Annotated in this window: 42 protein-coding genes (1 of these 42 running past the window's edge); 38 read left to right on the forward strand and 4 right to left on the reverse strand. The window is 55.3% G+C overall.

What is annotated here, in order from left to right:
• From SH678x_RS00005 to SH678x_RS00075, 15 genes are all read left to right on the forward strand, one after another.
• Entirely contained in the window at positions 1 to 1,068 is a 1,068-nt protein-coding gene (locus tag SH678x_RS00005; protein WP_496920829.1) for a DnaA/Hda family protein, read from the forward strand.
• Positions 1,069 to 1,454: 386 nt separating this feature from the next.
• Positions 1,455 to 2,570 (forward strand): DNA polymerase III subunit beta, encoded by a 1,116-nt coding sequence (dnaN, locus tag SH678x_RS00010; RefSeq protein ID WP_496920830.1) that lies wholly within the window; start codon positions 1,455 to 1,457, stop codon positions 2,568 to 2,570.
• A 69-nt stretch (positions 2,571 to 2,639) separates the two neighbouring features.
• Positions 2,640 to 3,032 (forward strand): DciA family protein, encoded by a 393-nt coding sequence (locus SH678x_RS00015; protein WP_496920831.1) that lies wholly within the window; start codon positions 2,640 to 2,642, stop codon positions 3,030 to 3,032.
• 19 nt (positions 3,033 to 3,051) lie between these two features.
• On the forward strand, positions 3,052 to 5,547 hold the full coding sequence (locus SH678x_RS00020; RefSeq protein WP_496920832.1) for a DNA gyrase subunit B: 2,496 nt from the start codon (positions 3,052 to 3,054) through the stop codon (positions 5,545 to 5,547).
• Positions 5,548 to 5,590: 43 nt separating this feature from the next.
• On the forward strand, positions 5,591 to 6,463 hold the full coding sequence (dinD, locus tag SH678x_RS00025; protein ID WP_496920833.1) for a DNA damage-inducible protein D: 873 nt from the start codon (positions 5,591 to 5,593) through the stop codon (positions 6,461 to 6,463).
• Between the two features lie 48 nt (positions 6,464 to 6,511).
• Positions 6,512 to 7,294: a hypothetical protein gene (locus tag SH678x_RS00030; protein WP_496920834.1), complete on the forward strand. Its 783-nt coding sequence runs from the start codon at positions 6,512 to 6,514 to the stop codon at positions 7,292 to 7,294.
• A 190-nt stretch (positions 7,295 to 7,484) separates the two neighbouring features.
• A complete protein-coding gene (carB, locus tag SH678x_RS00035; RefSeq protein WP_496920835.1) occupies positions 7,485 to 10,814 on the forward strand; it encodes a carbamoyl-phosphate synthase large subunit in 3,330 nt (1,109 codons plus the stop codon).
• 87 nt (positions 10,815 to 10,901) lie between these two features.
• A complete protein-coding gene (locus SH678x_RS00040; protein ID WP_496920836.1) occupies positions 10,902 to 12,326 on the forward strand; it encodes a DUF805 domain-containing protein in 1,425 nt (474 codons plus the stop codon).
• A 93-nt stretch (positions 12,327 to 12,419) separates the two neighbouring features.
• Positions 12,420 to 12,848, forward strand: coding sequence for a DUF4332 domain-containing protein (locus tag SH678x_RS00045; RefSeq protein WP_496920837.1), 429 nt, complete (start codon positions 12,420 to 12,422; stop codon positions 12,846 to 12,848).
• Between the two features lie 1,068 nt (positions 12,849 to 13,916).
• Positions 13,917 to 16,331, forward strand: a complete 2,415-nt coding sequence (locus tag SH678x_RS00050; protein WP_496920838.1) for a hypothetical protein — start codon at positions 13,917 to 13,919, stop codon at positions 16,329 to 16,331.
• A gap of 127 nt (positions 16,332 to 16,458) precedes the next feature.
• Positions 16,459 to 16,821, forward strand: coding sequence for a PadR family transcriptional regulator (locus tag SH678x_RS00055; protein WP_496920839.1), 363 nt, complete (start codon positions 16,459 to 16,461; stop codon positions 16,819 to 16,821).
• Positions 16,796 to 17,587, forward strand: coding sequence for a hypothetical protein (locus SH678x_RS00060; RefSeq protein ID WP_496920840.1), 792 nt, complete (start codon positions 16,796 to 16,798; stop codon positions 17,585 to 17,587). The genes SH678x_RS00055 and SH678x_RS00060 overlap by 26 nt, the downstream gene beginning before the upstream one ends.
• A gap of 93 nt (positions 17,588 to 17,680) precedes the next feature.
• On the forward strand, positions 17,681 to 18,790 hold the full coding sequence (locus SH678x_RS00065) for a KpsF/GutQ family sugar-phosphate isomerase (RefSeq protein ID WP_496920841.1): 1,110 nt from the start codon (positions 17,681 to 17,683) through the stop codon (positions 18,788 to 18,790).
• A 78-nt stretch (positions 18,791 to 18,868) separates the two neighbouring features.
• Positions 18,869 to 19,390 (forward strand): KdsC family phosphatase, encoded by a 522-nt coding sequence (locus tag SH678x_RS00070; protein ID WP_496920842.1) that lies wholly within the window; start codon positions 18,869 to 18,871, stop codon positions 19,388 to 19,390.
• A 438-nt stretch (positions 19,391 to 19,828) separates the two neighbouring features.
• A complete protein-coding gene (locus tag SH678x_RS00075; RefSeq protein ID WP_496920843.1) occupies positions 19,829 to 22,849 on the forward strand; it encodes a hypothetical protein in 3,021 nt (1,006 codons plus the stop codon).
• 9 nt (positions 22,850 to 22,858) lie between these two features.
• Here the strand turns inward: SH678x_RS00075 and SH678x_RS00080 are convergent, their stop codons facing one another.
• On the reverse strand, positions 22,859 to 23,647 hold the full coding sequence (locus SH678x_RS00080) for an alpha/beta hydrolase-fold protein (RefSeq protein ID WP_496920844.1): 789 nt from the start codon (positions 23,645 to 23,647) through the stop codon (positions 22,859 to 22,861).
• A gap of 52 nt (positions 23,648 to 23,699) precedes the next feature.
• Here SH678x_RS00080 and SH678x_RS00085 point away from each other — a divergent pair, with 52 nt between their 5' ends.
• Together SH678x_RS00085 and SH678x_RS00090 are read left to right on the forward strand one after the other, a co-directional pair.
• Entirely contained in the window at positions 23,700 to 24,827 is a 1,128-nt protein-coding gene (locus tag SH678x_RS00085; RefSeq protein WP_496920845.1) for a glycosyltransferase family 4 protein, read from the forward strand.
• Complete coding sequence (locus tag SH678x_RS00090) at positions 24,809 to 26,080, forward strand: phospholipase D-like domain-containing protein (protein WP_496920846.1); 1,272 nt, start codon at positions 24,809 to 24,811, stop codon at positions 26,078 to 26,080. The genes SH678x_RS00085 and SH678x_RS00090 overlap by 19 nt, the downstream gene beginning before the upstream one ends.
• Positions 26,081 to 26,115: 35 nt before the next feature.
• On the opposite strand, the gene SH678x_RS00095 is transcribed toward SH678x_RS00090, so the two are convergent.
• Positions 26,116 to 26,325 carry a hypothetical protein gene (locus tag SH678x_RS00095; RefSeq protein ID WP_496920847.1) on the reverse strand — a complete coding sequence of 70 codons (210 nt, stop codon included), beginning with the start codon at positions 26,323 to 26,325 and terminating at the stop codon, positions 26,116 to 26,118.
• A 351-nt stretch (positions 26,326 to 26,676) separates the two neighbouring features.
• Between SH678x_RS00095 and glgC the strand changes: the two genes are divergently transcribed.
• Positions 26,677 to 27,912: a glucose-1-phosphate adenylyltransferase gene (glgC, locus tag SH678x_RS00100; RefSeq protein ID WP_496920848.1), complete on the forward strand. Its 1,236-nt coding sequence runs from the start codon at positions 26,677 to 26,679 to the stop codon at positions 27,910 to 27,912.
• A 531-nt stretch (positions 27,913 to 28,443) separates the two neighbouring features.
• On the opposite strand, the gene SH678x_RS00105 is transcribed toward glgC, so the two are convergent.
• A complete protein-coding gene (locus SH678x_RS00105) occupies positions 28,444 to 29,826 on the reverse strand; it encodes a hypothetical protein (RefSeq protein ID WP_496920849.1) in 1,383 nt (460 codons plus the stop codon).
• A 604-nt stretch (positions 29,827 to 30,430) separates the two neighbouring features.
• On the opposite strand from SH678x_RS00105, the gene SH678x_RS00110 reads away from it, so the two are divergent.
• From SH678x_RS00110 to SH678x_RS00170, 13 genes are all read left to right on the forward strand, one after another.
• On the forward strand, positions 30,431 to 32,089 hold the full coding sequence (locus SH678x_RS00110) for a sigma-70 family RNA polymerase sigma factor (RefSeq protein ID WP_496920850.1): 1,659 nt from the start codon (positions 30,431 to 30,433) through the stop codon (positions 32,087 to 32,089).
• A gap of 187 nt (positions 32,090 to 32,276) precedes the next feature.
• The gene (locus tag SH678x_RS00115; protein ID WP_496920851.1) at positions 32,277 to 34,784 is read left to right on the forward strand and encodes a WD40 repeat domain-containing protein; all 2,508 of its coding nucleotides are present in this window, start codon (positions 32,277 to 32,279) and stop codon (positions 34,782 to 34,784) included.
• 191 nt (positions 34,785 to 34,975) lie between these two features.
• A complete protein-coding gene (locus tag SH678x_RS00120) occupies positions 34,976 to 35,677 on the forward strand; it encodes a MotA/TolQ/ExbB proton channel family protein (RefSeq protein ID WP_496920852.1) in 702 nt (233 codons plus the stop codon).
• A gap of 18 nt (positions 35,678 to 35,695) precedes the next feature.
• Positions 35,696 to 36,154, forward strand: coding sequence for a hypothetical protein (locus tag SH678x_RS00125; RefSeq protein WP_496920853.1), 459 nt, complete (start codon positions 35,696 to 35,698; stop codon positions 36,152 to 36,154).
• 56 nt (positions 36,155 to 36,210) lie between these two features.
• On the forward strand, positions 36,211 to 37,425 hold the full coding sequence (locus SH678x_RS00130; protein ID WP_496920854.1) for a MotA/TolQ/ExbB proton channel family protein: 1,215 nt from the start codon (positions 36,211 to 36,213) through the stop codon (positions 37,423 to 37,425).
• A 53-nt stretch (positions 37,426 to 37,478) separates the two neighbouring features.
• On the forward strand, positions 37,479 to 38,270 hold the full coding sequence (locus SH678x_RS00135) for a MotA/TolQ/ExbB proton channel family protein (RefSeq protein WP_496920855.1): 792 nt from the start codon (positions 37,479 to 37,481) through the stop codon (positions 38,268 to 38,270).
• Between the two features lie 21 nt (positions 38,271 to 38,291).
• The gene (locus SH678x_RS00140; protein WP_496920856.1) at positions 38,292 to 38,771 is read left to right on the forward strand and encodes an ExbD/TolR family protein; all 480 of its coding nucleotides are present in this window, start codon (positions 38,292 to 38,294) and stop codon (positions 38,769 to 38,771) included.
• Between the two features lie 14 nt (positions 38,772 to 38,785).
• The gene (locus SH678x_RS00145; RefSeq protein WP_496920857.1) at positions 38,786 to 39,283 is read left to right on the forward strand and encodes an ExbD/TolR family protein; all 498 of its coding nucleotides are present in this window, start codon (positions 38,786 to 38,788) and stop codon (positions 39,281 to 39,283) included.
• A gap of 20 nt (positions 39,284 to 39,303) precedes the next feature.
• Positions 39,304 to 40,131, forward strand: coding sequence for a hypothetical protein (locus SH678x_RS00150; protein ID WP_496920858.1), 828 nt, complete (start codon positions 39,304 to 39,306; stop codon positions 40,129 to 40,131).
• A gap of 115 nt (positions 40,132 to 40,246) precedes the next feature.
• Positions 40,247 to 40,483: a hypothetical protein gene (locus SH678x_RS00155; protein WP_496920859.1), complete on the forward strand. Its 237-nt coding sequence runs from the start codon at positions 40,247 to 40,249 to the stop codon at positions 40,481 to 40,483.
• 103 nt (positions 40,484 to 40,586) lie between these two features.
• Positions 40,587 to 43,079, forward strand: a complete 2,493-nt coding sequence (locus SH678x_RS00160; RefSeq protein WP_496920860.1) for a glycoside hydrolase family 127 protein — start codon at positions 40,587 to 40,589, stop codon at positions 43,077 to 43,079.
• A 77-nt stretch (positions 43,080 to 43,156) separates the two neighbouring features.
• Positions 43,157 to 43,453 carry a hypothetical protein gene (locus SH678x_RS00165; RefSeq protein WP_496920861.1) on the forward strand — a complete coding sequence of 99 codons (297 nt, stop codon included), beginning with the start codon at positions 43,157 to 43,159 and terminating at the stop codon, positions 43,451 to 43,453.
• A 42-nt stretch (positions 43,454 to 43,495) separates the two neighbouring features.
• Positions 43,496 to 43,906: a PGPGW domain-containing protein gene (locus SH678x_RS00170; RefSeq protein WP_496920862.1), complete on the forward strand. Its 411-nt coding sequence runs from the start codon at positions 43,496 to 43,498 to the stop codon at positions 43,904 to 43,906.
• Position 43,907: 1 nt separating this feature from the next.
• Here the strand turns inward: SH678x_RS00170 and SH678x_RS00175 are convergent, their stop codons facing one another.
• Positions 43,908 to 44,240 carry a hypothetical protein gene (locus SH678x_RS00175; protein WP_496920863.1) on the reverse strand — a complete coding sequence of 111 codons (333 nt, stop codon included), beginning with the start codon at positions 44,238 to 44,240 and terminating at the stop codon, positions 43,908 to 43,910.
• Between the two features lie 202 nt (positions 44,241 to 44,442).
• Between SH678x_RS00175 and SH678x_RS00180 the strand changes: the two genes are divergently transcribed.
• The 7 genes from SH678x_RS00180 to SH678x_RS00210 form a co-directional block, all read left to right on the forward strand.
• Complete coding sequence (locus SH678x_RS00180) at positions 44,443 to 45,426, forward strand: SAM-dependent methyltransferase (protein ID WP_496920864.1); 984 nt, start codon at positions 44,443 to 44,445, stop codon at positions 45,424 to 45,426.
• A gap of 109 nt (positions 45,427 to 45,535) precedes the next feature.
• Entirely contained in the window at positions 45,536 to 47,527 is a 1,992-nt protein-coding gene (locus SH678x_RS00185; RefSeq protein ID WP_496920865.1) for a hypothetical protein, read from the forward strand.
• A 104-nt stretch (positions 47,528 to 47,631) separates the two neighbouring features.
• The gene (locus SH678x_RS00190) at positions 47,632 to 51,102 is read left to right on the forward strand and encodes a beta strand repeat-containing protein (RefSeq protein WP_496920866.1); all 3,471 of its coding nucleotides are present in this window, start codon (positions 47,632 to 47,634) and stop codon (positions 51,100 to 51,102) included.
• 79 nt (positions 51,103 to 51,181) lie between these two features.
• Complete coding sequence (locus SH678x_RS00195) at positions 51,182 to 54,190, forward strand: beta strand repeat-containing protein (protein WP_496920867.1); 3,009 nt, start codon at positions 51,182 to 51,184, stop codon at positions 54,188 to 54,190.
• Between the two features lie 52 nt (positions 54,191 to 54,242).
• Positions 54,243 to 55,019, forward strand: coding sequence for a DUF3050 domain-containing protein (locus SH678x_RS00200; RefSeq protein WP_496920868.1), 777 nt, complete (start codon positions 54,243 to 54,245; stop codon positions 55,017 to 55,019).
• Between the two features lie 332 nt (positions 55,020 to 55,351).
• Positions 55,352 to 56,608, forward strand: a complete 1,257-nt coding sequence (locus tag SH678x_RS00205; RefSeq protein WP_496920869.1) for a dockerin type I domain-containing protein — start codon at positions 55,352 to 55,354, stop codon at positions 56,606 to 56,608.
• Between the two features lie 28 nt (positions 56,609 to 56,636).
• Positions 56,637 to 57,671, forward strand: the 5' portion of a protein-coding gene (locus tag SH678x_RS00210) for a DUF1559 family PulG-like putative transporter (RefSeq protein WP_496920870.1). It continues 24 nt past the right edge of the window; only the first 1,035 of its 1,059 coding nucleotides appear in the window; it begins with the start codon at positions 56,637 to 56,639; its stop codon lies off the right edge, out of view.

Genomic DNA, 57,671 nt, shown 5'->3' on the forward strand with positions numbered 1-57,671 from the left:
ATGCCGATTTTGGACGGAACCCACGTGACCGACGGAGTGCTGCGAATCGATCTCCCCCCTAGCCCCAGTGGACGGGCCGATTCTGCTGCGCCGACGGAAGTGCCTTGCTTTGTGGCGGGTCCCGAAAATCGTCTGCCGATCCTGGCCCTGGAACAGCTTCTTACGGGGGAAGCCGACTTCACGCCGCCAACATGGACCAATCCCTTGGTTCTCATCGGCCCCTCGGGATGTGGCAAATCGGCGTTGGCTCATGCAATTGTCAGGCGTTGGCTGCCAGTATTGGGGAGCGAACAAGTCGCTTACTTCACCGCCATCGACTTCGCCCGACGTTTGAGCGATGCCCGCACCGATGGCGAGATCGTCGATCTACGATCACGGCTCGCGAAGCTGCAACTCTTGGTCATCGAAGACTTGCACAAGCTTCCCGCGAAGCTGGCGCTGCATCATGAGCTACGCGATTTGCTGGATAAACTTGCCGAGACCGAAGCAGTTGTGATTTGCACCTCGCAAGAATCGCCCACCGTGCAGGCGGAACTCGACTCTGGCTTGCGCGATCGCTTCGCCGGGGGATTGCTGTTGTGGTTCAATCATCCTGGCGTCGAAGCCCGCTTGGAACTTTTGCGACTCGCGGCCATCGAGCGGGGCACTCCGGTCGACGAGCGGCAACTGCGTACGCTCGCCGAAAAGACAACCGGTCCCGTGCCGCAACTGCTGCGTGCGTTGCGCGAACTGGATGTGTCTTCGATTGTCGGAACGGCCGTGGGTGATCATCGTCCTGGTCTCACCGCCAAAGAAATCATTGCCGTGGTGGCCAGATATTTCGGGGTCACACAAGCAGCTTTGCGTGGCCCAGCCCGGCGGAAATCGCTCGTTTTTGCCCGCAGCGTGGCCGTGTATTTGCTACGAACGCTCACCGACGCGAGCTACGCACAGATTGGCAAAGAACTCGGCAAACGCGACCACACCACGATCATGCACGCGATGGAATCGCTGCAATTGGGAATAGCCACCGACACCGCCACGCAACACGCCGTCGAGGAATTACGCCGCATCGTGCTGGCCGCTTGAACTGCGATGTTCAAATCCAGAAGACACCAACACCTGTGGAAAACTTGTTGATTGATTGTTGCTAGCAACGCATAAACTCAAGGCACTTTCAGCATAAGCTGACAAACGACAAAACACCAATCAACCATCAACAGCAACTAACGACAAACGAACAAACAGCCAACTTGTTTTCCACCACTCAGTGGGAATTGGAAGTCCTGACCATGAAATAGGTTACCGCTACACACGCAGCGTTATCGACATTTCTCGGCCTCTCATTACTACTGCTACTAACTAAATACATTTTATTAAAGAGAAACACACTCAGGAGGATTCCGTTGAGCACCGTATTAGAAAACCAATCCTCGGCGGAGACCTCTCGTACCAGCGGAAAGGGCAGCAAGTCCATGAAGATTTCTTGTGATCGGGAACAGCTTCTGCAAGCGTTCCAAACCGTGGCTTCGGTCGCTCCCTCACGGAGCCCCAAGCCGATCCTGCAAAACGTAAAGTTGGAAGCCACAGGCGACTCGGTCACGCTGCTAGCCACCGATCTCGAAGTGGGGATCCGCCATCAGGTCTCGGGGGTCGACATTCAAGTGCCTGGCACGACTGTGCTGTCGGTTTCGCGGTTTGGTTCGATCTTGCGAGAGAGCAACGATCAAACACTCCATTTGGAATGCGACTCCACGGGCGTGACCATTCGCGGCGAACGGAGCCAATTCCGCTTGCCTGCCGAAAACCCCGCGGAGTTCCCCCAGGTCACGGCCTTCGAGGAGAAAAGCTATTTCGAGATTTCTGCTCGCTTGCTGCGTGAACTGATTCGCCGGACGGTGTTCGCCACCGACAGCGAAAGCAGTCGCTATGCGTTGGGTGGCGTAAAGTTGGAGTTCGGTGACGATGCAGTGACCGCCGTGGGAACGGATGGCCGTCGTCTTTCTAAGATGACCGGCCCCGTCACAAAGACAGGTACCCCGCAAACGGAGCAAACCACGATCGTTCCTACGCGGGCGATGGTGCTCATTGAACGAGCGATTGCCCCCACCGATAGCGAAGTGCAACTCGCGCTCAAGGGCAATGAGATTCTCGTTCACAGCGCACGAGCCACGATTTCGGCACGGCTGCTTGAAGGACGGTTCCCGGACTGGAGAAAGGTTTTCCCCGAAGGTGGTTCAAACGCAGTGAGCTTGGAACTTGCCGTGGGTGCGACCCATGCCGCCGTACGTCAGGCAGCGATTGTCACCAGCGAAGAGAGCCGCGGCGTCGATTTCACGTTCGGCGACGGCATGTTGGTACTGGCTGGCAAAGCCGCCGAAGTGGGCCAATCGCGCATTGAACTTCCCATTGGCTACAACGGCGATGAACTCACGTTGACCCTTGATCCCCGTTTCGTGACCGATTTCCTCAAGGTCTTGGACGCTGAGAAGACGTTCACCTTTGAAGCGAAGGATGCCGAAAGCGCGGCCGTTTGCAAGACGGACGATGGTTACGGCTATGTGATCATGCCCCTGTCACGTGATCGCTAAAACTATGGCTGACCTCTCCGAGGTCGGATTTCCCCCGAGGTCGCAAGCCTCAGCCTGACGAGATAAGCAATGGCCGACACCGATGGCGACAACCCTGAGATTCGCGAAGCTTGGGTCGACTTTGCTGAACATCGTTCAGCCGAGCAACGCAAGTTTCACGGTCGAAGGCCTAAACCAATTGGCAATGTGATTGCTCAGTTGGTAAGCCGACGGGGTTATGCCCAGGTTCGCGCGGCAGGAGAACGTGACGAAGCCTGGCACACGGCCATCGGCGAAGGACTCGCCAAGATGACGCAGGTTTCCGCATTGCGGCGGGGCGTGTTCGAGGTGCTCGTGGCGAATTCGCTGTTGATGCAGGAGCTCACGTTCCGCAAGGAAGAACTGCTGGCGAGTTTGCAGGCGGCACTCCCCAGCGAGGGAATTAAGCAATTGAAATTTAAGGTCGGACGCATCGACCCCTAAACACAATCAGTTGGAACAAATGTCAAACGACGAACCGAAGAAGAAATCTGGCAACGCGGGCAACGCTGAATACGGTGCCTCTGATCTTGAGCACTTGAGCGACTTGGAGCACGTCCGCGAACGGCCGGGCATGTACATCGGCGATACCTCGACCCGCGGTTTGCACCACTTGGTGTACGAAGTTGTCGATAACTCGATCGACGAAGCCATGGCCGACTACGCCACCGAAGTGCGCGTGCTGGTCAATTCCGATGGCTCGGTAACGGTTGAAGACGACGGCCGGGGTATTCCCGTCGAGAAGCATGAACAACTTTCCGAGCAAATGGATCGCGACGTATCGACCCTGGAAGGGGTCATGACCGTGCTGAAATTTGGCGGCAAATTCAGCAAGGGGGCCTATCAAACGTCCGGCGGTTTGCACGGCGTCGGTGTGACGGTCGTCAATTTCTTGAGCGAATGGTGTGAAGTGGAAGTCTGCCGCGATGGCCACATGTATCACCAGGAATACGAACGGGGCGTGCCCAAAGGGGAAGTTCGCCGCACAGGCACCAGCGATCGCCGGGGGACGAAAACAACATTCAAGCCCGATCCCCAAATCTTTCCAAACACGAAATTCACTTATCAGATTTTGGTCAAGCGCCTCCAAGAACTCGCCTTCTTGAATCGCGGCGTGAAGATCTCGATCGCCGACGCGCGGACCGGCGAAGCAGAGACCTTCCAATACGAGGAAGGCATCAAGGAATTTGTGACCTGGCTCAATCGTGCGAGCGAAGTGGTCCACCCCGAGGTGCTTTACCTCGATGGGGAGAGCGAAGGCGTGACCATGGAGATCTCGATGCAGTACTCGGGCGAGTACACCGAGAATGTGCATTCCTACGTGAACAACATTAGTACCACCGAAGGGGGCACGCATCTCTCCGGTTTCCGCACGGCGTTGACTCGTACACTCAACAACTACGGCAAGAAACAAAATCTCTTCAAGGATTTGATTCCCTCGGGTGAAGACGTTCGTGAAGGTCTGACCGCCGTGATCAGCGTGCGCGTGCCGCATCCTCAGTTCGAAGGCCAAACTAAAACCAAGCTTGGCAACAGCGAAGTCGAAGGCATCGTGAACTCGGCGTTCGGCGATTATTTGAGCAAATTTCTCGAAGAAAACCCGAAAACCGCCAAGGCGATGATCAACAAAGTGATCGTCGCCGCGGAGGCCCGCGAAAGCGCCCGCAAGGCCCGGCAACTCATTCGCGAGCGGAAAGGTGCACTCGCTGGTGGCGGCCTTCCGGGCAAGCTCCGCGACTGCTCGAGCAAGGACGTCGACAAGTGCGAACTCTACCTTGTGGAAGGTGATTCGGCCGGCGGTAGCGCCGAAGGCGGCCGCATTCGCGAGTATCAAGCAATCTTGCCGCTCCGGGGTAAAATTATCAATGCCTACAAGAGCCGTGAAGACAAAGTGCTCGCCAACGAAGAAGTTCGCAGTATGATCTCCGCGATCGGCATCGGCATCGGCGAGGATCAGGATCTAAGCAAGCGGCGCTACGGCCGGATCGTAATCATGACCGACGCCGACGTCGATGGTTCGCACATTCGCACGCTGCTCTTAACGTTTTTCTATCGACAGATGTACGAGCTTGTGGCCCAAGGGCACGTCTACGTGGCCCAGCCACCGTTGTTCCGCGTTCGACAGGGTAAGCACACCAACTACGTGCAAACCGACGAGGAGATGAAGGCCCAGCTGCTGGATCTTGGCCTGGGCGATTGTGTGTTTGATGCCGGCAATGGCGATCTGGTCGATGGCGAGCGGATGGAAAAGCTGTGCCGCACATTGGCTGCGATGGAAGAATCGATTGTGGCGTTGGAGCGCCGAGGCATCAGTCTCAAGGCCCATGCCGAACGACAAGACCCGGTTACGCTAGAACTCCCGATTTTTCACGCGTTTTTGGGCACCGAAGAGCATTGGTTTAACAGCCGCGCAGCGCTCGACAAATTTGTTGCCGAGCAAGAACAAGCAACCGGCAAGGAAGTTCGCTTGGACGCGGGGACGGCTCTCACGGACGACGACCATGCGCAAACCAATGGCGAAGTCGGGCCCAAATTGCGAATCGTCGAACTTCACGAAGTGCGAACGATCAACACGCTTTTAAAAGATCTTTCCAAGCTCGGCTTCGAAATCGCGTCGCTCATTCCCACCGACCGCACGGGCATGGAAGGTTCGCGCTACACGCTGCGTCGTGGCGACAGCGAAACGGGTCTCGACGACATGCGCGGCCTGCCGGGGGCAATTCGTGCCGCGGGGGAAAAAGGTTTGCAGATCACTCGCTTCAAGGGCCTGGGTGAAATGAACGCCGAGGAATTGCGCGAAACGACGCTCGATCCCGTGAATCGCACGCTGCTTCAGATCCGCATGGAAGACGCCGGCAGTGCCGACGAGTTGTTCCGAGTTCTGATGGGCGACAACGTCGAACCCCGCCGGGATTTCATCCAAAAGCACGCGCTCGACGTGAAGAATTTGGACGTGTAAAAGGCTCACAATTTTGATCTTTGTCTAGCACGAAGGTGTTCAAATGAAGAAAGAGCTTATTGCGAAGCTTCATAGCGATTTTGAGCAAATTATTCATGCTACCGAAGATGGAGAAGTTGAGTTTTGTTATGCGAGAGAGCTTCAAGGAGTCCTCGGCTACGCACAATGGAGAAGTTTCGAGGCTCTAGTTCAAAAGGCCATAACCTCTTGTGAGAATGCAGGTTATGTATCAGCAGACCATTTTGCATGGGTGCGCAAAATGGTTCCCCTAGGCTCTGGTGCAGAACGGGAAATCGAGGACATTGCGCTCACTCGTTATGCCTGCTATTTGATAGCTCAAAATGGCGATCCTTCCAAAGATCCCATCGCTTTCGCTCAAACTTATTTCGCCGTACAAACGCGTAAGCAAGAAATTATTGAACAGCGCCTCGAAGATCAGGAGCGACTTGCCGCTCGCAAGAAGTTAACAACTTCAGAGAAGCAACTCTCAGGAGTTATCTTTGAACGACTCGGTGATAACCAAAGTTTTGCTCGTATTCGCAGCCAGGGCGATACAGCTCTATTCGGCGGCAAGACAACTCAAGACATGAAGGATCGGCTCAAGGTTCCTAAGAATCGTCCACTAGCCGATTACTTGCCGACAATCACAATCAAAGCAAAAGATTTCGCCAATGAAATCACCAACTTCAACATTAAACGAGACAACCTCTCATCGGAGCGAGCGATTACCGATGAGCACGTGAAGAACAATCGCGACGTGCGAGGCATACTTATCAACCGAGACATTAGACCTGAGCAATTGCCTCCGGCCGAAGACATCAAGAAACTTGAACGTCGCGTTCAATCCGAAGCTAAGAAGTTGCCTAAGGCAATCAAGAAGCTGCCACCGGGGGTCGCTGAAGAAGGCGAATCGTAGTAATAACGCCCTCCATTCTTTCTCCGTCATTAAGCTACCATTCCCCTTATGTCTCGCAAGAAAAAATCACCCGCGGCTCCAATCGTTCCGCCTGCCAAGAAATCTGGCGAAGCGGGCAGCATGCTCGTCAATAATTTGAGCGTGGCCGATGCCAGGCATCTGCTGCAAACCGAAGGGGGGGAACTCGGTGCCAGTCAGATCGTGGTGCAGGTGATTCAAATCGCCGCGGTGGCGGGGGCGTGTGCTTATGCCATCTGGGTGGGCGAGGCGACGGTTTGGCATCTCGTGCTCCCCATGGTTGGGGAGTATTTGATTCTGTTGGCCATCTTGCCGGTGCTTTATTTGTTTCTCCGACATCAAGCGATGCGCAAGGACACGATTGGCAGCCTGCGGCTGTGGGCCATTTTCGCTCTCATCAATGCCGGCGCGGTGGCTTATCAATCCCATCGTTCAGGAATTCCCTGGCTACAGCAATTCCTGCTGAACATTCAACAAGCGTGGGCTTGGATCACCGATCACCACATGCATTGGGCAATCCTGTTCGCCATGGCGGGGGTACTAATGGGCCTGCCAGGTCGCATCCGAAATCTTTATGAATATGGCCCGCCTTTCGTAGCGGTTGGGCTGGGTTGCGGGATGCGAGTCGCGGTGTTCTTTTTGGGGTGCTTTCTCTTGCCGTTCATTGCGTCGGGCACTCAAGTGAGCAACGCCTGGATCCTGTGGGCGTTGCTGCTCATCGCCGAGATTCTCGCCCTGGGAATGCACCTTGATATCCAGCGACGACTCAAGAAGTTAGATGGGGAAGTCGAGTTCGAAGTGAGGACAAATTAACTGCTTTCTCAAGCAGTTGCTCACGAAGTTGAGTGGTTGTCGAAGATTCCCGCCCCTTTCGCCAGGGCCGTTTTCTCGCTAAAATCGAGCGATTTTACCCACGTTTTGAGGGTTCATCAGGAGACCTGCGATTCGTTGAATCGCGGCTATTGGTGATATCAAGCTTCTAACCACGAGCAACCTTCCTGCCATGCCTCGCCGCGACGACATCAAACGCATTCTTATCATTGGTTCGGGACCGATCGTGATCGGCCAAGCCTGTGAGTTCGATTACTCGGGAACTCAGGCTTGCAAAGCGCTGCGCGAAGAGGGCTACGAAGTCATACTCGTGAACAGTAACCCCGCCACGATCATGACCGACCCCGCGACGGCGGATCGCACTTATATCGAACCGCTCACGTGGGAGATAGTGGCCAAGGTGATTGAAGTGGAGCGCCCCGATGCGTTGTTGCCGACCCTAGGAGGTGGGACGGCTCTCAATTTGGCTATGGATCTTGAGAGACATGGCGTGCTGAAGGAGTTCGGCGTCGAGATGATCGGTGCGAAGGCTGATGTGATCGACAAAGCGGAAAGCCGGGAACGCTTTAAACAGGCGATGCACAAGATTGGCCTCGAAGTTTGTCGTGGCAAGACGGTACATACGCTCGATGAAGCTCGCGAGTTGGTGCTCGACATTGGACTCCCTGCCGTGGTCAGGCCCAGCTTCACGATGGGGGGCAGTGGCTCGTCAATCGCCTACAATCGTCAAGAATTTGATGAACTCGTCCGCCGCGGCCTCGATCAATCGCCTACCAAGGAAGTGTTGATCGAAGAATCGATCATCGGTTGGAAAGAGTACGAGACTGAGGTGATGCGCGATGCGGATGACAATGTCGTGATTATCTGCTCAATCGAAAATGTTGACCCCGTGGGTGTACACACCGGCGATTCAATCACGGTGGCTCCCGCGCAGACGCTTTCGGACAAGGAATATCAGCGGATGCGCGATGCGAGCCTCGCGGTGATTCGCGAGATCGGCGTGGAGACGGGCGGTTCGAACATTCAATTTGCGATTCATCCGCAAACTGGCCGGATGATCGTCATCGAAATGAATCCGCGGGTCAGTCGTTCGAGTGCGCTCGCTTCAAAGGCGACCGGTTTTCCGATTGCCAAGATCGCAGCGAAGCTTGCCGTCGGCTATCGGCTACACGAACTCCCCAACGATATTACGCGCAAGACGACTGCTTGCTTCGAGCCGACGATTGATTACGTCGTCACGAAGATTCCCCGGTTCGCATTTGAAAAGTTCCCCGAGGCCGACGACACGCTCACTACGCAGATGAAAAGCGTGGGTGAGACGATGGCCATCGGCAGCACGTTTAAGGAATCGTTTCAAAAAGCGTTACGCGGCCTGGAAGTTGGCAGCTTCGGTTTTGGTTGCGATGGCAGTGATCTTTGGGGAACCGACCGCCAACCCAATGTAGAAGAAATCAAAGAGAAGCTTTCCCGGCCTGGCCCGCAGCGCGTGTGGTATTTGCGTTACGCGATTAAGAGCGGTATGACCACCGAGCGGATTTACGAACTCACGGGCATCGATCCGTGGTTCCTCGATAACCTGGCGGAGATTGTCGAAACGGAAGAACTGATTCGCGCGGTGGGAAGTTGGGACAATCTCTCGCCCGAATTGTTGCGCACGGCGAAGCGGCAGGGTTTCTCCGATCGGCAACTGGCGATCATGCTCGGTAGCACCCAGATCGAAGTGCGCGAACGCCGCAAAGCGCTGGGGATCGTCGCGACGTTCAAATCAGTCGACACCTGCGCGGCGGAGTTTGAAGCCTACACGCCGTACTACTATTCCACGTACGAAACCGAAGACGAGACGCCGCCCAAGCAGCCGGGCAACAAGCGGATTATGATTCTCGGCGGCGGGCCGAATCGCATCGGGCAAGGGATCGAATTCGATTATTGCTGCTGTCACGCGAGCTTCGCGATGCGCGAACTTGGCATCGAGTCGGTGATGGTCAACTCCAACCCCGAGACAGTCAGTACTGACTACGACACCAGCGATCTGTTGTTCTTCGAACCGCTCACCGTGGAGGACGTGCTCAACATTTGCGACCGCGTCGAGCCTGATGGTGTGATCGTGCAATTTGGTGGGCAGACGCCGTTGAATTTGGCCCGCGCTCTCAAGAGCGCCGGCGTGCCGATCATTGGCACGAGCGTCGATGCCATCGAAGCGGCCGAAGATCGTGAGAAATTCCAACAACTTTTAGAGCGACTGGATCTCAAACAGCCAGCCAATGGCATCGCTCGCACGATGGATCAGGCCCGGCGCGTGGCGGTGAAAATTGGATATCCGTTGTTGGTGCGTCCCAGCTTTGTGTTGGGTGGGCGTGCGATGGAGATTTGCTACGACCAACAGCAACTTGAAAAGTTCACGGCTGAAGCGTTTGTCGTCGCACAAGGTCAGCCGGTGTTGCTCGATCGCTTCCTCGAAGGGGCGACCGAAGTCGACGTCGATGCGATCAGCGATGGCCGCGATGTGATCGTGCCAGGCATTATGGAACACATCGAAGAGGCGGGCATTCACTCGGGCGACTCGGCGTGTGCGATTCCTCCTTACAGTTTGCCTGGCCCCGTTGTGAAAGAGATTCGCGATTCGACCGCCGCACTGGCTCGTGAGTTGAAAGTCGTCGGCTTGATGAACGTGCAGTTTGCGGTGCGTTGGGAAGAAGTGGACGAGTTGCGAGCCGCGAGTGGCGAGTTAATCTCAGACTCTTCCAACTCGGAACTCGAAACTCGAAACTCGCGCCCTGTCATCTACGTTATCGAAGTGAACCCTCGTGCGAGCCGTACCGTGCCGTTTGTGGCCAAGGCGACGGGGATGCCCGTTGCGCGAATCGCTGCGAAGGTGATGGTCGGCGTGTCGCTCGCTGAGCAAGGTATCACGGAAGATCCCGTGCCGAGTCACGTCTCGGTGAAGGAAAGCGTCCTGCCGTTCATCAAATTCATTGGTGTCGATATCGTGCTGGGCCCCGAAATGCGATCGACGGGCGAAGTGATGGGGATCAGCCCCCGGTTCAGCATGGCGTTCGCCAAAAGCCAACTTGCCGCGGGGACGGTCTTGCCGCACAGTGGCAATGTCTTCTTGAGCGTGGCGGATCGCAATAAGCCCCAAGTCATTGAAATCGGCCAGCGGCTTCACGACATGGGGTATTCACTTCTAGCGACCGAAGGAACCGCCAAGATTCTGGCCGCCGCAGGGATTCCCTCACGGGAAGTGAAAAAAATTCGCGAAGGTCATCCCAACTTGCTCGACTTTCTGGCCAACGGCGATGTGGCGCTCGTGATGAACACCCCGCGCGGCAAGGGGGCACGCACCGACGAAGGCAAAATTCGCGCGGCGACCGTGCAAGCGGGCGTGCCCTGTCTCACAACGATCGAAGCCGCGACCGCGGCCGTCATGGCGATGGAAGCTTTGCGCGAAGAAGAGATGGAAGTCGAGGCGCTGCAAGATCGCTTCGCGCCGGTGGTGCGGTAAGGTTGAAACGCGGAGTTCGCGAAGGCGCAGAGATACGCGGAGTATTTCCGATTAGGTGTTAAGCATTGCTTAAAATTGCGGTAAACTGTGAAATCTCAAATTCATAGCATCGCGATTTTTCTCATGAACATACTGCGCCGCATCGGTCGTTGGTTTTGCCTTGAAGGTGCCGTTGGTCGCCAGGAGTATCTGCTCACCGGTTTGTGTCTCATGGTCTTCAAGTACGCGGTTGAGTCCTTGGTTATCGCTTCGACGACGGGCAAATTTTATTCGCCGCTCGATTTTTTCAACCCGTTAATATCCGTCCGTAGCGAGTTTATCGTTGGTGGTCCCGATTGGTTAGGGATGGCCTGGGTACTCTGGACAATCCCCTTTGTATGGATAGCGGTCGCGATGAGTACGCGCCGCGCCGTTGACGCCGGCGCTTCGCCATGGGTGGGGATGTTTGTGCTAGTACCGATATTAAATTTTTTCTTTATGCTTTACTTATCTTGGATACCTGAGAACTATGCTCAACGACACTACTGGAAACAACCTCAACTCGATTCAACAGTTGAAGGTGTACCCGCACTATCAGCCGCTCTTTATGGAATAGCGATTGGAGTTATTTATTTGTTGACTCTGACCTTATTAAGTGTCAACATTTTTCACTCCTACGGCGCAGCAGTGTTCTTTGGTACGCCAATCGTTACAGGTGCCGTTAGCGCATACGTCTATAATCGCCAGTATCAACAAAAGATGTCCAACACACTAGGACATACCGCTATTGTTGTGGTAGTTTTCGCCGTCGCGCTTTTATTATTCGGTCTGGAAGGTATTCTTTGCATAGTTATGGCCATTCCGATTGTCCTGCCTTGCGCATTTCTGGGAGCTCTCGTAGGCCGAGCAATTGCTAGTCATCGTAATGTTACCAGAGAGAAAAAAGAGAACGGTCTTTTGGGTGGATTACTCATCCTGCCGATGATCGCTGGAATCGAAGGATTCATCACTCCACGAACTGAATTTGAGGTTCTCTCAGTCGTCGAAATTGCCGCGTCCCCTGAGCATGTTTGGGAATGCGTCATTTCTTTCCCCGAAATCACAGAAGACCCCGAGTGGTTTTTTCGTTTGGGAATCTCATGTCCGCAGGGAGCGCGCATTGAAGGCGAAGGTGTTGATGCGACTCGTTACTGCGATTTCACGACCGGTTCCTTCGTCGAACCAGTGACAGTGTGGGATCCTCCCCGCGTATTGGCTTTTGATGTGACCAAGCAACCTGATCCCATGACGGAGCTCAGTCCCTATCGACATATTCACCCGCCACACCTTGATGGCTCGTTTCGTAGTACGCATGGCGAGTTCCGCCTGATTCCGCTGGCCGATGGCAGGACTCGCCTCGAAGGCCGTACTTGGTACAAACTCGAGATTTATCCACACGCTTACTGGACTCTGTGGACGGATTGGCTAATTCATAAAATCCACGGCCGGGTGCTGCGACATATCAAGCAATTGGCGGAACGCGAGCAAGCATAGCCGCGATGCAATCATCACCGGTTTTCCGGCGAGACCTAGCTCGCCGGCTACTGGCCTTCACCTAGGACGTGCGACTTTCTATCATCCCGCCCCATGGTGACTTGGACTTGGCAGAGCAATGCGTGCGACGTTTTAGGGCTTGGGCCCCGTGCTGCGGGGCGGCTTGCGACCGTTGGCGTGCGCACGGTGGCGGAATTGTTGGCTGCTAAGCCGCAAGCGGCTGCGGATCGGCAATTCTCGGTGGAAACCATTGCTGCTTGGCAGCGTGAAGCACGATTGCTGGTTGGTGTGCCGGAACTTTCGAGCGATGCGGCGCGGGTTCTCGCGGCGATTGAAGTCGCTTCGGCGGAACGACTCGCACGGAGCACGCCCACGGAATTGATCGCGAAGATCGAAGCGTTGTGGCGTGATGCGCTGCCCGACTCGTGGGTCGCAAAGAAAACAAAACCATCCACGGCAGAAATTTGTGCTTGGATTGGATTAGCAAATCAACAACATCAAAACTTGTCACAAGCGGCATGATGCTAGCGACGTTTATGCGTGCTGTCACAATCTATTTGGTGGCAACGAACATAAACAGGCACAAGTCGCGGTGTACGAGAATTCAGCATAAAACCAAACGATTTCTCTATTGCATTGATGAACAACAGGAATGTTTCCAAAAAGTTTTTCATGACTTTCAAAACCGACCTTGACCGTATTTCGAGAGGGCCTTATTCTCCCCCCCACAACGATTGAACAACGCGTTTGACGCTGACGCACGAGGCAAGGAAGCCAAGAAAAAAGCTCACAAGAAATTTTTCAAAGCTCTCCTTAATCACGTCGCCGCCACAGCAGTCATTGCCGTTGCGAGGAACATCAAAACAACAATACACGTGAAGGGTCGACTAGCTTGCCAATACAGGCTTGTGAGGGTCGATCCCGAAGCGGTTGGTAGGCACGGACGCCTTCCACCGCCTCGATACAAACCGGCGAGTGAGACGCGACACACTTCTCACTTGTCCGCCTGACAGCAAGCGTCATTGCGTCCAATCGCTCCCGGAAAAGTAACTACGTCCTTTGCCCCCCTGGGACGTGTGCTTTTCTGGGAGCTTTTTTTATGCGCTGTGGGTTATTAAAAAGGGTTCTGATTCGCCGCCCGCTGAAGCGGGCTCGCCGGACGGAATGTTTACGTGAAGATGTGACGGTGGGTTCGGGTTTACGCTTAGCCTTTGGGGCGAGAATCTCGAAAAAGTGATGACGCTGCGCCGCTAGCTCGCGACAGTCGCTTCCCCCGTTTCATAAGGTTTTTTCTAAGTTTCGCAGCCTGATCGTCCAGCATGATTGCGAAACGACCTAAAACAGCATGATCGCGCGTCCTGAGCAATCATAGTTCTCGCCATAACTCTCTTTGGCACGCGGAGTGCAACTAGCTACTCCCTAGCACAGCTCAAGCTGCGCTCGCGACCCAGGTTTCAAAAATAAGCGGCTGAGGGGACCTTGCCGCACAACCATTCAAAATCCCGCGACCAGAACGACTCTTCCGCGGGGCGCCCTAGTGCACAGTCTTCCATTAAGGGGATGAGTGTACATTTTCGGGAGAGAGAAAAGATGATGAAGAAATTCCTTGTGGGCAGCGGGCTATTCGCTGCTCTGTTGGTGAGTTGGCGTGGCGACGACGCTTCTGCGCAAGCGCCGGTGCCTCCGCAGGCGGCTGCTGCGCAAGACTCACAAAGCGTCATGCCTGATCCTGAGATCTTGGACAACGGCCCGATTCATGAGGCATTTGCCGAGCCTATGTCGTTGAGCCAACAAGAACTAGAAATCGTTTCCAAACAACCACCGCAACCAGTCAATGAACTTCCTCCGTCGGAACAACCCGAAGGAAAGAACGTTCAGTGGATTTCGGGCTATTGGATGTTTGATAGTGGCCGCGACGACTTCGTGTGGGTCAGCGGTATGTGGCGCGATGTTCCGCCAGGCCGTACTTGGATTCCTGGTGAATGGCAAGAAGTGGATAATGGGTATCAATGGGTCTCTGGTTTTTGGGGTGATGCCAAGCAAGAGCAGCTGACAATGCTGCCTATTCCGCCAGAATCTCTTGAAGCAGGACCTTCAAGCCCATCGCCAGGTGAAAACTATTTGTGGGCTCCAGGTAACTGGGCTTATCAAAACGGCGATTATGTTTGGCAAGCCGGCTATTGGTACGAAGGCAACCCTAACTGGGTTTGGGTACCGAACCATTACAGCTACTCTTCGCGTGGCAGTGTGTACGTAAACGGCTACTGGGATTACCCAGCGCAGAATCGCGGTCTACTCTACGCACCCGTTTATTGGGGTAGTGGATATCGCGGTGGGTACGGTGGATTTTATCGTCCTACTAGCGTGCTCAATACGGGCTTGTTGGTTGCTAACTTGTTTGTAAATCGTGGTTACGGCCACTATTACTACGGCAATTGGGGCGGCAACTATCCAGGCTACTTGCAACCGTGGGGTTACAACTACGGACGCTGGGGCTACGGCGGTGGGAATCAGTTTGGATATGATCCCCTGTGGTCGACTTTCCGTTGGTCGAATCGTAACAACTGGGACAACAACTTCTGGAACGACCGCAACAACTGGAATGGCGGCCGGAATAACAACAACTGGGATCGATACAGTTGGGATGGCCGCGGACGTGGTCGTGGCGATTGGGACGGACGCGGCGGTGACCGTGGCGGCCGTCCTGGAGATTGGGACGGACGTCCTGGACGTGACGGCGATCGCAATGGTCGGCCCGGCGACGGACGACCTGGAGATGGGCGGCCCGGGGATGGCCGTGGCCCACGTGACCGCGATGCTGTCGGCGATATTGCCGATGGCCGTGGTGACCGAGATGGGCGTGGCGACCGCGATGGACGCGCTAGCGGGTTAGTCACGACCGTTGACGATTTGAACCGCAACGGACGTGATGCCATTCGCACTCGTGATCTAAGTCAGACCGATATCAATCAATATCGCGAGCGTGCCCAAGGCCGTTCACGCCGGGATATGATTTCCGACACAAATGTTGGAGCAACTGGCGCGATCGATAATGCTGTCCGCGGCCGTGATGGCCGAGGTAGTGTGAACGGTCAAGGCCGCGTCGGAATCGATAGCCAAGTTCGCCAAGGGGATCGCCCACGTGGCAATCTTCAAGGTCAAGTTGGTGTCGACGCCAATGGGAAAGGTCGTCCAGGTGGACGCCCTCGTGGTAATCTTGAAGGACAACTAGGCGTCGATGGACAAACACGTCCCGATGGCCGTAATCGTGGTCAACTCGAAAGTCGTGCCGGCGTTGATACCAACATCCGCACCGATCAAGGCGTGCGGGCACGGGTTGGTGCCGATGGAAATACTCAAATCGGTCCGAGTGAAGTTCGTGGACCGAACCCGGGACTCGATTTGAGCAATCGTGGCCAAGTGCAACGAGAAATCCAAACGGGTAACGACGAAGTCACTCGTGCACGCCGTAACATGGATCAACAACTCCGCAGTCGAGCCAATCAAACTCCTCCAGTCGATAACCGCACGTTCAACCGCGTGCCGGGAGGAACACAACTTGGTGACAGACCGCGGGGTCAAGTTCCTGGTAATGCGGGGCGGAACATCGAAGGCCCGATCCCACAGCGCGTCATGCGTTTGCCATCGGGACAGGAAGTGATGCCCCAAGGTCAGAATTTTCGTTCGCGTCCTGAAGGGAGCCGTCCCCAAGGCAACTATAACCGTGGCGAAGGTCGGCCGAGCATGCAAATTCCCCAAGGGGGGCGACCCAGCATCCAAGCTCCGCAGGGTGGTGGCGGCGGACAGCGTGCGATTCAGCAAGCACCCCGCAACATCCAACGCAGCATTCCGAATATCGGAAGCGGCGGCGGCGGTGGTCGGCCTCAATTCCAAGGGGGTGGTGAACGCCGCGGTGGCGGGAATCCCTTTGGTGGCGGAGGCGGCGGAGGACGTGGCCCCGGTGGCGGCGGCGGTGGAGGAGGCCGCGGACGCGGTGATCGATAAGAACGGACGCTGATTGACAACAATGATTTCCGGGCACCGGCCTCAAAAGTCGGTGCCCGGTTTTTTTATGCGCTCACGAAACGAACTGCTCTTGGCATACCTCAAACCGCGAGGTATCCTCCGCCGCATGAAAACCAAGACCACGAATCCCGACTTTCTCAATGGCGTGCCCGAACTGGTGGTGCTGGAACTTTTAAGCCAGCGCCCCATGTACGGCTACGAACTTGTGCAAACTATCCGCGCGCAGAGCGGCGATGTGCTGCGCTTCGGTGAAGGCTGCGTTTATCCTTTGCTTCACAAATTGGAAGAACGTGGAGCGATTAACTCGCGGCGGATCGACGTGGGGGGGCGGAGTCGGGTTGTCTATCGCGTGACCACGGCAGGTCGCAAGCAACAAGCGCAAACCGTGGATCAATGGTCGCAAATCGTCTCAGCCATCAATCAAATCTTGCAAGGAGGCAAGCATGAACACGCCCGAGTCGCTTCGTAGTTTTACTGAAGAGTTGATTCGCCGCGGATTGCCCGTGGAATATTCACGCCGTGCGGCCGAGGAATTGGCCGACCATCATGGCGATCTCGTCGAGGAATGCTTGGTAGGTGGTATGTCGGAATCGACAGCGCACGCTTCGGCTGATGAGCGTTTAGGAGATACGAAGTCGTTGGTGAAGAAAACAGTTCGCGCGTATCAACGTCGGCATTGGTGTGGGCGTTGGCCAGTACTTACGTATTTGTTTGGCCCACTGATCCTCCTCCTTGGAACTTGGATTATATCAGTGTTAAGTTTGTTTCTCTTGGGCAAGACGTTAGAACTTTTGGGAGTCAACTCTCATCCCGAGATGGAGATATTGACTACGGGCGACACTATCGCGATGAATTTCTTAATCGGTTGGTTCGTTTTTGTAATGCCAGCAATCGTTCTCTGCTTCTTGTCATGGCGCGCGTCTCGAGCGGGGCTCGGCTGGCGGTGGGTCGCACTCGCTGCATTTGTTCTAGCCCTAAATATTGGCAGCATGAAATTCGGCTTGGTTGGTTCGCCTTCCGAATTTAAAGATGCGACAACTGGTCAAACAGTTGCCCCCGATTGCGTTGTTGTAAGTCTCCCTCTGTGGACTTTCTGTTCAGCACCACGAGATATTGTGAATCGATATGCTAGCGATACCCAACTCATGCTTCAGTTGCTGTGGCCTTTAGCTGTCGCAGGAGTACTCATCTGGCGGATGCAGTCGCCAACATTCGATTCTCTCTCCACATGCTAGCATCCGCTCCGCTCGCGTTGTGAGAATCCATCTGCCGACGTACAATCCGCCCTTGGATTTCATCACACTCGTTGCGTCAAGGAAGACCCAACAATGAGCACGGAAGCTGCGCTCCGCAAACGAGCGAATGCCCCCCAATTTTCTCCCCTCTCGGAAGACGAAGTCTTGCGGCTTGGCCGCGAAGTCGTGCGGACCGAAGCCCGCGCGCTCAACGAGCTCGTCAAGCAGATCGACAGCAATTTTTTCCGCGCCGTGCGGATGATGTATCGCCTGTCGGGCGACGTGATCATCACCGGCATGGGCAAGGCGGGCCATATCGGTCAGAAGCTGGCCGCCACGTTTTCTTCGACTGGCACCCGCGCGCACTTTTTGCATCCGGCCGAAGCGATTCATGGCGATCTCGGCCGCGTGCGGCAGGGCGACGTTGTGATTGCGTTTTCGCAAAGCGGCGAGACAAGCGAAGTCGTGGGGCTGATCCCCAGTTTTCGCCGCGTGGGTGTGCCGTTGATTGCGGTAACTTCCTCGCGCACAAGCACGCTGGGGCGTGAAGCCGACATTACGATTCAACTGGGCCAAATCGACGAAGCCTGTTCGCTGGGTCTCGCGCCGAGCACAAGCACGGCCGTGATGCTTGCCTTGGGCGACGCGCTCGCGCTCGTGGTCAGCCGTCTGCGCGGTTTTGCAGCCGATGATTTCGCGAAGTTTCATCCCGGCGGGGCGTTGGGCTTGAAACTCAGCGCCGTGGAAGACTCGATGCGTGGTCTCGATGATTGCCGCGTCGCGAATGAAAACCTCACGATCCGCCAAGTGCTTGTGACCTGCACCAAGCCCGGGCGTCGCAGCGGGGCGATAATGCTCACCGATCACGAAGGTCGGCTGACCGGTTTGTTCACCGACAGCGATCTGGCGCGGTTGATCGAATCGCGTCACGACGTGGCGCTCGACCGGCCCGTTGTTGAGGTGATGATCAAAGCCCCGCTGACCATTGGCGTGGGAGCCAAGTTGAGCGAGGCCGTTGATCTGTTGGCCGACCGTAAGATCAGTGAACTGCCCGTCGTCGACGGTTTGGGCAAACCGCTGGGTTTGATCGACGTGACCGACCTGATGAGCATGATGCCAACCACGGAAGTTGCCGCCAAGCAAACACGCAAAGCCGCGCGACCTTCGATTCGGATTTACGACGCCGATGAGTACGCGGATTGAGTGATGTTTCTTGATAGCGGTGTCAAAGGACGACCGCTGGCTACCGCCTGCGGCTAAGTAAGAAAACGGCAGATCGTCATGTCCCTCACCGAAAAATGCGCTGCGATTCGCTTGATTCTTTCCGACGTCGATGGCGTGCTCACGGACGGACGGTTGATCTACGACAACCAAGGGATCGAAGCCAAGCAGTTTCATATTCGTGATGGGCAGGGGATTCGCCTCTGGCAGCAAAATGGCTTGGCCTTTGGCATCGTGACGGCTCGCAGTTCGCAAGTCGTCAAGTTGCGTGCCGAGGAGCTTGATATCGCGATCTTGCGGCAGGGAGCGAAAGACAAACTCGCCGCGGTGCGTGAAATCGCGACAGAGCATCAGCTTTCGCTCGAACAAGTTTGCTATGTGGGGGATGACCTGCCCGACTTGGCAGCCATCCAGAGTGTAGGCTTGGGAGTCTCTGTAGCCGACGCCGCCGAAGAAGTGCGAAATGCTGCGGGCTACGTAACGAGCCAGCCAGGCGGCATGGGAGCAATCCGCGAGATCATCGAATTGATTCTGAAAAACACCAATCGCTGGGAAACCACAATCCGCAAATACGTGGCCTAAGCAAAGGACCTATAGCCGGAGAACTACGCTCGCCGGGTTAAAACGTAAGGAATCGCCAAAATGAGAACCCTGATACTAACCTTGGCAGCCTGTAGCCTCACTTCCGCCGCTCAGGCAAAGGACACGTTGCGATACGCACTCATTGCTGGGCCAACAGCCATGGAGGTATCTCGAAGTTCGCTACTTAAAACCTCTACGATGGGCGAAGATAAGTACTTCCTAAATGCGGATGAAAGAGAAGGAACAGCCCCTGCAAAGGCTACATCGCAAGACGAAAACTTGATCAATTGGACACCCATGTCAATTGATGCATTAGGTTACGACATCCGAGAGGTATGGAGACTCAGAGCCGAAACATGGACCTTCGGTGGCATAGGGTTTAGTCGCTGATATTTATTACATTCCGCAATCTGAAATCCGCATTCTGAAATTTCCCCCATGCTCGCCCGACTGACACACGCCGGTATCGCCTTTGCCGTCACGGTCGTGGTCTATCAGCTCTACGTGCTGCTGGCGGTGCCATTCATCGAGCCGCCTCACGCACAGATTGTTCATGTAGTGAGCGACGGCACGGAAGCCCCCGCCAACTACACGCCGACGCATAAACATCGGGAACTCCTCGCCGCGTATTTTCCGGCCAATCATTGGACGCTTGCCACGCCTCCCAAGAGTTTTGACAACGGCCAGGCGATGATCGTCCTCGACGATTATCAACCCAACGACAGCGGCGAAGTTCGCGTGAATAAATGTGCGGTGCTGTTCTTTCCGCACGAACGTGAACCCGGCGAAGTACCGCCGCGCGATGCCATCATTCTCGAAGCGCCCCACGGCGCGGTGATTCAACTCGACGAAAGCTTTCAGGCGGGCTTCAACGGCGTTGGCCGACTGCAATGGGCCCGGCTGTTGGGCGACATCGTCGTGCGCAGCGATATGAACGAGCCCGGTCCCGCAGATGATCTGCTGCTCAAGACCCGCGATCTCTACATGAACCAGGATTTGATTCGCACCGATGCCGAAGTCGATATGCGGCTGGGCGAGCATTGGGGCAAGGGCAAGGTCTTGGAAATTCGGTTGGTCGCCATCGAGCGGGGCCAAGCCTCGGCGGGGCCCAGCATTGGTGGCATCGATTCGTTGGAAATCCGCGAGAATGTCTCGGCACATCTGGCCGTGCAAAGCACGGGTTTGTTCGATGGTAAAAGGGTGCCCCAAGGAGAAATGCCGCCCGTCGAGATTAATTGCGATGGTTCCTTCAAATTCGATTTCACCTCGAATCTGGCATCGTTTGTTGATAAGGTGCGCGTGCTGCAAACCTATTCCAACGGCGCGCGGAATCGCTTGCTGTGTGATGCTTTGAATCTTTATCTCGCCGCCGAGGACGAAACGATTTCCCCCGTCGTCGATGATCCGAACGCGGCGACATCCATCGCGGGTCGCACACGCACGGTGAGTGCCTTGCATGCCGGCACGGTGGAAGCTCATGGCACAGAGCTTAATCCCGTTGATTTGTCGTCCGACACGCACGATGCCGCGGCGAAATGTGGCTTGATGAGAATCGAATTGGGGCCGCAGCGAATTTCCTTCAGCGGACAAGATGAGATCGTCCTCACTTACCAAGGCAATGAAATTCACGCCCCGATGGTGCAATACACGGCACCCGCCAAAGATTCGGGCCAGCGAATCGGCACGTTACTCGCCGCGGGAAATGGTTGGCTGAAGGGCGTCCCCGGCACCGCCAACACGCAGCAACCGTTTGAAGTCCGCTGGACCGACGGCATGGAACTTCGTCGCGTCAGTGGCCAACCCGTCTTGAACGTTCGCGGTCGCCCACGGCTTACGATGGCGGGAGGACGCTTGTGGGCGGATGATATGGAACTCACGTTGCGCGAACGAGCCATCGACGGCAGCGAAGACGATCTCCTGCCGTCGGAAGTTGTGCCTTCGCGGATGGTGGCCAACGGTCACGTTGATATTCAATCCGCGGAGCTAAGCGGCAAAGTCAATGAACTCGTGATTGACGTTGCTTATACGCCGAGCGATTTGGTGCTGGGAAATGCCAGCGGCGCGGGTTCACCGGGTGGCAACTCTTCGCTGTTGGGAGGAGGTGCCGCGGGTGGTCGGGCCTATAACATCAATGCTGAAACTCTTGCTGTCGAGATGGTCGTCCGTGCGGGCAATGCCGCGGTGCGTTCGCTCGATGCGCGGGGCGATTTGATGTTCCGCGAGGAAGCCCTCGGCAACGCGGGAACACAGCCCCTTGTTGTTCGCGGCAAAGAACTCACGGTTCGCAAGGCCGACACTCCGGCTGCCGAACTATCACTCAAAGGCCAACCCGCGTCAATTACGGCCCAGGGCATGTCGATTCAAGCCGTCGAAATCCTAGCCAACCGTGGCACGAGCGGCGCGATGATCAATTCGCCCGGCCAGTTGCAAATTCCGATGGCGCGTGATTTGGCGGGCAATGAACTCAGCGAGCCAGAAGTTCTTGAGATCACCTGGCAGGGCGGCATGAACATGGAGAACGACCGCGTTACGTTCCAAGGCGACGTCGTGGGTCGAACTTCAACGGGTCAATTGAACACAAACCGATTGGTAGCGGTCCTTTCGCAGCCGATTCGCTTTGATGGCGCCACGCAGCGCGAGCAAACGCAACTTGCCCAGATTGAATGTTGGGAAGGCATCGCCGCGCAGTTTGTCCAGCGCGATGCCGTGGGGACAACGGCGGTGCATCGCATGGCGCTCGAATCGATCTCCGCCAATCAACTCACGGGCATCGTCGCGGGAGTGGGGCCTGGTTTTGTGGAATCGGTCCATCTGTCGAAGACCGAACGTAAACCCATGCCGTTTGTCGATGTGACGCCTGATGCGGATTTCAAAACGGCCGCGGCGGCACGTCCCGAGCAACAACTGCGATTCTTGCGGATTGAATTCAACAAGGGGGTCGAAGGGAATCTGCTGGAACAAAAAGGCCGCTATGTGGCGGTGCTGGGGAATGTTCACACGGTTTACGGGCCGGTCGATGCCTGGGAACAAAAACTGCCAATCATGCCGCAGGGCTCACTTCGGCCGGAGACCATATATATAGAAAGCCATCGGTTGCAGGTCGCTCAGAGTCCCAACGCACGGCTGGACCGTGATTCCCGCTTGGCGGCGGTGGAATTGATGGCCGAGGGAACCGGCGTGCCGGGGGGTGACGTTGTGATCGAGGGCGTCGGCGGCGAGCAGGGGGTCTTCAACATTCGTGCCCATCGGGCCAAATATGATCAGCAGAAGGCAAAATTCATGTTGGAGGGTGACGGCGTCCGCCCAGCCGTGCTAACCCGTGAACAATATCCGGGCGGACCCCGCGACGAGCAATCTTTCAACGCGCTCGAATACAACCAAACATCCGACGAATGGAAAGCCACCGGCGTCGGTCGCGGCCAGCTGAACGGATTGAATATGGGGCAACCTGCTAAGTAGGCTTTGCGATTAAGTCACCCGCAAGCGTTCGCGTTCCAAGCGCTCCATCAGAAACGCGAACGCCGGTTCAGCCATTCGCGAAAAGTATTTCCAAGTATGCCCCCCCGCGCGGGTTTCGAGATCGCATTCAAACGGCACGCCGAGCGAGAAAAGTTTCATCCGCAGTCGATCCGCCGAATCCCACCAGCGCACGTCGTCGGGATCGCAACAGAACCATTGATTTCGCGGCCAGTTGAGTGGATGAATATGCAGCGTCGCCGTATCTTGCCGGCCGTCTTCGGCATCGCGATACATGCGCGAGAGCGTGGGGTCGCCTTCGTCGATTCGCTTCTGAAAATCGATTGCCGGAAACACAGCAGCCACGGTGGGGAAAATATTGGGATACTTATAAGAGAGCCGCAACGCCCCTTGACCCCCCATGCTAATTCCCAACAACGCGATCCGCGGCGGCGTGCATTGCCATCGCTCCGCGATGAATGGCAGCACATGTTGCAGCAAGTACTTCTCGACCGTGATCTTGGCGTCGAATTCCTCGGCGATGCGGTCCGACCACCAAGTGACCCCTGTGATCGGTGCGATCACTCGCAAGCCATGGTGCTCGAATTGCTGGGTAATTCGCGGGTAATCGGCGAGATTTTCGACGTGGCTGCCGTGCAAATACAGAATCGTGTAGCCGTGTGGAGACGGGTTGGTCGGCTCGAAAATGCGGCAAGAATGCCCCGCCACGGAGATTTTCGACCATTGATCGGCATGTGTCGGCACGTGATTCGCTCCAAAACTCTGGGCCGCTTGCGACATCGCGGCGGGGCTCCCCATACTACAATACCAACTTCATCCCCGATTGAATGCCATGGACGCACCACAAAAAATTGTTCATCTGATCGGCTCGCTCGGCCAGTTCGATGCGTCGCAGTATTTGTGCGATCTCGCCCTTGGGCAAATTGCCGACGGGCAGGAAGTGACGGTCGTCGCCTTTACAGCGAATTCCGATGCACGCGATGTTCTCAAATCGCGCGGCGTGAAGACCGAAATCATTCGCAAGCGTTGGGGCTACGATCCCTTCGCCGCGCGACAACTTGTGCAGTCGTTAGAAGAGTGGAATCCCACGGTCGTGCATATCTGGGGAGCGCGCGCCACGCAGGCGGCGCTCACCGTTCGCCGCGCGCTGCCGGAGGCCGCGCTGCTGGCCACGCTCGTGAGAATGCCGCAGCTTCCCAATCCTTGGTGGCCCAACAAGAGCTTGCATGCCTTGGATGCGATTGCCGTCGAGCGCGACGACGTTCGCGCGGAATTCGTCGACGCGGGGCAGGGGGAAGAAAAAATCCACATCATCCCACCGGGCATTTCATCACCGCCGAGCGAAGCTCACACCCGCCGCGAATTGCTGACGCATCTTGGTTTGCCATCGGAGAGTCGCTTGATAGCCATGGCTGGACCGCTCGAGCGTTGGCAACTTGTCGACGAAGCGATTTGGAGTTTTGAGTTGATCCGGATTTTGCACGATCACACCGCACTGGTGATCGTCGGCGACGGACCCGAACTTGGCCGCCTCGAACGCTTCACCCGACAGGTGACCGATCCCCAAGCCGTGCGTTTCGTCGCTCACCAAGCGGTGCTTTCCGACCTGCTCGCCCATTGCGAGATCTACTGGCAGCCCGGCACGAGCCAAGCCATTCCCTCGGCGCTACTTGCCGCGATGGCGAGTGGGCTCCCCGTGGTGGCCAGCGATGTCCCCGCGCATCAGGCTGTAATTCAGCATGAACAGAACGGTTTTCTCGTTCCTGCCGCGAAGCGGGCTGTTTGGGCTCGTCACACCGATCAACTGCTTCGCAGCGAACAATTGCGCACCAAATTTGCACAAGCTGCTCGTCAAACTGTTGCCGACGGCTTCGCCCTCTCGGCCATGACGCGCGCTTACAGCCAACTTTATTCCCAGCTCATCGCCACGAAATTGACTTCATGCTCAGTACGTTCCTAATTATCTTCTCGACCGCGCTGGCAACCTTGTTGGCCACGCTTATCTTTCGCAATCTGGCTACGCCGGAGCGCAAACTCGACTATCAGTTGGCCGAACTTGCGGTCCACGAACCGATCTTCGAGCGCTGTATGGGGCACTTGCTCGGACCGCCGCTTGTGGGTGGCAATCGCATCAAGACGCTCAACAACGGTGACGAGATTTTCCCGGCCATGCTCGCTGCGATTCGGGCCGCACGCCATACGATCACCTTCGAGACTTATATCTATTGGTCAGGTAAAGTCGGTGATGGATTTGCCGAGGCCCTCGCCGAGCGGGCGCGCGCGGGAGTGCAAGTGCATGTTCTCTTGGATTGGATCGGCAGCAACAGGATGGAACAATCATTGATCGATCTCCTCGAAGCCGCGGGGGTTGAGGTCGAGCGCTACCGCCCGTTGCATTGGTACAGCTTGTCGCGACTTAATAGTCGCACGCACCGCAAGATATTAGTCGTAGATGGCCGTCTCGGTTTTATTGGGGGTGTAGGAATTGCTGACGAGTGGTCGGGCAATGCCGAGAACGCGGATAATTGGCGAGATCTTCATTATCAAGTCGAAGGGCCGGTGGTCGCCCATTTGCAGGCGGCGTTCACCGACAATTGGCTCAAAACCCGCGCAAACGTCCTCAACCACGGCGATTACTATCCGGAACTCGCAGAAGTTGGAGATTGTGCCGCGCAAGTATTTAAAAGTTCTCCCCGCGAAGGGGGCGACAGCGCGCGGCTGATGTTCTTATTGTCGCTTGCCGGTGCGCGCGAACGGATTCTGATCGCCAATTCCTATTTCGTGCCCGACGATCGCACGAGCCGCGAGCTGGTTTCCGCCGCCAAGCGTGGTGTGCAAGTTGAAATCATCGTCCCGGGTCAGATTATCGATACCCACCTCACCCGCCGGGCATCGCGTTCTCAGTGGGGACCACTTTTGGAAGCGGGGATTGCGATCTACGAATACCAACCGACCATGTTTCACTGCAAAGTCATGATCATCGACGACCGCTGGGTCTCGGTCGGATCGGCGAATTTCGATAATCGCTCGTTCCGCCTCAATGACGAAGCGAATCTCAACGTGATGAATGAAAAATTCGCCGCGGAGCAGACCGCCATTTTCGAGCAAGACAAACAAGCCTCTCGCCGAGTGACACTTGAAGAATGGCGAAATCGACCGTGGCACGAGAAATTGATCGACAATCTCGCGGGACTCTTCAAGTCGCAAGTTTAAGCTCAGTGGCCGCGAACCGTCGGTCTTCTTCGAACTTACGCCGATTGCTCGCAGGCAATCCGTCGCACGCGCGACGTGCAGGATGCCGTATCAATCATCGGCGGCAACCAGCGAACCTCTTGCAGTTGCAGGGCGTAACCCACCGTGCGGCGGCGTAATTCGGCGGGGGTCCATTGGCGACGGATCTCCGCGCATTCGAGGCGAATCTGGCGAGGCGTCGGCAGGTAGTCAGGGACAGCTTTCATGGGCTAAGGCTCCAGATTGTCTGGACTCCGAATTGGAAAGAACCAGGGCCAAGAACCACTTCGGGCGGGCTAGGATTGGGCATCTGTTGCAGCTCTTGGCCCTGGTGGGCGGCAAGCTTGAGCAAAATGTAACCTCACTTCGTTGGGATTTTGTTTAGGTTTTGCGAATTCTCTGCGAATATCGCGTGTCTTTTCGCCGCTCCGAGCGAGCTTTGCCGAAATGGCTCGACACACTAAAATTACGCTTCTATTCCACGGGCGGGACACAAAAGCCAGACCGCAACGCCGGTCCGGCCCTTTTCAGCGGCGCAAGTACGTGCCGTTTTCTAGCAGGGAGGGTACTCAACTGTGATGAAAGACGTATTGGCCGTGGTTCTCGCGGGGGGCAAAGGAACCCGGCTCGAACCTTTGACTCGCGAACGCGCCAAACCGGCCGTTCCCTTTGGCGGCAACTATCGAATTATCGACTTCACGCTCTCCAATTGCATCAACAGCGGCATTCGTCGCATTTTGGTGCTCACCCAGTACAAGGCGATGAGCCTCGACCGCCATCTGGCCACCGGTTGGCGGCATTTGCTCAGCCGTGAGCTGGGCGAATTCATCGACATTGTTCCGCCGCAACAACGGATCGACGAGCAGTGGTATCAAGGGACCGCCGACGCGGTCTATCAAAATATCTACACGCTCGAAAAAGAACGGCCCGAGCACGTGGTGATTCTCGCTGGCGATCACATCTACAAGATGGATTACGCCAAAATGGTTGAATTCCACAAGGAGAACAACGCCGATCTCACGATCGCGGCCTTGCGCGTCAACAAAGAAGAAGCCACGCAGTTCGGCGTCATGCAAACCGATGCCAGTAACCGGCTTGTTGGTTTTGAAGAAAAGCCAGCCAATCCCAAAACGATGCCGGGGGACGACAAGAATTGCCTCGCGTCGATGGGCATTTACGTTTTCAACGCGCACTTTTTGTTCGATCAGTTGTGCCAGGACGCGACGCTGCAAAACAGCGCCCACGATTTTGGCCGCAACATTATTCCGTCGATTATCAAGACGCACCGCTTGATGGCGTATCCCTTCATCGATGAAAACTCGAAGGCCGATTGCTACTGGCGGGACGTTGGCACGCTCGACGCTTACTATCAATCGAATCTGGAACTCACCGACGTCGAACCGCTGTTGAATTTGTACGACTATCACTGGCCCGTGCGCACCGACCAGCCGAACTTGCCACCGCCGAAATTCGTGTTCGACGAAGATACCGGCCGACGTGGCATCGCCACCGACAGCATCATCTCAGCCGGGTCAATCATCTCCGGCGGCAAAGTGAAGCGGAGCGTGTTAGGACCCAGGGTCCGCGTCGAAGAGCGCGCCGAGGTAACCAATTCGATCTTGTTCCGGGGTGTGACGGTCGGCAAAGGGGCCATCGTACGCAACGCGATCATCGATAAGTACGTGCAGATTCCGGACGGCGCACAAATCGGCGTCGACTTGGAACGCGACATCCGCCGCGGTTTCACAATCACCGAAGGGGGAATCGTCGTCGTGCCCGTGATCGAAGCCGCCGAAGAGATTTTCGCCCGTTAACTGAAATTGGAGTGCGCGTTAGCCGGCATCGTCCCGATGCCGTGTTTGCACGCCGATTGAAGCCGAAAAATTCTCTCCGCGCCCTCCGCGCCTCTGCGTGAAATTATTCTTCAGAGGCGGCCAAATATTTCAAATGAAAATGGCCGCGCACTCTGCTATGTTCGTAACGAGGCTCCCGCGTAAGCGGGGGAGTGTATCACACGTTCTGCTGCATGCAGGAACTGCGCGGAGCTTGTTCCGGCCTACGGAATATTACCTATTTTAACTTGCTCATCGACGAGCCGTGATCAAGTTGAAAAAGTTGATCAAGATGACAAAGTTCTAGCTTGGCAACAATTTGGAGGCAGCAAGCCAAGCAAACCTCGCCAAGCTGGCAAACCTGAAGGAGGGGACGATAGGCTTAAATTGTCATTCTGATCGGAGTGGCACGGAGAGAAGAATCTTGCTTCCACTGGTACTCGCTTCAAACCTTGTGGGTGAGGCAAAGTAGATTCTTCGGTCGCCTAGGCTTTCTCAGAATGACTTGTGGCTCTAACGACTCACGCCTTCCTTTTTGCTGGCCGTCGTGGCGGTGGTCATTGGCACGAGCTCGATGCTGTCGATGATTTGCCGTTCGGCGTCGGCGAATTTGTCGCTGCGATCCTTTTCCAGGGTCACCGCCAGCGACAAGCGGGGAGCATTGTCGGTCGACACGAGATAGTTGCGCCACTGGATCGGCACGTCGTTCACCTTGCCTTCGGCGATCACACCCAGGCAGTTGTAACCCCGTTTAGTTTGCCATTCGGTCGCGGCGGTCACCGATCCGAGTTTATCGCCGAGCGATTGGCGGACGTCGCGCTCGAATTCGTCGAGCGGCGTGTGACGACCGGCGGAACGGGGGGCCAGAACGCTTAAATTACAATGGGCCGTGAGCTCATGATCGTGCAAGTAACGAAACGAATACATATCGCGTTCCTCGGCCGTGATAAACCAGGCCGCGTCGTATTCAAAACGGAAGTCGTTTTTGGGCGATTCGTAAACGAGGGTGCGCGTGAGTGGTTCGCTCGTCCGCTCGGCGAGTTTTTTGACGGCTGGCGCAACGGTGAGCGGTTTTTGGTTGGGTTCGATTTCGACAAAGGCTTTGGCCACGACGTCGAGGCCGGGGACGATGTCGCTCGACTTGCGTGTTTCCTTGATCGCGAAGTTGAAACGAGTGATCCGCTTTTTGTCGAGGTGAAACAAGTAGGCTGCACGAAGTTCCATCTCGGTGGGGGTGCCGTCGATCGTGCCGTGAACCGTGCCGGCGAGCCGGATTTGCACCTGCCGTTCGGACTCGGCCGTGACGACGCTGCTGACGTCGCAGACGCCGACGTGATCCATGCAAAGCAGCGCGCCGAGCGTTGCGGCATCGTGGGTCCAGGTATCGCCTTCGGCAAGTTCCTTGCCGGGGAGCAGTCGGTCGATGGCGAGCGTGTTGGCGACGATATTCACCAAATCGAGCTGTTCGCGAGTGAGTTTGTCGTTCGCGCCGGTGAGATTGCTCAAGCCGTCGCGAACTTCGGCGAGCATTAGCCGCTCGTCTTCGACAAGCGTGCGATCGGTGGTTTGTTCTTCCACGTCGAACTTGGCCGTGGCTGTTTTGTAATCGCGGATCGAACGAGCGACCGCGTTGGGATCAGCCGACCAAGCGACGAGTTGTTCCTGGTAGTCGAGATTGCCGAGCACTCGCGTGGGGAGTTTCTTCTCAACCTTTTCGTCGGTGGCGTCCTTCTCGGTCGGCATGATCAGTTCGCCGCCGACTTCGAGCTTGACGGTCACGTGCGCCGCGTCGCCGGGGGCGAGCTCCGCCTTGAGCATGTATTTTGGAGTAGCCGCCGAGATGAACGAACAGAACGAAAGGCAACCGACCAGTGCCAGCGAGAACGAAAACTTCATTGCTTTTCTTCCCTGAAAAGTTGTCAGCCAAGTTTGCGAGAGTTGCGGAGTGTAGCGAGCATGCTTTTTCGAGGAAATGTAAGTTACTCTGAGGTGAGAATTTCGGGTTTCTTGAAGAGCACTGCGTGCAGAGGTGGACAGTCACCTGCCAGGTCGAAACGACACAAAGCTTGGCTAAACCGCGTATCTCCCCAAGGAGTCGACGTAGTTTCCGCGAATTCCCGTCGGGCTCGGGAATGTCCAGTTAATTCTCAAGGTATTATTCAGTAAGGAGTTATGTTGTTTCTCGTCGTTTGCCAGCAGCGCAATCTTGTCGGCATTTGTGAACTTTCTCTCGACCCAAAAGCACTTATTTGCGTACAAACTGTTGACCACAAAGGGCTAGCAGTCGATTGAGAAGCGTCAAGATTGCTAGCTGTCGAGCGAACAAGCTCGGAAGGTCATTGAATTCCTAAGAAAGGTGTAACAAGTTAGCTGGCAATTAGTCCTTTAATAAAGGTCGTGGGCGGACGGAATCGCAAGGAACACCACACCATTGTCGCAGGCCTCACGCAAGTATTGCGAAGGGTCGGGCAAGAGGAACGAGCAGCAAGAGAGGTGGACCATGCATAACGAATATAAAAATCCCGTGATTCGCTGGTATCGCGACAGCCAACAACAGGCGTCGCGTGGTGAAATGGTTGCGCGGATCGATGCCGCCGAGCAGCTCATTGCCAGCATTGAATTGGAAAACAGCTATCCGGCTGCCGAAGTCTTGTCGAAGATCGACGGCAAGCCGCTCCCCGAAGCTGGCAATCGCAAGATCAGCGGTCACGATCTGGTGAACGATCTCCGCCTGTTGGTGGAAGATCTGTCCGACATGATCGAACTGGCCGCGGATGCCGTCGGCGAGCAAGTCTTCACCGTCGAAGAGCTGGCGAAGCAGTTCAACGTGTCGACCAAAACCATTTCGCGGTGGCGGGCCCTGGGGCTTGTCAGCCGTCGCTTGGTGTTCGATGGTCGCAAACGTGTAGGCTTCCTCCGTTCGAGCGTCGACCGGTTCATCAAGAACAATGCGGAACGTGTTGAGCGTGGCGCAAAGTTCAGCCAACTCACCGACGAGCAGCGCGATGAATTCGTGGCTCGGGCGCGTGAGATGGCTCATGCCGGTCGCGGTCAGGGCGAGATTGCTCGTGTTCTGGCTGAACGGACGGGTCGGAGCGTCGAAACTGTGCGTGCCGCGCTGCGGACTTACGATGCTGAGCATCCCGAATCGGCGATCTTCCCCGCTGGGGCTGGTCCGCTGACCGACGTGCAGAAGAGCAACATCTTCCGTGCGTACCGTCGGGGTGTGTCGGTCGATAAGCTCTGCCGCGATTACAACCGCACGAAGACGACCGTCTACCGCGTGATCAACGAGATGCGGGCCGAGCGGATCAAAGAATTGCCGTTGGATTTTATCGACAACCCCCGCTTCGCGCGGAAGGGTGCCGACAACGCGATTCTGGGTCCGATGCCCGAGGTCGAGCAAGGCCGCAAGGCACGGCGTCCGTCGGGTTTGCCTCCTTACTTGGCAAGCCTGTATGAGATTCCGTTGCTCACCCGCGAGCAGGAGCAGCACTTGTTCCGCCTGTACAACTACCTGAAGTACAAAGCGAACAAGCTCCGCGATCAGCTCGATTACGAACGGCCGAAGTCGTCGCTGATGGATGAGATCGAACAACTGCACGAGCAAATTGTCGATACCAAAAATCAGATCGCACGGTGCAACTTGCGTTTGGTGGTTTCGATTGCCAAGCGGCATGTGAAGCCGGATCAGAATTTCTTCGAACTCGTGAGCGACGGTAACTTGTCGCTGCTGCGAGCCGTGGAGAAGTTCGATTACGCCCGTGGCAACAAGTTCAGCACATACGCCAGCTGGGCGATCATGAAGAACTTTGCCCGGACGATCCCCGGCGAGTACCGCCAACGCGATCGGTTCCGCACGAGCTACGACGAGTTGTTCGACCTGACCCAAGAGAATCGTAGCAACCCGACCATCGAGGAGAACGTGCAGCAAGACCGCGTGAGCAAGATTCAACGCGTCTTGAGCCGCCTCGATGAGCGTGAACGGGCAATCATTGTCGGACGCTTTGGTTTGGACCACACGAAGGAACCGCAAACTTTGAAAGAAGTCGGCGAAGAACTCGGCGTGACCAAGGAACGCATCCGCCAGATTGAAGCCCGGGCGCTGACAAAGTTGCGTCAGGCCGTGCAAGAAGAAAAGATCGCGCTCGAGATTTAATCAAGCCGATCAATTTGAACCTTAACGAACGCCGTGGAGAGCAATCTCCGCGGCGTTTTTTTGTTGGGAAGGTGCGAACTGTCAGCATAGTCTCAATTTTATCAGAATGGTTCTCGCTAATTGATTTGGCCAGGCCTTCAACGTATCCTGTACGCGGTTTTGAGCACCCCGTCGCCAGGTTGTTGCCATGAAGCGTTTGACGTCGTTCGTTTTGCCGTTGTCGTGCCTCGCACTTGTTGTTGGTTGTGGTTCCCCCGCTGAGAGTGGGGGCGAATCTGCAAAGAGCGTTGTCGGGACGACGGCGGCTAACGGTAACAGTGCGCCGTTGGCAGTCGCGTCGCCAGTAGTTGCGGCGACGGCGGAACAGATTGCGCGTTGGACTCCGACGGCATTTGAGCCGTTCGAGCTTTTGGGGATCTACGAGTGGGAGAAAACGAGCTTCACCTCGCGGATCGCCGCTTTGCCGGATGGGGAGCATTTCATTGTGGCTGGTTCGCGGGTGATCTTGTGGTCGCTCGACGATACGAAGACTCCTGCGCATGTGTTTCTGGAACTCACGAGCGACGATGGCGATCGACACCAACAGGCTTTGGCCGTCGCGCCGGATGGCAAATGGTTTGCTGTCGGCGATTCGGAGGGGACGCTGCGGGCGTGGAATCTCGCCGACAAGTCGGAGATTGTCACGAAGCAGCTTTACACGAACGATATTCAAGATCTCGCGATCTCGCCCGATGGGAAAGAAATTGCCATGATTTCATACGACAATGAAGTCACGATCTGGAGTGTGCCGGAGTTTAATGAAAAGAAAAAGTTCGAAGTCACGACCAAATTTGTGAAACAGCTCGAATACGTCGCGCCTCAAGTGTTGGCAGTCGCGGGGGAGACGATCTCCGCGTGGAACACGAGCACGGGCAAGTTGGATCGCGAGCTTTCCGCAGACCGCTACAGCACCGCGCTGGCACGATCGCCCGATGGGATGAAGTTTGTCTTCGGTGGCGATGAGAAGTTGGTGATCTGGGATATCCAAAACGGCAAGGCCGAGGCGGAGATCACGCAGGAAGTCTCTGGCCGCGAGCAGATCGTGTTTTCGCCAGATGGCAAATATCTGGCGGCCAATAGCGGCGGCACGGTGCAGTTGTGGAATCTCGCCGAGCGGCGGATCACGCAAGTGATCGAGGGCTATGGCTGGGCGATCTCCGATGTCTGTTGGTTACCGGAGACGAATTTGCTCGCGATTGCCTCGGATATCGGCGTGACAAGAATCTGGGGAACAGCTCAGCAGGGTGCAGCCGTGGGTCTCAAACCGTTGCATCCGCCGCTGGCGAAATACGATGTGCCCGCCACGCCGCTGCAAATGCACGAAGTAATCAACTTACGCGTGTTGCCACGACTTCCCGGGAGTGAGATGAGCATCGCCGGGGGTGGGAATTTGAGTTGCATCGTGCCGGTCTCGGCTGAAGAAGCGAAAACATTCTATCGTCATTTCCTCAACAAAGCGGGTTGGCAGGAATCGGCCATGCCGTCGCCGAATCCCATGATGCTCGTGTTCGAGAAGGACGGCTTTCGGATCACGGCTTCGTTTTACGATGCAGGCGACGGCAAGATAAATGTCATGATCAATCACGGAGGCAACTTAGACCTTCGTGAGATTCCAAAGTTTGACGCCGCACCGGTGGAGATAGTTTATGAAAATGAAGATACGGTGAGCTATCGTGCAAAAGCCGACCTACTGACCCTAGAAACGGGTCTGCTGCGTTTGTTGCACAAGGCGGGGTGGATTCCGTACACGCGGCTCAATACGTCACATAGCGAGCAAACCGATGCGCGTGATCTGGATTTTCTGAAGAATGGCACCACGCTGAAAGTGTCAGTGCGCAAGTTCCCTGACGACCGTGATAGCTACACGATTTCGTATTCGCTGTTTCCAAATACCGCGAGCGTGCCCGTCCTGCCGGACGCGGGGTATGTTGAGTTCGATGGTTCGACCGATCCGAAGTTGATTGCGACCACAGGAATGAGTTTGGAGGAAGCCCGCGATTTCTACGATAAAGAAATGGCGCGAGAGGGTTGGATTATTCGCCTCGGCGGCCACACGATGAAGGAAGAGTACGCCTGGCTCAGTTACTTACGGGATCAAAGTAACGTGGTGATCGGACTCACCAAATTGGAAAATGGCAAAACCTTAGTGCGGGTTGGCGAGTCGAACGGCTCGCTGTGGGAAGGTTCGTTGCCACCTGAAGAAGAAGAGGAGGGTGATGAAGAAGAAACAGAAATCGTGGGAATCGAGGCGGCGGATTTCCCCATTCTGAATGCGTCGAAAACCGCCAAATACGATCCGCTCGAGAAGACGATTGAGGTGCAGATCGATGGATCGACGCTTGCCAACGCGGCGGAGATCTATACGAAGGCGATCGAAGCCCTCGGTTGGAAACACGATGGCCGAGGGATTCGAGGTGAGGATTACACGTTTCTGACTTACGAAAAGGACGATGTCGACTTCTCTTTGCGGGCCCATTCTAAAGATGGCAACGCGCTTGTGAATTTCGGCGGCGATGGACTGTTGTGGACGAAGCCGTTGCCTGTGGCGAAGGAAGTGGTTTCGTTTGAACGGTGGCTGCGATTGAACAAGCTACCACCGGATTTGAGCCTGCTTGATCGGTATGAGGCAGAAATGCGTGCGGTTGGAAAACCGTGAACCACTCTGTTGTTCTGGTTGTGCAGCCGGTTGACACCGGCTGCGCGCCTGGTTGACCGAATCAATGCTTTGCTGCTAGCACGCCTAATTCCGTAATTTGCTTCGGTAGCAGGCCGTTCTCTTGACGCGATTCTCGCGCTCGTCTAGTGTTCCGACCCGCTGGATCAGGTTTTCGGACAAAGTCTGCGCGGATGTGGCTTCACGACTGCATTCCCGCGAAAGGTTTGTTGGGCATGTTGTACGATTTGATCGGACGCTTTGCTGGAATTGGCGGGGAATGCGCCTTGGCTGTGCTCTTTGTGGTGAGCATCGTCAGCCTTGCGCTGATTTGCGACCGCGTGTGGTACTTCGTCCAACGGCATCTCGACGTTGATCTCTTTGCCGGTCAATTAGCACCGCTGTTGCGAGCTCACGATTGGTCGGGGGCGCAGGATTTGGCTCAACAATCACCAGCGAGTCCGGCACTCACGGTACTGGCGGGGTTATCACAAGTTGATTTTGGTCCGCAGGCGGTGCAAGCCGTGATGCGTTCCGCAGCGGCACGAGAACGCTTGCGACTCGATGCGCATTTGGGTTTGTTAAGGTCGTTGGGACTCGCGGCCCTGTTGGTGGGATTGTTGGGAACCGTGTTCGATCTGTGGGAGTTTTTGAACTCGCCAGGGATATCGAGCAGCGGCAAAACGCTGATGAATTACAACGCGATCTCGGTCTTAGCTCCACTGGCAGCGGGACTGCTCGCGGCGACGCCGGCATTCTTCGCGGCCAGCATCCTGACAAGCCACGTTCAGAAAACGATGAACCAAATCGAATTCATCACGGAGTTTGTCATGGCTCAGTTGACGGCGAATGCGGGTGTCGGTTCGCAGCCGAAGTACTCCGCTCGTGCGGCTTAACAATCATCGAAGAATGGAATGAGAGTGGCAACAACCGGCACAGAACAGAACGAAAAAACTCCGGCATCGAAGGCCTGCCGTCCGAGTTTGCGCGTGAATCGGTTGAGCTTGCTGTTCGTGGGAAGTGCGGTGCTGCACGTTGTGGCGGCTTATGCCTTGTTGCGGTCTTGGGATTTCAGCGGGCCTACACCTGTCGAGCAGGTGGTTGCCCAAACCGAGACACCTGCCGTGGAAGAAGTCGTACAGGTTGTGCGGCTTGAGCTAGCCGTCGCGCCGGCGAGTGAGAATGCGATTATCAAACTCGCGAAGTCTGAAAGCTCGGTCGAAGACGACCGAGAAAAGACGAACAAGCAGGACGCAGGCAACGCCGACGCGTTGGAATTGAAACCAGCAGACGGTTCGGAGCCAGCCTCCGGCAAACAGAAGAAGAAAAAATCGACTCGACCACAACGTTCAGCCCGTGGAGCGATTAGCTGAGCGCAATGAGTTAAGACAAACTTTCAGCCGCAAGGCTTTATTTGGAGTTTTCGGACATGAACATGATGGACCGCGTCGTTCAAAGGGTCTTTCAATCGGCACTGCTCTGGGGCGGATTGCTTTCGGTCGGCTTCTATGTGCTGTTGGGCGCGATCGACGAGCGGCTTGATCCCTGGTTGGTGCGCGCGCTGACAAGCCGCTGGGAAGCCTATCTTTGCACCTCGTTGTTCTTGATCGGATTCGCCGCGCTAACGATTCGGGCCGTCGATATCATTTTTCAAGCGGTGTTGCTCACCAAACCGCTGCGCCCAGAATCTACTGAGGAAAGCACAATTATCTCTGCCGAGGCTATGCTCGAAGACCTCAGCAAAAGTAATGCCTCGAATAACACCTACCTACACCGTCGTTTGAAAAATGCCCTGCAATTCGTCACCCGTAATGTTGCGGGGACAAAATCGCTTGCCAGTCATTTGGGTGAATTAGCCGATGCGGATCGGGCACAAATGGAACATCACTATGATTTGACGCGGTTTCTGACGTGGGCTTTGCCCGCGGTGGGGAGCTTAGCGACTGTTTTAGGGATTGCCGCGGCGATCACGCAACTCAACGCCACGAATTCCGAGGAACTGATCAAAGGGGTTACAGTTGGTTTGGCGCAGGCCTTCGACACGTTCGCATTGGCGTTGGGAATGTCGATTCTGCTCGTGCTGTACAAGTTTGTTGACACACAATGCGAGCAACTGCTGCTGGCGGTCGTTGACCGAAAAGTGGAGGAAGAACTCGACGCGCAGCTTGCCGAGACGGTCGATCCCTCGACGGCTCAAATGGAACAACTGAGGATGCTCACACAAAGCATGGTGAAGGCGACCGAAAAGCTCGCCCAGCAGCAACAGTCGGCTCAATTCAAGAACGCCGTTCAGGGCGGAGCACCGGGACAACAAGGTGCTGCACTGGATGAGCAAAAGATGGAAAGCATGGTCGCCCGCGCGATGGCGAACGCTTTGCAGAATCAGCCGACTCAAGTTTCGATATCTTCTGGTGGTGAAATGGACATGACGGGCTGGAAGCCTTTGCAACAAGCTTTGCAGCAAGTGGCAAACTACTTATCCCGGCAACAAGCGAAGCAAGAGACCGAAGGGGAAGTTGTTCAACAGTTGATCAACATCATTGACGACGAATTGAAAGACGGCCGGCCAGCCCGTCAGCGTCCCGAACTGCGGATGCATGATGGCAACGACGCGGAGGCGAATCTCTGGAAGCGTTCTGCCTGAGAATCTGACTTGCAAGCCGCAGAGAAGCGGTCAAAAGATATTTGGAAAGGTTCATGATGAAACCCGTGATCAAATCATTGATGCTGGCAGCCTGGTTGGCATTGGGCATGGTAGCCAGTGTGCCTGCTGTGGCGCAGGAAGCGACAGCTGTTGGCAGCGAGGCCACCGGCCAGCAAACACAGTCCTATATCCAATGGTTTATTCATTCGTCCGGCCTAATCGGCTTATTCATATTGGGACTAGCCATCTATTTCGTCGTGACCACGGTGCGATTGTTCTCCGAGATGCGCATGGAAATCGCAGCTCCGCCCGAACAGATGGAACAATGTCAGGAACTGATTCAGCAACGCGATCTGAAAAGCGTGTTCAATTTTGTTCGCTCGCATGATTCTTATCTTTGCCGCATGCTAAAAATCGGACTGATGGAACTTCCCAACGGTCTGGCCGAGGCACGCGACACGATGGAACGCCACGGCGAAGCGGAAACCGTGGAGATGGAAAAACGCATCAGCATGCTTGCCGTGTTGGGAACACTCGGTCCAATGATTGGTTTGATTGGCACTTTGAAGGGTATGATCGCGAGCTTTAGCGTGATCGCGATGTCGGATATGGTTCTCAAGGCAAGCGAAGTCGCGGGTGGTATTTCAGAAGCCTTATTACTGACGTTCGAGGGCGTGGCCCTTTCGGTGCCGGCGATTTACTTCTATGCCGTGTTCCGTAACCGCGTGGCATCGATTTCGGTTTCGACGATGTTGCAGGCCGACAGTTTGCTGCGTCAATTCGCCCACGCGGCGCGATTGCGGACCGCACCCGCGGCACCGGCAAGTGATTCCATCGCGGCTTAATGGGATCTTCGGAGAGCGATTATGTCCGCAGCAATGCAACATGCGACGAGGGCTGAGCCTGATCTGACACCCATGCTCGACATGGTGTTTCAGTTGATCACATTTTTCATGCTCGTGATTAACTTTCGTGCGGCGACGATCGATCCGAACATCAAGCTGCCAATGATGGGCTCCGCACGTCCCGTTGCGGCAAATTCTGAAACGGACGTGTTGGTGCTAAACATGGCCGCATCGGGAGAAGTGAATGTTTACGGTCAATCGCAAGATGCCGAGAAGTTTTTAGAGCAAGAAGCGCGGCTCAGCCTGGAGAAATCCCAGAAGCAGAATCCAAAATTGCAACTTGGCGATGAGCTTTCCACGACCGTCGTGATTCGCGCCGATAAGCAAACCGAGTTTACCAAGTTAAATCACGTTTTGATGGCGTGCCAACGGCTGGGCTTTCGCAAGATCTCGCTCAAAGTCTTGGATAAGCCTCTGACAGACCAAGCAAGCACGCTGTAGTTTAAGAACAACCCATGCGAAGACGACGCAAACGACGAAAGCTTGATGGCATCGAGCTGAATCTGGCAGCGATGCTGGACATGGCGTTTCAATTGCTGATGTTCTTTATCCTCACGTTCAACCCGGCACAGAACGAGGCTCAATTCGCAGCGTATATTCCCGCGGCCGAGCCGGTGACGAAACCTCAACTTGCCGAGAAGAATCAAACCGAGTCCCACATTCAGCAGGCGAGTCACTCGGAAATTATCGTGACGGTGGAAGGCTCTGAAGCGGGCAAAATCGAAAAACTGGCCGTGGGTGGCAAAGTCGTGAGCGATCTCGCGAAATTGAATTCCTCGGTTCACAATGCGATCTGCCGTGAGGGGGACGATTGTGAACAGCTCACCGTGCAAGTCGATGCGAATCTTTGCTACGAAGAGTTGATGCAAGTGGTCGACATCTGCACGCAGCAGAAACTGCCCAATGGCAATTCGCTGGCCAAATTGAAGTTGGTGGAGCTGCAAACAAAATGACGCAAGGATCGAGCCATCGCATGAAGATTTCACGAGGTAGCGCCCTGCGGCTTGTGTCTTACGTCGCGCCAGTCGTGGCATTGGTGGCCTTGGCTTGGCAACATTGGCAAGCCAAGCCATTGGCACACGCATCGAGTCAAATAGCCGTCGTCGAACAGCCCTTGATTCAGCAGCTAACCGAATCACCGGAATTTCAAGCCGTTACCGACCGTACCACTGAGCTTGGGGCCGAAGAGATGCCAGCCTATTGGCAGCTCGTTCGTGATGCCAAAGACTCTTCGTTTGCAGAGCTAAAATGTCAGCCTCATGTTCAAGCGAGCTATTCACAGTTGCTTCAAAGCCCGGAGGCGTTTCGCGGACAGCTTGTGCAGAAGGAACTCAATGTGCGGCGCGTTCTGGCATATGATGTTGAGCAAGGCACACGGCCAGCGCAGCGTCTCTACGAAGTTTGGGGATGGGCCGATGATGCCCCCGGGAATTTATATGTGATGGTGACCACGGAGTTGCCGGATGGAATGAAAATTGGCGCTTCCGTTTTTGAGAGAGCCAAGTTCTGTGGTTACTTTTTCAAGCTGCAAGGGTATATCCCCGCGGGAGCAGAAGCGAAACTTGCTCCGCGTGCGGCGCCACTTTTGATCGGCTGTATGATTCGCGGCACAGTACCAACGAGATCGTTTGCCAGCGAAAAGGATTGGTGGCGAATTGGGATTGGCTCACTGTTGGTGGTTTCGTTGATAGGCTCGTTCTTATCGCGGGCCTTCTACTTTAAATCTGCAAAACCGGCGCATTCTCATAGCCTCGCCACCCCGAATGAACAACTCTTTGAAGAATGGTTGGAACAGTCGTAAGCAGACTGTCTCGTGAGCGCTCATTGTGTGATAAATGCCTGCCATTTTGTCAGCTGGCACGCGAGTTGCTTCCTTTCATGTGGTGATATCTTCACTCATCAGAGGGAGTTCAGTGATGGCTCAGCAATGGCAAAAGCACGATCAGTATAAAACGGATCCCAAATCACCCGATAACGTGCATGAGGACCATCCGGATACGACGGGGGATGGCAAAAGCACGAGCGGGGATGCACAAACCAAGGTACCCGACGGCAATCCGGGCAATCCCACCCAAGATAAGTGGAAAGAAATAGACGACGAAAAAGTGATGACGACCAAAGAAGAGATGCCCTCGCCAGAATCGCCAAAATAGATCGCTTCAGGTGGCATAAGTTGTACAACCAATCTCAATGACGCCTTGAGTTGCCACGCGGATAATCGAATGCAGGTTCGATTCTCTTCCCGTGAGGCGCGTCGTGAAAGCTTTTGTTTGGGCATTCGCATGGATTTTGTGGCTTGGCTTAGGTCTCGGTCCGACCAGAGCCGACACTTCAGTTGGCTATAGGCTGAAACCCGTCTCTTTCGAGCACGTGACGCTCACAGATAATTTCTGGCGGCCACGGTTAGAAACTCAGCGAAGAATTCTTGTGCCGTATGCGTTTGAGCAAACGGGAGAAGCCTTGTCTGATCTCAAGGCCGCGGCGGATGTGCTCGCGGGGCGTGAATTGAAAGACCCTCCGCCGCCGCATCGTTACCGCACGAGCGATTTGTTCAAAGTGATGGAAGGCGCCGCGTATCTGTTGGCGCTTCAGCGCGATCCCGAGCTCGAAGCTCAAATGGACGAGATCATCGCGGTGATTGCCGGGGCGCAAGAGCCCGACGGATATCTCAACGCCACGCGAACGCTTTATCCGCACGCTCCGATCGACATGATGGGCGACGGCAAATACAGCTATGTCGATCACAGCCACGAGCTGTACATTGTTGGCCATTTGTACGAAGCCGCGGTCGCTTATTTTCGTGCGACGGGGAAACGAACGTTGCTCGATGTTGCGGAGCGGAATGCCCAACACGTGCAGCGTGTGTTCTTCGAAGGGGATCCGAATTACAACGGTGGCAAACCCAAGAATCAAGCACCCGGTCACCAAGAAATTGAACTCGCGCTTGTTAAGCTTGCTGAAGCGACGGGGAAGCCGGAATATGCAAAAACAGCACAGCTATTTGTCGATATTCGCGGTGTGACTTATGTGCCGCATGGCGAGGGCGTGAATTCTCCGACTTATGCCCAGCAGCATGCGCCTGTTGTGAATCAACATTCACCTGCAGGGCACGCGGTGCGGGCGACTTATCTTTATGCCGGCATGGCCGACGTTGGAGCGAGCTTGGGAGTCGACCATTACAACGAGGCGCTCACGGCAATCTGGAGCGATATTATTGATACGCGCATGCACATCACTGGTGGGCTGGGGGCCGTGCATGGCATCGAAGGTTTTGGCCCGGCTTTTTTCTTGCCCAACGACGATGCGTTCAATGAAACGTGCGCGGCCGTGGGAAATGTGTTTTTCAATTGGCGCATGTTTCTGTTGACTGGCGAAGCCAAGTATTTGGACGTGGCCGAGTTATCGCTCTACAACAATGTGCTCGCTGGCATGAATTTCGAGGGAAATCGCTTTTTCTACATCAATCCGCTCGCGACTGATGGCTTGCGGCCTTTCAATCATGGACGACCTGAGCGTTCCCCTTGGTTTGGCACGGCTTGTTGCCCGACGAACATCGCACGGCTGGTGCCCCAAGTACCGGGGATGATCTTTGCCCGGGATGACGAGGAGCTGACGCTCTGTTTGTATGCCGCGAGTGAAACAAAGGTTGAACTCAACGGCACACCGATTGAAGTTGTTGAAAAAACGAACTATCCGTTTGATGGCCGCATTGAATTGATCCTCAATCCCCAGCAGCCAGTCGAGTTTGCCGTGCGGCTACGAATTCCTACGTGGACGGGCGATCAACTCGTGCCGGGAAAGCTTTATCGTTATGCCAATCTTAGTGATGAAAAAGTCGAACTCTTTGTTAATGGCGAAGCGGTCTCGTTTGAAATCGAAAAGGGTTTCGCCAAGGTGAAACGGACTTGGACGGCGGGTGACCGAGTTCGTTTGGAGCTTCCCATGCCAGTGCGAGCCAATGTTTGTCGCAATGAAGTTGAAGCAAATCGCAGTCGTATGGCATACTCGCGCGGGCCGTTAGTTTATTGTGCGGAATCAGCCGACAATCCGGGGCATGTTTACAACTATTTAGCGCCACCGGTGAATGATTTAGCTGCTGCCCGGGTGGAACAACTCGCCATCACAGGGCAAAAAATGGTGGCGATCAATGTCGAGACTCAAGCACTCGATAAAGACGGCCAATTGCAAGCAACACCTCTCACACTTGTTCCCTACTATGCTTGGAATAATCGCGGCGTGGGCTCGATGATGGTCTGGCTGGCCGACAATATCGCGACGTTGCGCGAAGGGGCCTTTGTGGTCGACGACAATGCCCAGATGTTCAAATCGGCTCAAGCCAAGCACACGTACGATCAAGATCACGTGGAAGCGATGATCGATGGACGCTTACCCAAGAATTCGTTTGATACGTCGATACCAAGGTGGACGAGTTGGCCCGAGCGCGGCAAAGAGCAATTGCTGGAATTTGAATTAGTCGAGCCGATGGAACCGCGGAGTATTGAAGTTTATTGGTACGACGATCGTGGCGGCGTTCAGATTCCGCAGCGCTGGGAGCTGGAAGTGTGGCGGGAGAATGCCTGGCAGGCGTTCCCGTTATACAACACAGATGAATATGCCAACGAGCGCGATCAGTTCAATGTCGTGCATCCTGCAGAACCGTTTCTGACCGACCGCCTGCGGATGAAAGTCTGGCCGCAGGACGATGCAGCCGTGGGTGTGTTGGAATTTGTCGTTCGCAGAGAAGAATAAACGGTGCAGCTAGGCACGTCATTTGCGTTTCTTCATGTGGTAAGTATTTCAGGCACTATGTGGCCAAGGAGAACGCTATGTTGATTCCCATGACAATTGCTTTGTCTGCGCATGATCTGTGGTCGCACGGTATGGTCGCCAGTCTGCCAGAGCAAGACCCCGAGCTAACGCCCGACTCCAGAGACCCGGAACTTACGGACTCGGAACAGGACCCTGAAGTGCCGACCTCACCCACGCCTTCTCCTGGACCGCCGGACCCGGGTGATCCGATCGGCACACCCCCTTCGCCGGGCGATCCACCCCCACAACCGCCCGTTCCTGGTGGACCGGATCCGATAAATCCTGATGTTCGGCAAGAACCCGCCTACAAGTAGCCGACGTAGAGATAATGGAGTTTCATCTCGACGAGGCGACGAATGTTGGAATTTATCAAAGACGATCTGCGTCAGCTTAAACTGGGCAAGTCTGGCAGTCGGTTTTGCGATTTCTATGATTTCCGCCAGAGCCAGCGTAACCCGGGTTTCTCCGTCGCGCGGATGCTAACCATTCTGTTCGGCCTATTCTTAACAATTGGTGGCGCATCGATTGGGTGGTTACCGGGCCCAGGCGGGTTTGTGGCGATTTTTGGGCTCGCTCTGTTGGCTCAAGAGTTTCGCCCAATGGCGGTGGCCCTCGATTGGTGCGAACCCAAGTTGCGTGCGATTTGGAACTGGCTCTTGCGGACTTGGAAACGCATGTCGTCGCTGGGGCGAGTGGCTGTCGCCATGACGTTTCTCATCACGAGCGTGACGGCAGGTTTTGCGGCGTACAATTTTTTCTTGCGGTAACCTAAGAACGCTGCCTGAGCCAACGCAAGAGTCGCTCTTTCAGGCTTGGTTGATAACCGACGACGTATTCATCAACCAACCACCTCTCGATGTCGTCGGCCAAATTCGCTTTGATCTGATTAAAAGTTACTATGCGGCCAATCAGCTGATCGTGGGCAATCGAGACTTCGCCCAACGAGCTGTTGGAATGCGATAGCCGTTCTTGCAATATGGAAAAGTCATCAGCACTGGCAAGCTGCCTTTCCACGGCGTTAGGCAAACCAGCAGGTCGCGAAGTCAATCGACGTCGGCTATGACAGTGTTCGTGCTCATGGAGTAGAAATGACCAGCCCATGGCCGCTGCGCGCCCAGTTTGAGAGTCTGGCAATAATCTCACGGTAATAAGAAAGAATTGGATTGGGCGGTTTCGTCAGAAAATTCGTCCCTCGAGCTGATTTGTTGTAACAACATTGTCAAGTTTTCGCCTGATTCACTGATGACGGCACGGTGTGTGCGAATATTTTCCACCTCAACTTGATGATTGCTAGGAGATTCCTATGGCTGCCCTTGCTCTATCCCATGATGTGGTTGCACCGAAAACCGCGACTCCTGCCCCAACATCGCGCCATGCCGTGGTCGATTGTTACGACGTGCTTGATATTTGTCTCGCTGGTGGGGTCCAGGACTTTACCGACGGCAAATACGTCGATGACAAGAACAATCGCCAAGCTTATCTCGAGGCCCAGCATCTTCAGGCGGAATACTTACTCGATCAAGTGGATTGTTTCCCGGGGGAGCAAATTTTGGAGATCGGTTGTGGTTACGGTCGTATTTTGCAACAAGCTCAACAGCGTGGCATCGCAGCGGTGGGACTGACGCTTTCATCCTTGCAGGCGAGTGACTGCCAAAAACGGGGATTGTCTGCGATGGTTCTTGATTATCGCGACATTCCCAAGATGGGGCAGCGGTGGATCGGCCATGTCCATGGTATTGTAGCCAACGGTTCGCTTGAACATTTTGTCCAATTAAACGATGCGTTAACCAATCGCAACGATTTGATTTATGGAGAACTGTTTCGCATTTGCCGTTCACTGCTATCTCCGGGGCAAAAATTCGTCACCACGGCGATTCATTTTCGTGATCCGGGGCAAGCCGATCCACGACAGATTCGTCGTGGCCATGGCAGCTTTGAGCGCGGTAGCTTTGGTTATCACTATGCAAATTTGGTGGAAGCCTTTGGTGGTTGGTATCCCGAGCCGGGGCAACTCGAAACATGTGCCGAGCAGCGATTCGCACTTGTTGAGGAAGAAGACGGCACGCAGGATTATTATCTCACCAGCGAGTATTGGCTGCGGAAATTGAAGTGGTCGCTTGCCACAAATCCTGGGGTATGGTGGGCCTTGGCGAAAAAATGGCGCGCCAGTCCCCGGGCTATGAGCGACATGATGAGATGCTTATTAGTCGATCAATCGTGGAATTGGCAATTCCGCGGCGAGCGGTCACCTATGCAGCTGTTGCGGCAAACGTGGCTGGCCGTGTGATTTCCAAAAATTTGTTGACACCGTCTCGAGACGGCACGAGAATGTGAGGCTTGTCACTGGAGGGAATTTTACCCCTGTGACAAGTCTTTACTTCTTTGATGGTGCAACTATGAATTCTCTTTGCCGACCCGCCGTCGTGGGTGTCATTGTACTGCTGGCCATAAGCTTTAGTTTTACTTCGAAGTTATATGCCGTAATCAGTCATGGTGGCAGTGTTAGTCCCGCCCCGCCCAGCGGTGGAGGACCTGTCGCGGGCCCGTTTCGTATAGGTGACAATGACTTGGGATTTATGCACATCGCCGATGGAACAGCGCTGACAAACAGTAATAATTCCGTGGTTGGCAATGCCACGGATAGCATTGGAATTGTGACGATGGATGGCTTTGGATCCAATTGGAGCCTGAGCTCGGCCAGTGGAGACCTTACTGTCGGGGCTAATGGTACGGGGTCGGTTTACGTTTCGAATCTCGCCAAGATGGACGTGGCCGACCAAACGATATTGGGAAGTGCGACTTCTGGTTACGGTGAAGTCGTCGTAGAGGGAATTGGCAGCCAATGGCTCAGCGACGATGTAATCGTCGGGCAGAGCGGCAACGGCGTGGTCAATCTTACCTTGGGAGGCCGTCTCAGCACCGGTGTGTTGACCGTTGGTGTGAATGCTTCCGGGCATGGACGAATTTTGATAACTGATCCCATGTCGTACCTGACGGTGAATGATTCAACGAACATCGGTTCTTCGGGTCAAGGAGAATTATTCATTACGAATGCGGGGCGCGTGCGCACTTCGGAAGGTATCACCCTGGGAAATTCCATTAACTCGGTTGGGTTGATCGAGATATCGGATCCTGGCTCAATCCTCGACGTGGCCAATGGGAGTCTCATCGTTGGTTCATCCGGGACAGGGCGACTTAAAATTTTCAATGGTGGCAAGGCGAACATCGCGGGCAGCTTACAGTTGGCCAGCAACACAGGTTCGCTCGGCGAGGTGCTGGTTGAAGGGAATAATTCGATACTGACTGCTGGGTCGATCAGCACCGGTGCGAGCGATTCGCTCCTGACAATTGCTTCGGGTGGCGTCGTGAGCGTTGGAAGCAGCATCTGGGGTACAAAAGCTCGCTTGAAACTCGAGGAAGGCCGATTAGAAGCCTCCGAGTCGCTGACGAATCACGGGTTGATCGAAGGCAGTGGCACGATCAAAGTCACAAGCTTTAACAATAATCAAGGTCAATCAACTCGTGGACGCTTGCAGGTTGCGTCTGAAGAGCGTTTGCTGCTGACAGGCACATTAAATAATGCTGGTTTCGTCGACGTAGATGGCGGCGAATTAGAATCCATGGGCAGCGTCACCAACAACTTCGATATCGACGCTCGTAACGGGGCGAAACTGCGATTTGGCAACTTAGGACTTGATAACAATACGGGTTCGCAATTGGCCATCACTGCCGGAAGCGTCGACATATTTGGGAGCGTGCAGAATGATAGCGGCGCCCAGATTGTCGTTGGCAATGGTGCCTCGGCCGTATTTCACGACACGCTGACCAATAATGGTGATTTGTTCATCATGCCTGGTGCCAGTTTGTTTGCGACCGATCAGATCAACTTTGGTGGCAACTCGTCAGTGCTCAATTTTCGATTGAGTGCGTCTGATGCCTTTGACGAGCTCTTTCCCATCGAAGCGAGTGACATAGTGAACTTGAACGGTGAGCTATCGGTCACACTATCGGCAGGTTACGAACCACAATTGGGCGATGTGTTTCCGCTGTTAATTTCTGCCCAAACCTTAAGCGGCGATTTCTCTCAAGTAGATTATCCCGCCTTGCCGGTGGGGCTCGCTTGGGGAACGTTGCGCACAGAGAATTCGCTATCGCTTGAAGTTGTTTTGTCAAGCAGCGGTGATTTCGATGGAGATGGCGACGTCGATGGCCGCGATTTCCTTGCTTGGCAGCGGAATCCCTCGGTTGGCGATCTGGCGGATTGGAAGGATGGTTATGCACCGAATCATTTGGTTGGAACTATTGCTGTTCCGGAACCCCCCGCTGTCGGGTTACTTCTAGTATTGGGTATTTTACTGCCGCGATTATCATCTGCGCAAAATAGATAGCGTTTGGTGCCAAGCCTAGTTACAATCACCTGCGCCTGCTCTCGTTCTTGCTGATTGCGAGAACCGTGATTTGTGAGCACTTCTATTCTACGAAGGGGATTTCCTTGAAGACTCTTTCTTGGGGCGTGCTGCGCCTCGTGTTGACTTTGATGTCAGTTCTGACTTTTTCGACGACATACGCCGCGAATATCACGTGGATTGGTGGGGATGGCACGTGGACGGAAGGGGTCACTGCCGGTTGGAATCCCGTCGACGAACCCGATAGCGACGATGTCGCCATATTTAGCACAAACAACTCGGTAAGTTTGGCGAGCACTAATACCGTCATCGGTCTGACTCTGTCGGGCGGGATCGACTTATTCACAAATGATTTCGACTTAACCGTTGATGGGTTGGTCCAAGTTAGTGACGCAAATACGAATCTGATCGTCGGTGGGGCCAACTCGCAGTTAGAGATTGACAATCTAACGATCAATAATGGAGCTGACGTGGAAATCGATGGAGGGGTGATCCGATTGGATGTCCAGCCCAATGCGAGCCTCGTCGACATCAATGCGGGTGGCGAGATCTTGGGGCATGGCACGTTGAGGGTGGCAGACATCCTAGGCGTGGTAACGACACAGATCGTTAACGACGGCTCGATTACCGCTCAGCGTAGCCCGCTAGTGCTCTTTGGTGCGCCGCAGGTGGGAACACTTTTAATAGTAGCCTCTGACACGGATGCGAGAATTGATCTCGATGGTGCTGGTGAGACTGGTAGCGTCATTGTCCGACGCAATCAAACGCTCGACATCGATATCCCGCTCGCCGATATTTTTAACGGTACGATAGATATGTTTCATGATACGACGCTCGACATGGCAAGCGCCTGGATCATGGGGGCGAATGCTACGCTCGATATCGACAACGGCGCGACTGGTGGGTTTCCTGCCGTTGCAGCAGGCACTTCGACGATAGCCGGTGCCAGTTTTTCGCAAAACAGCGGCACGATTACGCTCGTCGACGCCGACGGAACGGTTCAATTCGATGCCCCGTTTACAATGAATGGCGGTGACTTTGTCGCCAACGGGCACGTCATCTTTAATGCCAACGCCACGATTGGTGCGGGTGCGAACTTCACGCGACCGACGAGCTCGTCCGACATCACTGTCGGAGCAGGCAACACGCTTACGATTAACCAGGCCAACTTCGACCTCGACGGCTTCCTCACCGCCGACACCGTCCTGACGGTGAACGCCGGCGCCAGCTTAATCGCCAATCTAGGAGATTACGATCCTGACCAGGTTACCAACTCTTACAGCTCGACGATCAACCTCAACAATGGCGACATGAGCGTCAATACGGGCGATCCGCAGTTCGTTATGAATGGCGTGTTGAATATGCATTCTTCGGTCGTCGGTCAAATTACGACCTGGACTGGCGAAGCATTCCACCTTGGCAATGACAGCGGAGTACTCGATTCCGATCTGAACGTCACCGGAACTCAACAAACGCAGTTCGGACCCGCAGTGACATTCAATTCCGATGCCGACGTCGACGTGGCCGCTGGTGCGACGTTGGCTCTCTTGGGCACGGTTAACTTCAATTCCGTCAACGCTGCCAACAATGCGGAGTTTACCGGGGCGGGGCGGATCGCGTTTAGCGGCCAGGTCAACGTGAATGAGGCAACGACGCTCAACATGGTGGGTGGCGAAGTCGACTTCGATGGTCTCGACTCAGTTGGTGATTTGGTAAACGTCGATGCTCCGCTCACAATCAACACCGGAACGATGGCAAGCTTTGGCAAGATCAATGGCGGAGGAGGCGTCAATACGCTCGACGTGAACAACAGTGTGGGACTGGGTGTGCTGACGGTAAACCTCGATGATCCCGATGCCGAGTGGACACTCAACAGCGCCGGCGTGATGAACCTGGTCAACGACAACACCGACGCCACGCTGCTTGCCGGCAGCGACGTGAACATCAGTGGCTCGCTCAACGTGACGGGCGACGTACGCACGACGGCCCGGCTGGATATTGCAGGAACTGTAAATATCAACACCGTGGGCGAGCCGTTTCGACTGGGAGGTGGGGACTCGTTCAACGAAAATCACAATCGTATAGAAGGAGGCACGATCCAGGGTGCTGGTATTCTCAGCGCCGATGCGGATGGAATTATTCTTTCGGGCTTCGGAAGTATCAGCACAAGCGTCGACTTCGATGGGCCGGCGCATCTTCGTGCCTCGGGGGGGCAATTAAATGTCAGCGGCGCGATTCTTGATGTGGGAACTATTGGAACACTGGATAATGCCGGCATTCTCAACGTCGTCAATGCGTGGGACACTAACGTCGCGACGTTCATATCGATGCTTGGCGGCGAAATTAAGGGGGGCACGATCACCAATAACAACACTAACGGAATCAAAGGCCATGGTCTGGTGTCGGCACGCGTTGTTAACAATCAGTTAATTCAGGCAACGAATACGGGCACACTTGTTGTGCAGACTTCCGGTAACGATAACGACTGGGATGGTGCTGGCAGTGGTGAACTCGCTGCTAATGGCGACATCGGCGTGCTCGAGCTCCGTGGCGTCGGCGCGGCATTTGGGTTTACGGGAACGGTGACTAGCACGAACGGTGGAACTGTTTTCGCCAACGGCTTCGCCCTCGACTTCAACCCCGGCTCGACGATCAACCTGAACCAAGGGACGTACGAATCGACCAACAGCACCGACATCGGCGGGACGGTGATGGTCGCCGCCGGCCCCGCGTCGACGATCAAGGTCGAGAACAACCGCTTCCTCACCTTCGAGAACGGTAGTACCACCACGCTCACGGGCAACCTGGTACTCCAGAATAACAACATCAACATCGAGCAGGGCGCCGTGTTTAATAACAACGGGGGTGCCTTGGTGATCCCCGATGGCAGCCACATGGTGGCCGACAATCTGGCAAACATCGGCGTCCTACTGGAGGTGGATGGCGCCTTCCGTCCTGGCAATTTCAATGGAATTGGTCGTGTCAATCTGTTTGACTACCAGCAAGGGAATACAGGTGAACTATTCGTCGAACTCACCGGTACCGGGCTCAACGATTTCGATCGACTCGTGGCCAGCGGAGATGTGATCGTGGATGGTTATCTCAATATCGATATCGATGAAATCTCGCCGGGAGTTCCCTTTGTGCCTGTTTTGGGCAATACATTTAATATTATCACGGGTAACACGATCACTGGCGAATTCGACTACGCCGACGTGTCGGGTATGCCAGCGGGGTTGGCGTTTCATATCGAGTACCTAGCGAATGCCGTACAGTTGCAGGTTGTACCCAAGCCATTCTTCTCGGCCGACTTTGATGAAGATGGTGATGTGGACCCCACGGATTTGGCCATCTGGCAGGGTGCCTACAAACTCAATCAGCTTGGTGATGCGGATGGAGATAACGACAGCGATGGTCGCGACTTCCTGATCTGGCAACAGCAAGCGGGCAGTGCACCGCTGATGGCATTTTCAGCTGCTACTGCTGTGCCGGAGCCAGGGACGTTGGTGCTGCTAGCTAGTCTCAGCTTGTGGGGATTGAAGAGACGGTTGACTTGAATTCCTGTCATCAAGTATTCAAAAACGAAGTTTGCTACGCGTTGGTTTCACAAACTTTAGCAACAGGTACCTTATGGTAATGCTGCAGCGAATCGGGCTGGTCACGGGTGTGTGGTTGTTGGTCAGCGCTGGAGCAAGCGCAGAGACCTTCACTTGGAATGGCACGGCGGGCACGACGGAGCTCTGGGCTAGTAACTCCAATTGGACGCCGACGGGCTTTCCGCAGGCCGGCACCGATCGTGCGATTTTCGATTCGGGATCGAGCTTGTTGCACGATATCATCATGCAGAACGCTGAAGGGATCGAAGAGCTCAAGATGGTGGACGGTCTTTTCCAGTTTCGCGCCGCCGGGGGAACGCCATGGCAGCTTGGCGTTCGAGAGTTCGGTTCGGAATTTTATGGGTCCTTCGTTTTAAGTTCAGAGGATGGGGGCGAAGTAGAACTGCGTCTGCGAAATGGAGATCTCGACACCGACTCGTTCTTCGCGATCGGCACTCAGACGGAGGATAGTTCGACGACTCTCGATGCTGAAGATTCGTCTCTGTTTGCCGAAGAAGGGCTGCTTCTCGGCGACAGCATCTCTAACAATTCCACCGCGCTTCTTAGGCTTACCAATAGCCAATTGACCGCGTTCAATACCACGGAAATCGGAGAAGGGGCCGTCCTCGAAGTGGTCGACAACTCGGAGGCGAATCTATTGGGGTTCGTCACCATAGCGGGTGACTTGCTGGTTGAGGACGGTGGTCACGTGGAAACCACTACCTTAGTAAATACACTCGGAAGCAGCTCCGTGACCATCGGCCCGGGAGGGAGCATGCAGTCAATCCGTATCTCTGTTGGCGGCACGATGGAGGTGAGTGGAGCTGGTGGAGTGACTGCAGAACTTGATGTGACTGATTACATACAAGGGGGAGACGGGTTTACGATCGGCAACTTGGGCGAAGTACGGACAGCCCGAATCTTTGGCACGGCCAACCTACAGGCAGGCGGGTTCTTACAAGTCCCCGCCGAGTTCTTCGAGATCACGCCGGCCAACTTCAATTGGACAGGCGGCGAATTGGAATTCCTGGGCGATTTTCGCATCGATAACACAGGGGCGAACATCCCCTTCGGCGCCAGCATGACCGTCGCTGCGGGGCAGTCGCTCGACGTCGGACCCACTGGTGGCGACCTGGAAATTGGCACGGCTGGCCAAGGATCGCTGACGATTGCCAGCGGAACGGTTACGAGCGATACGGCCCGGGTTGGGGGAGGGCTCGCGCTGGCGGGCTCGGCGAACGTCACAGTCAGCGGCGCGACCGGCCGATGGAACGTCGAGGGCAATCTGACTGCGGGCGGGCTGATTGCCTTGAACCCGACCTCGATCACCGTTACAACCGGCGCCGATGTGGTCGTGGTCGATGCCTTTATCGGCGCGCCAGGTTTACGTGCCAACGTTACGATCGACGGCGTCGGGTCATCGCTAGTGAGCAGTGACTCTGTGTTCCTGGGTGGCGACGCCACGACGGGCGGCGGCCAGGGGACGCTCGCCCTCACTAACAGCGCCATCCTCGGAGTTGGCAACTCTTCCAACGACCAGCTCAAGGTGTGGGACGAATACACCGTGACCATGAACCAGGCCGCGATAAACACACGCAATCTCGTAGTTCGTGGAACGATTGCTCCAGCAGCCGGGGCGCTGATTTCGGGGAGCATCACCGTGACCAATTCAGTTGTCATCGACGGCGGCTCGGTGACGCTCACCACGCTCGGCCCAGCAAGTCTCGTCGCTAGCAGCAACGTCGATATCTTGGCGGGCGGTTCCCTGACCGGTTACATCCAGGGCAGCGCTGGCACGGAAGTCCTGGTGACGGGAGCAGGCTCGTCGTGGACCACACCCAACGTGGTGGCCAACGTGCTAGGGACGACGACCGCGGGCGTGGGAAGAATTGGCCAGTTGACGATTGCGACCGGCGGGACGGTCAATTTCGGTGCGGGGGTTTCTTATGAAGCTGGTGCGACCGACGGACTCGTGCTGTTCGATGGCACGCTCAACGCGCCGACGTTTAACGGAGGAACGGTAGGCATCACCGGTCGAGGGACGGTCAACGCCACTTACACAGGGAGCGGACCGATTCAAGCAACGGGCGCACTAACGATCGGTAATGCAACGACGGTTAACGGCTTTGCGACGACAGGGCAGATTTCGGTTGGGTCGAATACACTTACGCTTAACGACCTGGATGCCGCGCAGCTAGGATCGGGAACGATACTTGGGGCTTCCGGCTTGCCGGGAACGCTCGTCGCCCCTAATGGCCTCGCCGTCGGGTCGGGCGAAACAGTGTTCGGCTTCGGTACAATTAACACACCGAACAATTCCTCGAAGCGAATGATTAACGATGGGTCAATACTCGGAACGGGAACCGCGCAGCGGTTGACGCTGACGGGAGACGTGACCGGCATCGGTAGTTTTTCGAATGTGGAGTTCACTGGAACGGTGTCGCCGGGTTTCACAGCATCTGGAGCGTCGACAGCATTGTTGAGTGGGGCCAACTACAAGTTCACGAACACTAGCAACTTGGTGATGCAGATTCAGGGGGCGAATCCCGGCTTCGGCTACGACGTGATTTTCAGCACGGGGCAGTTCATCGCCGACGGCACGTTGACGGTGAATTTACTCAACGACTATAGCCCGACGCTAGGACAGTCCTTTGATATGCTGGACTTCACGACACTCACGGGAGCGTTCGACACGTTGACCCTGCCGATGTTGGACCCTGGTCTGATTTGGAACACCTCGCTGCTTTACAGCCAAGGAATATTGTCAGTAGCGGCGGGATTTCTGGAAGCCGACTTCGAGGAAGACGGCGACGTGGATAGTTTCGATCTCATCCGTTGGCAAGATCATTACGGCCAATCAGGCCTCGCTCACGATGAAGGAGACGCCGACGGAGATGAGGATGCCGACGGACGTGATTTTCTGATCTGGCAGCGACAGTACACCGGGCCGTTGCCACTTGCCGCGAGCACGGCTGTGCCGGAACCCGCCAGCATTCTGCTGGCGATGACCATTTTGGGTTTGTTTACGGTCAGCCGTCGCTACGGTTAATTCTCTCGGCATGGTACATTGCTGACTTCGACAGCAAACCCGAGGGATCACTGTGAGTTCATTTGCCGAAATCCATGGCCGTTTAGAGCCATTCCGCCAAGCTTTGCTCGATCATCCACTGTATTTGCGGATGCAAAGCATCGATGCCTTGCGCATCTTTATGCAGCATCATGTGTTCGCGGTGTGGGATTTCATGTCACTGCTGAAGGCGTTGCAATTGCAACTCTGCTCGGTGAGCGTGCCGTGGTTGCCGCCGATCAATCGCGAGGGCTGCCGGCTCGTGAATGAAATCGTGCTGGCCGAGGAAAGCGATGAGGATGGCTCGGGCGGATTCGCTAGTCATTTCGATTTGTATTATCAGTCGATGCAAGGCTGCGGTGCCGACACGCGGCAGATCGATCAGTTTCTTTTAGGCTTAGGGCAAGGATTGAAGATTGAAGCGGCTTTGCAAGTTTCTAGCGTGCCGTCTAGCGTACGAGACTTTGTGCAACATACGTTTAAAGTCATCGACAGCGGCGATCTCTGTGCGATTGCTTCGGCGTTCGCGTTTGGTCGGGAAGATTTGTTACCCGACTTATTTCGGCAAATCGTCGAGCAGCTGAGTGCGACGCCGGGGACGGATCTCGCGGCATTCAAATACTATCTTGAGCGCCATATCGATTTGGACGGCGATCAGCATGGTCCCATGGCAGGCCGGCTGGTGGAATTTCTGTGTGGCGATGATCCCGTTCACTGGCAAGCTGCTGAAGCCGCCGCGGTGGGCGCCCTGGAAGCACGGCTGCAATTGTGGAACGGCATTGAACAAGCCTTGGCCGAATTGCCGCATTAATTGCGTCTCAAGAAAGCGATTCATTTGCGGCAAATCGCGTCATTGGTTGTGAAATAGCCTGCAACATTTTTCCTATAATTTTGTGGACCGTGTGAACCAATCGGTTCGAGCAGCGTATTGACGCTGTTTCTAGCGCTGGGGACAATAGGCGATTCGTTATCGGAACAACACGTTTCTCGCCATTCATCCCGCCTTGCGCGTTGTATTGCCTTCTGCGCGGTAGCCATACCTGTCTACAGCAAGCCAAGCAGTCGGGCGGCAATCTATCGGTTCGATGTCCGCACTATGCGGGCAGCCGAGGTTTGAAATTCATCATCGGGGAAGCTGCTGCTATGACATTGCCACTTTGTGTTCGCTCCACACGCTCGATCTGTTGTTTATTGCTGTTGAATTGTGTTTCTCTTACGACCGAGGCCGCGGAAGTGTTCGTGGCCGATCGCGCCACCAATCGTATTTTGTCGTTCGATGAAACAAGTGGAGATTTCTTGCGAGTCGTGACCGATCAGGGGCTCGACCAACCCTCGGGCATGACTTTCGGTGGCGATGGATTTCTCTACGTTACGAATTCTGTTTCAGGCTTTCCCGGTTCAGCTGCCAGCGTGGTTAAGATCGATCCCGTGAATGGCAACACGACGGATTTTATTACTGATGTCGGTGGAGCCGGGGGCATTGCTTATCATGCTGCCAGCAACACGTTCTTCGTTTCTGAGTTTGGCAACTTCGATGGCGATGAAGTGTTTCGCTACGACGCGAGTGGTACGCCCCTGCAAACGCTGGGAACAGGCTCGTCGCCATCAGGGCGGGGAGGGATTGCTTTTGACAATGCTGGCAATCTCTATGTGAGCGAATTTAATGTTGTTGGCTTTGGCTCGATCTTGAAATACGACGCCCCGTTGGTGAATCCTTCCGATCCCTTTAGCACGATGGCCACAACATTTGCTGCGGGTTCTGATGTCACCTTAGCGATTCCCGCTCCAGCATCTGGATTCAATGGTTTAGCATTTGATTCCAGCGGCGACTTGTTTGTTGCGAGCTTGATTGGTCAGGCCGTAATCAAATTCGACGTGGAAGCAGGAGAAGTTGTTTCAGGCAGCCCCTTCGGCGCACCTTTGCCTTATCCGTCTGGTGTGATTGTTGGTGATGACGGCAACATTTTGGCCACAAGCCTGGGCAACGATAATCCCAGCGATCCTTTTTACGGTCCGAATTTATTTCCTGGCAGCATCACGCGGTTTAATCAATTCTTTCAAGGACAAGCACCATTCTTGGTGGGTGATGTGAATCGCGATACGGTTGTCGATGAAGCGGATTTGCTCATTTGGCAAGAGTACTACGGCGTGACTTACGACCCCATGAATCCTGCCGCGAGCGCTGACCTCGATGGCGATTTTGATACCGATGGCCGAGATTTTCTGGCGTGGCAACGTGGCTTCGGCAACTCGGGCGTTTCCGGTTCGTTTCAGCCGACCGCGCTGGCTCGCTACGTGCCAGTTCTAGCGACCACAGCGATCCCCGAACCAAGTAGCGCCATCATTGCGCTACTTGCCTTGAGTTGCGGGGCTTGGTTCCGCCGATCACATCGGGGATAATTAAACTCGATATTCAGCAGAGAGGCCTATGAACGAACACGAGCATCATTGGAATGACCGGATGCTCGTGCTTCGCGCTCGATGGCGCAACAGCGCTTTTTCGTTGGTGGAACTGTTGGTTGTGATTGCAATCATCAGTCTGCTCGTGGCGTTCTTGCTGCCGGCGATTCAAGCGGCGCGTGAAAGTTCGCGCCGAAACGATTGCTTGAATCGGCTCAAGCAACTGTCTTTGGCCATGCACAACTACGAAGCGGCACAGGGCCACTTTCCGTCGGGCTCGGTCGCTCAAGCCGATCCCAACGATCCCGCGATGCCGCACACGTTTTACCGTTGGTCGGCTTTCGCGCAAGTGCTGCCTCATTTTGAAAACTCCGCACTCTACGCGCAACTTGATTTGTCCTTGCCGATGTATCGCAAAGACTTTTCGATCCCCGACGAAAATCAGGCGACACTCGAGCAGATCATTCCAAGCATGCTTTGCCCCAGCGATCGTATGGAACGGGTGAGCCCGCGCTTCGGACCCACGAACTACGCAGCCTCGGCGGGGAGTGGCATCGAGGGGGGAACACCGCTGACCGCGGATGGAGTGTTTTACATTAATTCGCGCGTCTCGTTGGCCGAGATCGCCGATGGCACGAGCCAAACAGTGTATTTGGCGGAAACGACTTTAGGAGATTTTGTTCCACAACTCACCCCACGCGATCAGGTCAACGAGCGGACGGCCTATGTGTTTGCCAGTGCCGCGCCGCTGACTCAGACGGCTTGCGATGCCACGATACTATTTAATTTCACCGATCCGCCGGGCTTCTCGTGGGCCAATGGCGAGTATCGTTCGGCGATGTACAACCATTATCGTCCGCCGAATTCCTCGGAGCTGGATTGCATGTCGGCTAAGTTGCTTTCTCCGCTTAGTGAGCGTTACGCAGCCTTTGGCTGGCGTTCCGCGCGGAGTATGCACCCGGGCGGAGTGAACGCCGCACGAGTCGATGGGTCGGTCCGTTTCTATAGCGACGACATCAATCCCGCCGTTTGGCGAGCGCTGGCGACCCGAAGTGGTGAGGAA

The organism is Bythopirellula superficialaquae, from assembly GCF_059632245.1.

Excerpts from the sequence above, each read along its gene's own strand:
- SH678x_RS00185 (WP_496920865.1), top strand. The coding sequence starts at position 45,536 with ATGAATTCTCTTTGCCGACCCGCCGTCGTGGGTGTCATTGTACTGCTG.
- SH678x_RS00020 (WP_496920832.1), top strand. The coding sequence starts at position 3,052 with ATGTCAAACGACGAACCGAAGAAGAAATCTGGCAACGCGGGCAACGCT.
- SH678x_RS00150 (WP_496920858.1), top strand. The coding sequence starts at position 39,304 with ATGAAGATTTCACGAGGTAGCGCCCTGCGGCTTGTGTCTTACGTCGCG.
- SH678x_RS00115 (WP_496920851.1), top strand. The coding sequence starts at position 32,277 with ATGAAGCGTTTGACGTCGTTCGTTTTGCCGTTGTCGTGCCTCGCACTT.
- SH678x_RS00135 (WP_496920855.1), top strand. The coding sequence starts at position 37,479 with ATGATGAAACCCGTGATCAAATCATTGATGCTGGCAGCCTGGTTGGCA.
- SH678x_RS00015 (WP_496920831.1), top strand. The coding sequence starts at position 2,640 with ATGGCCGACACCGATGGCGACAACCCTGAGATTCGCGAAGCTTGGGTC.
- SH678x_RS00070 (WP_496920842.1), top strand. The coding sequence starts at position 18,869 with ATGTCCCTCACCGAAAAATGCGCTGCGATTCGCTTGATTCTTTCCGAC.
- SH678x_RS00125 (WP_496920853.1), top strand. The coding sequence starts at position 35,696 with ATGAGAGTGGCAACAACCGGCACAGAACAGAACGAAAAAACTCCGGCA.
- SH678x_RS00120 (WP_496920852.1), top strand. The coding sequence starts at position 34,976 with ATGTGGCTTCACGACTGCATTCCCGCGAAAGGTTTGTTGGGCATGTTG.
- carB (WP_496920835.1), top strand. The coding sequence starts at position 7,485 with ATGCCTCGCCGCGACGACATCAAACGCATTCTTATCATTGGTTCGGGA.
- SH678x_RS00085 (WP_496920845.1), top strand. The coding sequence starts at position 23,700 with ATGGACGCACCACAAAAAATTGTTCATCTGATCGGCTCGCTCGGCCAG.
- SH678x_RS00080 (WP_496920844.1), bottom strand. The coding sequence starts at position 23,647 with ATGTCGCAAGCGGCCCAGAGTTTTGGAGCGAATCACGTGCCGACACAT.
- SH678x_RS00205 (WP_496920869.1), top strand. The coding sequence starts at position 55,352 with ATGACATTGCCACTTTGTGTTCGCTCCACACGCTCGATCTGTTGTTTA.
- SH678x_RS00110 (WP_496920850.1), top strand. The coding sequence starts at position 30,431 with ATGCATAACGAATATAAAAATCCCGTGATTCGCTGGTATCGCGACAGC.
- SH678x_RS00140 (WP_496920856.1), top strand. The coding sequence starts at position 38,292 with ATGTCCGCAGCAATGCAACATGCGACGAGGGCTGAGCCTGATCTGACA.
- SH678x_RS00045 (WP_496920837.1), top strand. The coding sequence starts at position 12,420 with ATGGTGACTTGGACTTGGCAGAGCAATGCGTGCGACGTTTTAGGGCTT.
- SH678x_RS00095 (WP_496920847.1), bottom strand. The coding sequence starts at position 26,325 with ATGAAAGCTGTCCCTGACTACCTGCCGACGCCTCGCCAGATTCGCCTC.
- SH678x_RS00105 (WP_496920849.1), bottom strand. The coding sequence starts at position 29,826 with ATGAAGTTTTCGTTCTCGCTGGCACTGGTCGGTTGCCTTTCGTTCTGT.
- SH678x_RS00130 (WP_496920854.1), top strand. The coding sequence starts at position 36,211 with ATGAACATGATGGACCGCGTCGTTCAAAGGGTCTTTCAATCGGCACTG.
- SH678x_RS00155 (WP_496920859.1), top strand. The coding sequence starts at position 40,247 with ATGGCTCAGCAATGGCAAAAGCACGATCAGTATAAAACGGATCCCAAA.
- glgC (WP_496920848.1), top strand. The coding sequence starts at position 26,677 with ATGAAAGACGTATTGGCCGTGGTTCTCGCGGGGGGCAAAGGAACCCGG.
- SH678x_RS00165 (WP_496920861.1), top strand. The coding sequence starts at position 43,157 with ATGTTGATTCCCATGACAATTGCTTTGTCTGCGCATGATCTGTGGTCG.
- SH678x_RS00195 (WP_496920867.1), top strand. The coding sequence starts at position 51,182 with ATGCTGCAGCGAATCGGGCTGGTCACGGGTGTGTGGTTGTTGGTCAGC.
- SH678x_RS00090 (WP_496920846.1), top strand. The coding sequence starts at position 24,809 with ATGCTCAGTACGTTCCTAATTATCTTCTCGACCGCGCTGGCAACCTTG.
- SH678x_RS00175 (WP_496920863.1), bottom strand. The coding sequence starts at position 44,240 with ATGGGCTGGTCATTTCTACTCCATGAGCACGAACACTGTCATAGCCGA.
- dinD (WP_496920833.1), top strand. The coding sequence starts at position 5,591 with ATGAAGAAAGAGCTTATTGCGAAGCTTCATAGCGATTTTGAGCAAATT.
- SH678x_RS00170 (WP_496920862.1), top strand. The coding sequence starts at position 43,496 with ATGTTGGAATTTATCAAAGACGATCTGCGTCAGCTTAAACTGGGCAAG.
- dnaN (WP_496920830.1), top strand. The coding sequence starts at position 1,455 with ATGAAGATTTCTTGTGATCGGGAACAGCTTCTGCAAGCGTTCCAAACC.
- SH678x_RS00050 (WP_496920838.1), top strand. The coding sequence starts at position 13,917 with ATGATGAAGAAATTCCTTGTGGGCAGCGGGCTATTCGCTGCTCTGTTG.
- SH678x_RS00055 (WP_496920839.1), top strand. The coding sequence starts at position 16,459 with ATGAAAACCAAGACCACGAATCCCGACTTTCTCAATGGCGTGCCCGAA.
- SH678x_RS00075 (WP_496920843.1), top strand. The coding sequence starts at position 19,829 with ATGCTCGCCCGACTGACACACGCCGGTATCGCCTTTGCCGTCACGGTC.
- SH678x_RS00030 (WP_496920834.1), top strand. The coding sequence starts at position 6,512 with ATGTCTCGCAAGAAAAAATCACCCGCGGCTCCAATCGTTCCGCCTGCC.
- SH678x_RS00005 (WP_496920829.1), top strand. The coding sequence starts at position 1 with ATGCCGATTTTGGACGGAACCCACGTGACCGACGGAGTGCTGCGAATC.
- SH678x_RS00145 (WP_496920857.1), top strand. The coding sequence starts at position 38,786 with ATGCGAAGACGACGCAAACGACGAAAGCTTGATGGCATCGAGCTGAAT.
- SH678x_RS00065 (WP_496920841.1), top strand. The coding sequence starts at position 17,681 with ATGAGCACGGAAGCTGCGCTCCGCAAACGAGCGAATGCCCCCCAATTT.
- SH678x_RS00060 (WP_496920840.1), top strand. The coding sequence starts at position 16,796 with ATGAACACGCCCGAGTCGCTTCGTAGTTTTACTGAAGAGTTGATTCGC.
- SH678x_RS00180 (WP_496920864.1), top strand. The coding sequence starts at position 44,443 with ATGGCTGCCCTTGCTCTATCCCATGATGTGGTTGCACCGAAAACCGCG.